This is a genomic window from Pseudomonas sp. LD120 (assembly GCF_009861525.1).
Classification (GTDB): domain Bacteria; phylum Pseudomonadota; class Gammaproteobacteria; order Pseudomonadales; family Pseudomonadaceae; genus Aquipseudomonas.
Genome location: NZ_WVHL01000005.1, coordinates 1,997,162 through 2,053,866, shown reverse-complemented (window position 1 = coordinate 2,053,866; position 56,705 = coordinate 1,997,162). Strand labels below are relative to the sequence as shown.

At 61.3% G+C, this 56,705-nt stretch carries 61 protein-coding genes (2 of these 61 running past the window's edge); 15 read left to right on the top strand and 46 right to left on the bottom strand.

The annotated features are described in order from the left end of the window. The 3 genes from PLD_RS23725 to PLD_RS23715 form a co-directional block, all read right to left on the bottom strand. On the bottom strand, positions 1-34 hold the 5' portion of the coding sequence (locus PLD_RS23725) for a cation acetate symporter (protein WP_159897096.1). It extends 1,625 nt beyond the left edge of the window; only the first 34 of its 1,659 coding nucleotides appear in the window; it begins with the start codon at positions 32-34; its stop codon lies beyond the left edge, outside the window. Then, positions 31-342: a DUF485 domain-containing protein gene (locus tag PLD_RS23720; RefSeq protein ID WP_159897094.1), complete on the bottom strand. Its 312-nt coding sequence runs from the start codon at positions 340-342 to the stop codon at positions 31-33. Before PLD_RS23720 ends, PLD_RS23725 begins: the two co-directional genes overlap by 4 nt. A 190-nt stretch (positions 343-532) precedes the next feature. Further along, positions 533-1,384, bottom strand: a complete 852-nt coding sequence (locus tag PLD_RS23715; protein ID WP_159897092.1) for a glycine betaine ABC transporter substrate-binding protein — start codon at positions 1,382-1,384, stop codon at positions 533-535. Between the two features lie 288 nt (positions 1,385-1,672). Between PLD_RS23715 and PLD_RS23710 the strand changes: the two genes are divergently transcribed. Beyond that, positions 1,673-3,268: a beta (1-6) glucans synthase gene (locus tag PLD_RS23710; protein WP_178116202.1), complete on the top strand. Its 1,596-nt coding sequence runs from the start codon at positions 1,673-1,675 to the stop codon at positions 3,266-3,268. 33 nt (positions 3,269-3,301) lie between these two features. On the opposite strand, the gene PLD_RS23705 is transcribed toward PLD_RS23710, so the two are convergent. Then, entirely contained in the window at positions 3,302-3,667 is a 366-nt protein-coding gene (locus tag PLD_RS23705; protein WP_159897088.1) for a hypothetical protein, read from the bottom strand. Between the two features lie 233 nt (positions 3,668-3,900). Between PLD_RS23705 and PLD_RS23700 the strand changes: the two genes are divergently transcribed. Beyond that, entirely contained in the window at positions 3,901-5,199 is a 1,299-nt protein-coding gene (locus tag PLD_RS23700; protein ID WP_159897086.1) for a serine/threonine protein kinase, read from the top strand. Then, positions 5,192-5,980 (top strand): VacJ family lipoprotein, encoded by a 789-nt coding sequence (locus PLD_RS23695; protein ID WP_159897084.1) that lies wholly within the window; start codon positions 5,192-5,194, stop codon positions 5,978-5,980. The genes PLD_RS23700 and PLD_RS23695 overlap by 8 nt, the downstream gene beginning before the upstream one ends. A gap of 104 nt (positions 5,981-6,084) precedes the next feature. Here PLD_RS23695 and PLD_RS23690 read toward each other — a convergent pair whose 3' ends face one another. Next, positions 6,085-7,008: a DUF808 domain-containing protein gene (locus PLD_RS23690; RefSeq protein WP_159897082.1), complete on the bottom strand. Its 924-nt coding sequence runs from the start codon at positions 7,006-7,008 to the stop codon at positions 6,085-6,087. A 287-nt stretch (positions 7,009-7,295) separates the two neighbouring features. On the opposite strand from PLD_RS23690, the gene PLD_RS23685 reads away from it, so the two are divergent. Further along, positions 7,296-7,904: a TetR/AcrR family transcriptional regulator gene (locus PLD_RS23685; RefSeq protein ID WP_159897080.1), complete on the top strand. Its 609-nt coding sequence runs from the start codon at positions 7,296-7,298 to the stop codon at positions 7,902-7,904. A gap of 104 nt (positions 7,905-8,008) precedes the next feature. Here the strand turns inward: PLD_RS23685 and PLD_RS23680 are convergent, their stop codons facing one another. Continuing rightward, complete coding sequence (locus tag PLD_RS23680; RefSeq protein WP_159897078.1) at positions 8,009-8,449, bottom strand: heme-binding protein; 441 nt, start codon at positions 8,447-8,449, stop codon at positions 8,009-8,011. A 269-nt stretch (positions 8,450-8,718) separates the two neighbouring features. On the opposite strand from PLD_RS23680, the gene gcl reads away from it, so the two are divergent. From gcl to PLD_RS23640, 8 genes are all read left to right on the top strand, one after another. Beyond that, a complete protein-coding gene (gene gcl / locus PLD_RS23675; protein WP_159897076.1) occupies positions 8,719-10,494 on the top strand; it encodes a glyoxylate carboligase in 1,776 nt (591 codons plus the stop codon). A 150-nt stretch (positions 10,495-10,644) separates the two neighbouring features. Next, positions 10,645-11,427 (top strand): hydroxypyruvate isomerase, encoded by a 783-nt coding sequence (hyi, locus tag PLD_RS23670; RefSeq protein ID WP_159897074.1) that lies wholly within the window; start codon positions 10,645-10,647, stop codon positions 11,425-11,427. Positions 11,428-11,550: 123 nt separating this feature from the next. After that, on the top strand, positions 11,551-12,444 hold the full coding sequence (locus PLD_RS23665) for a 2-hydroxy-3-oxopropionate reductase (protein WP_159897072.1): 894 nt from the start codon (positions 11,551-11,553) through the stop codon (positions 12,442-12,444). Between the two features lie 136 nt (positions 12,445-12,580). Beyond that, positions 12,581-13,861 (top strand): glycerate kinase, encoded by a 1,281-nt coding sequence (locus tag PLD_RS23660; RefSeq protein WP_159897070.1) that lies wholly within the window; start codon positions 12,581-12,583, stop codon positions 13,859-13,861. Beyond that, positions 13,851-15,266 (top strand): pyruvate kinase, encoded by a 1,416-nt coding sequence (pyk, locus tag PLD_RS23655; RefSeq protein WP_159897068.1) that lies wholly within the window; start codon positions 13,851-13,853, stop codon positions 15,264-15,266. Before PLD_RS23660 ends, pyk begins: the two co-directional genes overlap by 11 nt. Before the next feature lie 110 nt (positions 15,267-15,376). Further along, positions 15,377-16,294, top strand: a complete 918-nt coding sequence (locus PLD_RS23650) for an urea transporter (RefSeq protein ID WP_159897066.1) — start codon at positions 15,377-15,379, stop codon at positions 16,292-16,294. Positions 16,295-16,315: 21 nt separating this feature from the next. Continuing rightward, positions 16,316-17,140, top strand: a complete 825-nt coding sequence (locus tag PLD_RS23645; RefSeq protein WP_159897064.1) for an ion transporter — start codon at positions 16,316-16,318, stop codon at positions 17,138-17,140. A 90-nt stretch (positions 17,141-17,230) separates the two neighbouring features. Next, positions 17,231-18,232, top strand: a complete 1,002-nt coding sequence (locus tag PLD_RS23640) for a sulfate ABC transporter substrate-binding protein (protein WP_159897062.1) — start codon at positions 17,231-17,233, stop codon at positions 18,230-18,232. A 76-nt stretch (positions 18,233-18,308) separates the two neighbouring features. On the opposite strand, the gene PLD_RS23635 is transcribed toward PLD_RS23640, so the two are convergent. Further along, positions 18,309-18,758: a Rid family hydrolase gene (locus PLD_RS23635; RefSeq protein ID WP_159897060.1), complete on the bottom strand. Its 450-nt coding sequence runs from the start codon at positions 18,756-18,758 to the stop codon at positions 18,309-18,311. Positions 18,759-19,080: 322 nt separating this feature from the next. Between PLD_RS23635 and PLD_RS23630 the strand changes: the two genes are divergently transcribed. Further along, on the top strand, positions 19,081-20,289 hold the full coding sequence (locus PLD_RS23630; RefSeq protein ID WP_159897058.1) for an MFS transporter: 1,209 nt from the start codon (positions 19,081-19,083) through the stop codon (positions 20,287-20,289). Between the two features lie 337 nt (positions 20,290-20,626). On the opposite strand, the gene PLD_RS23625 is transcribed toward PLD_RS23630, so the two are convergent. The 11 genes from PLD_RS23625 to ccmA all read right to left on the bottom strand — a co-directional run bounded on the left by PLD_RS23625 (position 20,627) and on the right by ccmA (position 29,265). Next, a complete protein-coding gene (locus tag PLD_RS23625) occupies positions 20,627-21,769 on the bottom strand; it encodes a hypothetical protein (RefSeq protein WP_159897056.1) in 1,143 nt (380 codons plus the stop codon). 126 nt (positions 21,770-21,895) lie between these two features. Next, entirely contained in the window at positions 21,896-22,297 is a 402-nt protein-coding gene (locus tag PLD_RS23620) for a hypothetical protein (RefSeq protein ID WP_159897054.1), read from the bottom strand. 14 nt (positions 22,298-22,311) lie between these two features. Continuing rightward, a complete protein-coding gene (ccmI, locus tag PLD_RS23615) occupies positions 22,312-23,517 on the bottom strand; it encodes a c-type cytochrome biogenesis protein CcmI (RefSeq protein WP_159897052.1) in 1,206 nt (401 codons plus the stop codon). Then, the gene (locus tag PLD_RS23610; protein WP_159897050.1) at positions 23,514-23,984 is read right to left on the bottom strand and encodes a cytochrome c-type biogenesis protein; all 471 of its coding nucleotides are present in this window, start codon (positions 23,982-23,984) and stop codon (positions 23,514-23,516) included. The genes ccmI and PLD_RS23610 overlap by 4 nt, the downstream gene beginning before the upstream one ends. Beyond that, positions 23,981-24,517 (bottom strand): DsbE family thiol:disulfide interchange protein, encoded by a 537-nt coding sequence (locus tag PLD_RS23605; protein WP_159897048.1) that lies wholly within the window; start codon positions 24,515-24,517, stop codon positions 23,981-23,983. The genes PLD_RS23610 and PLD_RS23605 overlap by 4 nt, the downstream gene beginning before the upstream one ends. Next, on the bottom strand, positions 24,514-26,502 hold the full coding sequence (locus PLD_RS23600; RefSeq protein WP_159897046.1) for a heme lyase CcmF/NrfE family subunit: 1,989 nt from the start codon (positions 26,500-26,502) through the stop codon (positions 24,514-24,516). Before PLD_RS23600 ends, PLD_RS23605 begins: the two co-directional genes overlap by 4 nt. 3 nt (positions 26,503-26,505) lie before the next feature. Then, entirely contained in the window at positions 26,506-26,961 is a 456-nt protein-coding gene (gene ccmE / locus PLD_RS23595; protein ID WP_159897044.1) for a cytochrome c maturation protein CcmE, read from the bottom strand. Then, positions 26,958-27,134, bottom strand: a complete 177-nt coding sequence (gene ccmD / locus PLD_RS23590; RefSeq protein ID WP_159897042.1) for a heme exporter protein CcmD — start codon at positions 27,132-27,134, stop codon at positions 26,958-26,960. Before ccmD ends, ccmE begins: the two co-directional genes overlap by 4 nt. Next, positions 27,131-27,886, bottom strand: a complete 756-nt coding sequence (locus PLD_RS23585) for a heme ABC transporter permease (protein ID WP_159897040.1) — start codon at positions 27,884-27,886, stop codon at positions 27,131-27,133. The genes ccmD and PLD_RS23585 overlap by 4 nt, the downstream gene beginning before the upstream one ends. A gap of 78 nt (positions 27,887-27,964) precedes the next feature. Further along, on the bottom strand, positions 27,965-28,633 hold the full coding sequence (ccmB, locus tag PLD_RS23580) for a heme exporter protein CcmB (protein ID WP_159897038.1): 669 nt from the start codon (positions 28,631-28,633) through the stop codon (positions 27,965-27,967). Beyond that, positions 28,630-29,265, bottom strand: a complete 636-nt coding sequence (gene ccmA, locus PLD_RS23575; protein WP_159897036.1) for a cytochrome c biogenesis heme-transporting ATPase CcmA — start codon at positions 29,263-29,265, stop codon at positions 28,630-28,632. The genes ccmB and ccmA overlap by 4 nt, the downstream gene beginning before the upstream one ends. Before the next feature lie 196 nt (positions 29,266-29,461). On the opposite strand from ccmA, the gene PLD_RS23570 reads away from it, so the two are divergent. Further along, on the top strand, positions 29,462-31,045 hold the full coding sequence (locus PLD_RS23570) for a flagellar hook-length control protein FliK (protein ID WP_159897034.1): 1,584 nt from the start codon (positions 29,462-29,464) through the stop codon (positions 31,043-31,045). Further along, on the top strand, positions 31,042-31,371 hold the full coding sequence (locus tag PLD_RS23565) for an EscU/YscU/HrcU family type III secretion system export apparatus switch protein (RefSeq protein WP_159897032.1): 330 nt from the start codon (positions 31,042-31,044) through the stop codon (positions 31,369-31,371). The genes PLD_RS23570 and PLD_RS23565 overlap by 4 nt, the downstream gene beginning before the upstream one ends. 87 nt (positions 31,372-31,458) lie before the next feature. Here the strand turns inward: PLD_RS23565 and PLD_RS23560 are convergent, their stop codons facing one another. The 28 genes from PLD_RS23560 to fliI all read right to left on the bottom strand — a co-directional run. Continuing rightward, complete coding sequence (locus PLD_RS23560) at positions 31,459-31,851, bottom strand: DUF2802 domain-containing protein (protein ID WP_159897030.1); 393 nt, start codon at positions 31,849-31,851, stop codon at positions 31,459-31,461. Next, on the bottom strand, positions 31,852-32,334 hold the full coding sequence (locus PLD_RS23555) for a chemotaxis protein CheW (protein ID WP_011060011.1): 483 nt from the start codon (positions 32,332-32,334) through the stop codon (positions 31,852-31,854). Positions 32,335-32,413: 79 nt separating this feature from the next. Beyond that, the gene (locus tag PLD_RS23550; protein WP_159897028.1) at positions 32,414-33,298 is read right to left on the bottom strand and encodes a CheW domain-containing protein; all 885 of its coding nucleotides are present in this window, start codon (positions 33,296-33,298) and stop codon (positions 32,414-32,416) included. An 84-nt stretch (positions 33,299-33,382) separates the two neighbouring features. Next, complete coding sequence (locus PLD_RS23545) at positions 33,383-34,171, bottom strand: ParA family protein (RefSeq protein WP_159897026.1); 789 nt, start codon at positions 34,169-34,171, stop codon at positions 33,383-33,385. A gap of 50 nt (positions 34,172-34,221) precedes the next feature. Continuing rightward, a complete protein-coding gene (motD, locus tag PLD_RS23540) occupies positions 34,222-35,106 on the bottom strand; it encodes a flagellar motor protein MotD (RefSeq protein ID WP_159897024.1) in 885 nt (294 codons plus the stop codon). Positions 35,107-35,108: 2 nt separating this feature from the next. Then, positions 35,109-35,849, bottom strand: a complete 741-nt coding sequence (locus PLD_RS23535) for a flagellar motor protein (protein ID WP_159897022.1) — start codon at positions 35,847-35,849, stop codon at positions 35,109-35,111. Next, positions 35,849-36,952, bottom strand: coding sequence for a chemotaxis response regulator protein-glutamate methylesterase (locus PLD_RS23530; protein WP_159897020.1), 1,104 nt, complete (start codon positions 36,950-36,952; stop codon positions 35,849-35,851). The genes PLD_RS23535 and PLD_RS23530 overlap by 1 nt, the downstream gene beginning before the upstream one ends. A gap of 47 nt (positions 36,953-36,999) precedes the next feature. Continuing rightward, on the bottom strand, positions 37,000-39,261 hold the full coding sequence (locus tag PLD_RS23525; RefSeq protein WP_159897018.1) for a chemotaxis protein CheA: 2,262 nt from the start codon (positions 39,259-39,261) through the stop codon (positions 37,000-37,002). A gap of 12 nt (positions 39,262-39,273) precedes the next feature. Further along, on the bottom strand, positions 39,274-40,062 hold the full coding sequence (locus tag PLD_RS23520; protein ID WP_159897016.1) for a protein phosphatase CheZ: 789 nt from the start codon (positions 40,060-40,062) through the stop codon (positions 39,274-39,276). A 30-nt stretch (positions 40,063-40,092) separates the two neighbouring features. Further along, a complete protein-coding gene (locus PLD_RS23515; protein ID WP_003183998.1) occupies positions 40,093-40,464 on the bottom strand; it encodes a chemotaxis response regulator CheY in 372 nt (123 codons plus the stop codon). A 166-nt stretch (positions 40,465-40,630) separates the two neighbouring features. Next, complete coding sequence (gene fliA / locus PLD_RS23510) at positions 40,631-41,371, bottom strand: RNA polymerase sigma factor FliA (RefSeq protein ID WP_011060003.1); 741 nt, start codon at positions 41,369-41,371, stop codon at positions 40,631-40,633. Beyond that, a complete protein-coding gene (gene fleN, locus PLD_RS23505) occupies positions 41,368-42,198 on the bottom strand; it encodes a flagellar synthesis regulator FleN (RefSeq protein ID WP_011060002.1) in 831 nt (276 codons plus the stop codon). The genes fliA and fleN overlap by 4 nt, the downstream gene beginning before the upstream one ends. Positions 42,199-42,317: 119 nt before the next feature. After that, on the bottom strand, positions 42,318-43,640 hold the full coding sequence (gene flhF, locus PLD_RS23500) for a flagellar biosynthesis protein FlhF (RefSeq protein ID WP_159897014.1): 1,323 nt from the start codon (positions 43,638-43,640) through the stop codon (positions 42,318-42,320). A gap of 11 nt (positions 43,641-43,651) precedes the next feature. Then, positions 43,652-45,781, bottom strand: a complete 2,130-nt coding sequence (flhA, locus tag PLD_RS23495; RefSeq protein ID WP_159897012.1) for a flagellar biosynthesis protein FlhA — start codon at positions 45,779-45,781, stop codon at positions 43,652-43,654. 259 nt (positions 45,782-46,040) lie between these two features. Next, positions 46,041-47,216 (bottom strand): flagellar biosynthesis protein FlhB, encoded by a 1,176-nt coding sequence (gene flhB, locus PLD_RS23490; RefSeq protein WP_159897010.1) that lies wholly within the window; start codon positions 47,214-47,216, stop codon positions 46,041-46,043. Positions 47,217-47,219: 3 nt separating this feature from the next. Then, positions 47,220-48,002 carry a flagellar biosynthetic protein FliR gene (gene fliR, locus PLD_RS23485; RefSeq protein WP_159897008.1) on the bottom strand — a complete coding sequence of 261 codons (783 nt, stop codon included), beginning with the start codon at positions 48,000-48,002 and terminating at the stop codon, positions 47,220-47,222. Positions 48,003-48,005: 3 nt separating this feature from the next. Beyond that, complete coding sequence (gene fliQ / locus PLD_RS23480) at positions 48,006-48,275, bottom strand: flagellar biosynthesis protein FliQ (RefSeq protein ID WP_011059988.1); 270 nt, start codon at positions 48,273-48,275, stop codon at positions 48,006-48,008. Positions 48,276-48,299: 24 nt separating this feature from the next. Further along, the gene (fliP, locus tag PLD_RS23475; RefSeq protein ID WP_159897006.1) at positions 48,300-49,049 is read right to left on the bottom strand and encodes a flagellar type III secretion system pore protein FliP; all 750 of its coding nucleotides are present in this window, start codon (positions 49,047-49,049) and stop codon (positions 48,300-48,302) included. Further along, entirely contained in the window at positions 49,049-49,489 is a 441-nt protein-coding gene (gene fliO / locus PLD_RS23470) for a flagellar biosynthetic protein FliO (RefSeq protein ID WP_159897004.1), read from the bottom strand. Before fliO ends, fliP begins: the two co-directional genes overlap by 1 nt. After that, positions 49,490-49,951, bottom strand: a complete 462-nt coding sequence (gene fliN / locus PLD_RS23465) for a flagellar motor switch protein FliN (RefSeq protein WP_159897002.1) — start codon at positions 49,949-49,951, stop codon at positions 49,490-49,492. Positions 49,952-50,006: 55 nt separating this feature from the next. Next, positions 50,007-50,975 (bottom strand): flagellar motor switch protein FliM, encoded by a 969-nt coding sequence (gene fliM, locus PLD_RS23460; protein WP_159897000.1) that lies wholly within the window; start codon positions 50,973-50,975, stop codon positions 50,007-50,009. A 9-nt stretch (positions 50,976-50,984) separates the two neighbouring features. Next, on the bottom strand, positions 50,985-51,482 hold the full coding sequence (fliL, locus tag PLD_RS23455; RefSeq protein ID WP_159896998.1) for a flagellar basal body-associated protein FliL: 498 nt from the start codon (positions 51,480-51,482) through the stop codon (positions 50,985-50,987). 222 nt (positions 51,483-51,704) lie between these two features. Next, complete coding sequence (locus tag PLD_RS23450) at positions 51,705-53,099, bottom strand: flagellar hook-length control protein FliK (RefSeq protein ID WP_159896996.1); 1,395 nt, start codon at positions 53,097-53,099, stop codon at positions 51,705-51,707. A gap of 97 nt (positions 53,100-53,196) precedes the next feature. Then, a complete protein-coding gene (locus tag PLD_RS23445; RefSeq protein ID WP_159896994.1) occupies positions 53,197-53,541 on the bottom strand; it encodes an Hpt domain-containing protein in 345 nt (114 codons plus the stop codon). A 15-nt stretch (positions 53,542-53,556) separates the two neighbouring features. Next, positions 53,557-55,269 carry a fused response regulator/phosphatase gene (locus PLD_RS23440; protein WP_159896992.1) on the bottom strand — a complete coding sequence of 571 codons (1,713 nt, stop codon included), beginning with the start codon at positions 55,267-55,269 and terminating at the stop codon, positions 53,557-53,559. A 14-nt stretch (positions 55,270-55,283) separates the two neighbouring features. Next, on the bottom strand, positions 55,284-55,589 hold the full coding sequence (locus PLD_RS23435) for an STAS domain-containing protein (RefSeq protein WP_159896990.1): 306 nt from the start codon (positions 55,587-55,589) through the stop codon (positions 55,284-55,286). Positions 55,590-55,676: 87 nt separating this feature from the next. Beyond that, positions 55,677-56,126, bottom strand: a complete 450-nt coding sequence (fliJ, locus tag PLD_RS23430; RefSeq protein ID WP_159896988.1) for a flagellar export protein FliJ — start codon at positions 56,124-56,126, stop codon at positions 55,677-55,679. Between the two features lie 6 nt (positions 56,127-56,132). After that, on the bottom strand, positions 56,133-56,705 hold the 3' end of the coding sequence (gene fliI, locus PLD_RS23425) for a flagellar protein export ATPase FliI (RefSeq protein WP_159896986.1). The gene runs 786 nt beyond the window's last position; only the last 573 of its 1,359 coding nucleotides appear in the window; the start codon falls outside the window, past its right edge; its stop codon occupies positions 56,133-56,135.

Sequence of the window (56,705 nt, the reverse complement as noted above, 5' to 3'; positions counted from 1 at the left end):
CAAGACCCAGAACTGCGAATAGACGTCGGATCATTGCTGAGCCTCCTTCAGAATCGCGTTATTCAGGTCGTCGAACTCACCGTTTGCGCGCCGTACATAGATAGCAGTCAGGACGAAGGCCGAGACAATCAAGCCGACACCAATGGGAATGCCCCAGGTGATGGATGAGGTGGGATTGATCTTGGCTCCCAGGATGTGGGGGCCGTAAGCAATCAATAGAATGAAACCCGCGTAAAGCCCAAGCATGATCGCCGAGAGAATCCAGGCGAACCGCTCTCGTTTACTGACCAGCTCCTTGAAACGCGGGCTGTTTTGAATCGAGAGGTAAATGCTGTCGTTCATTGTTTTTATCCTCGCAGCACAGATTTTAGGTAGAACACAATCCACTCTATGCGGCTACGAGACAGGTTCCAGACGACCTTAGTATTAGAACGAGATTAGTGCGGGCGGCAGGTTTTCCTCCCACAAACGGCAAGGCCGCCAACTGGCTTCAGCGGGCGGCCCCAAGACCATTGATCTAGACGCTTTGTGATTATTTAGCGGTCCACTCGGCAACCCGCTCCGGGTGTTTGCTCACCCACTCTTTGGCCGCCACATCCGGTTTTGTACCGTCTTGAATGGCCAGCATGACTTCACCGATTTCGTCTTTCGACGCCCACTGGAACTTCTTCAGGAACGCCGCCACTTCCGGCGCCTTCTTCTCCAGCCCCTTGCTGCCGATGCTGTTAACGGTTTCGGCGGCGCCGTATACACCTTTCGGATCGTCGAGGAAACGCAGCTTCCACTTGGCAAACATCCAATGCGGCACCCAGCCGGTCACGGCAATGGATTCATGTTTCTCTTCGGCGCGAGTCAGCTCAGCGATCATCGCGGCCCCGGAACTGGCCTGTAGCTTGTAGTCCAGTCCGTAATCCTTGATCGCCTGATCAGTCTTGAGCATCACGCCGGAACCTGCGTCGATGCCAACGATTTTATTCTTGAAGCTGGTGTCGGTCTTGAGGTCTTCGATGGACTTAGCCTTGACGTACTCAGGCACGATCAGGCCAATTTTGGCGTCGTTGAAGTTGGGGCCGTAATCGACCACTTTATCTTTGTTCTTGGCCCAGTACTCACCATGGGTCACTGGCAACCAGGCCGATAACATGGCGTCGAGTTTCCCGGTGGCCACGCCCTGCCACATAATGCCGGTCGCCACCGCCTGCAGCTTGACGTCATAGCCGAGCTTTTGCTTGATCACCTCCGCCGCCACGTAGGTGGTCGCCACGCTGTCTGACCAACCGTCTACGTAGCCGATGCTCAGGGTCTTGCTGTCAGCACTGGCCAAACTGGAACTGACGGCAAGCACCATTGCGGCACCTGCGCCTAAGATTCGTCGCATCTTCATCGTTATTTCCCCGAAAAGTGCAGTGCCAGGCGGATGCCGGGCACGCCAACGTAAGGTTATGGTGCACAGCGCCCCCTTCACGCCTCACCGCAAACATGCTCGATCATCAGCGGAGTACTGATGCTTCGATCATCAACCTGCGATCATCCGCGACCTGCTCTGACTGCGACCTCAAGGTAACAAGCAGCGACATCATATCGCCAGCCACCGAGCACTTTTCCTAACGGGAAAACAGGCCTGCCTGGACTTTGCATGTCAAAATCATGCCGGCCGCCAGACTGCGAACAAATGCGGGTAAGATGCCCGGCTTTGTTCCACTACGGCCCAACCATGCCCGCCACCGCACGCTTTCCCACCCTTGCTTATCTATTCGCTTGCCTGCTTGGCTTGCTGGCCCTTGGCGGCTACTGGTACGGCCTCGGCCAACCGGTACAGCTAGCGGATGTCGCCAGCGCCAGCCACAAGCTGCAATGCGCGTCCTATACACCGTTTGACAAAGACCAGTCGCCCTTCGACCAACCACTCAAACTGCGCCCCGAGCGCATGGACGCCGACCTGGCGTTACTGGCTACCCGCTTCACATGCATCCGCACCTACTCGATGACCGGCCTTGAGGCGCTGCCTGAGCTAGCGCGCAAGCACGGCCTGAAGTTGATGATCGGTGCCTGGGTCAACAGCAACCCGATGGCCACCGAAAAAGAGGTCGACCTGCTGATCGCTTCAGCCAACGCCAACCCGGACGTGGTCAGCGCGGTGATCGTCGGCAACGAAGCACTGCTGCGCAAGGAGATCACCGGCCCGCAACTGGCGCGACTGATCCTCAAGGTCAAGGCCCACGTCAAGCAACCGGTGACCTACGCCGATGTCTGGGAGTTCTGGCTCAAGCATCCACAGATCGCTCCGGCCGTGGACTTCCTGACCATCCACTTGCTGCCCTACTGGGAAGATGATCCCTCGAACATCGACGCGGCCTTGAACCACGTGGCCGAAGTACGCCAAGTGTTCGGCAACCGCTTCGCCCCCAAAGACGTGCTGATCGGCGAAACCGGCTGGCCCAGTGAAGGCCGCCAGCGCGAAACCGCCCTGCCCAGCCGGGTCAACGAAGCCAAATTCATACGCGGCTTTGTTGCCCTGGCGGAGCAGAACGGCTGGCACTACAACCTGATCGAAGCCTTCGACCAACCCTGGAAACGTGCCAGCGAAGGCGCGGTTGGTGGCTACTGGGGCTTGTTCGACGCGGATCGTCAGGACAAGGGCATTCTCGCAGGCCCGGTATCCAACCTGCCTGGCTGGCCGTTCTGGCTGGCGGTCGGCACGCTGATTTTCCTTGCCACCCTGGTACTGGGCGGTCGCGTCCGCAATCACCGCGCGGCGCTGCTGTTGCCGCTGCTGGGCGCCCTGGCCGCTTGCGCCATTGGCACCTGGGGTGAACTGGCACGGGTCACCAGTCGCTTTGCCGGCGAATGGTGCTGGGCTGCACTGCTGTTAGGCCTGAATCTGCTGGTCCTGGCCCATGGGGCACTGAGCTTGAGCCCTCACCAAGGCTGGCGCCAACGCGCCTTCAATGCCCTGGAGAAACGTGCCGGCTGGCTCTTGGCAACAGCTGGCTTCGCCGCGGCAGTGATGATGCTGGAGCTGGTGTTCGACCCGCGATATCGCAGCTTCCCCAGCGCCGCCTTACTGCTGCCAGCGCTGGTCTACCTGTGCCGCCCGGTTCGGGTTCCGCGCCGCGAGGTCGCCCTGCTGACCTTTATCGTCGGCGCCGGCATTGCTCCACAGCTGTATCAGGAAGGCCTGGCCAACCCACAAGCCTGGGGCTGGGCTGCGGTCAGCCTGCTGATGGTGGCCGCAATGTGGCGCAGCCTGCGGGCGCGCGTCGCCTGAACAACCACCGGTAGCGGCGGCAAAAAACCGTGGCTATCGGTGACTGGCGCGCACCAGGCGCAATGCCGAAATCACCACGGCAAATACCGCCAACGTGGTGTTGTACAGCGCCAAGGCCGGCAGACCGATCAACAAGGCCAGCACCGCCAGGCTCCAGCCAGCACGAGCAGGCACCACGAAGCCCAGCAACGCCGCCGCCAAGGCGCTCCAACCCAACACTTTGAAATGAATCATCCAGCCCAGGCTAGAGCGCAACGAGCATTCCCAACGACTGGCGTCATCGGCACAGACGCCCACCCACCGTGCCTCCTCCATGAAGCCGTAGCGCAGGCCATAACTGGCGGCCAACCACAGCACCAGGACGATAAACAGCAGAATCAACGGAAGGCGGCGGGACATGGAACACTCCAAACAATCAAAACGGCGCCCAGCATAATCGCCCAAGGATGCTTGGCAAGCAGGATGCACAGATTGCTGTTCAGCAAATAGCGGTAACCTGTATCGTCCGCCTACCATTATCCCTTCTCCCCCCGTCACAGGCGTTATTTGCGGCCAACCATGGCACTTCGGCAGCAGCGCGGTGGTCATACCCTGCGAACCTCTTTCGGCACCTTCCTTCTAGGGATACAGTCATGCTTCGTTCCTTGCGCTTCGCTGCCCTGTTCGGTGGCCTTATCCTGAGTGCGTCCGCACTGGCGGTCGACGTCGACCCTGCCACCTATGGCTATCCGTTGACCAACCCCTTTGAAGCCACCATCGCCACCACACCGCCCGAGTTACGCCCGGAACTGCCTTCCAACGATGACATCAATCAATCCGACCACAGTCTGAACCTGCGGCCGGAGCGCGAGTTCATCCTGCCGGACAATTTCTGGGCGGTGAAAAAACTCACCTACCGCATCGCCACCCAGGACCACGCCGCGCCGCTGATTTTCCTTATCGCCGGCACCGGGGCGCGCTACGACAGCAGCCTCAACGAATACCTGAAGAAGCTTTATTACAAGGCCGGCTATCACGTGGTGCAGTTATCCTCGCCCACCAGCTTCGACTTCATCAGCGCCGCTTCGCGTTTCGCCACACCCGGTGTCACCCAGGAAGACGCCGAAGACATGTACCGGGTCATGCAGGCCGTGCGGGCGCAGCATCCCAAGCTGCCGATCACCGAGTTCTACCTCACCGGCTACAGCCTGGGCGCCCTGGACGCGGCGTTCGTCAGCAAGCTGGATGAAACCCGGCGCAGCTTCAACTTCAAGAAAGTCCTGCTGCTCAACCCGCCGGTCAACCTCTACACCTCAGTCACCAACCTCGACAGATTGGTACAGACCGAGGTCAAGGGCATCAACAACAGCACCACCTTCTACGAATTGGTGCTGGGCAAACTGACCCGCTACTTCAAACAGAAGGGCTACATCGACCTCAACGACGCACTGCTCTATGACTTCCAGCAGTCCAAGCAGCACTTGAGCAACGAACAGATGGCGATGTTGATCGGCACCTCGTTCCGCTTCTCGGCTGCGGACATTGCCTTCACCTCGGACCTGATCAACCGGCGCGGCCTGATCACCCCGCCCAAGTACCCGATCCGCGAAGGCACCAGTCTGACGCCGTTTCTCAAGCGCGCCCTGCAATGCGATTTCGACTGTTACCTGACCGAACAAGTGATCCCGATGTGGCGCGCACGCACCGACGGCGGCAGCCTGCTGCAACTGGTCGACCAGGTGAGCCTCTACGCCCTCCAGGATTACCTCAAGGACAGCCCGAAAATTGCCGTGATGCACAACGCCGATGACGTAATCCTCGGCCCCGGGGACCTGGGGTTCCTGCGCAAAACCTTCGGCGACCGCCTGACCGTCTACCCCCATGGCGGCCACTGCGGCAACCTCAACTACCGCGTCAACAGCGACGCCATGCTGGAGTTCTTCCGTGGCTAAACATCTTCTGCTTATCGCGGCGTTACTCTGCACAGGCTATGCCCAGGCCGACAACAGCAAAACCACTACGCCCAGCGTTCCAGATGCCGACGGTTTCACCGAACCGCTGAAGCAACTCAAGTTCAATCCGGGCCTGGACCAGCGCGAGTTCGAGCGCTCGACCCTCAACGCCCTGAACATCTACGACCCGCTGGAGTCCTGGAATCGCCGGGTCTACCACTTCAATTACCGCTTCGACCAGTGGGTGTTCCTGCCGGTGGTGGATGGTTACCGCTATGTGACGCCAGACTTCCTGCGCAGCGGGGTCAGCAACTTCTTCAACAACCTCGGCGACGTACCCAACCTGGTGAACAGCCTGCTGCAGTTCAAAGGCCAGCGCTCGATGAAAACCACCGCGCGCTTGCTGCTCAACACCACCATTGGCGTTGCCGGCCTGTGGGACCCGGCCACCCGGATGGGGCTGCCACGTCAGAGCGAAGACTTTGGCCAGACCTTGGGCTTCTATGGCGTGCCCGGTGGGGCCTATCTGGTGCTGCCGATCCTTGGCCCTTCGAACTTGCGGGACACCGCAGGACTAGCAGTGGACTACACTGCGGAGTCGGCGATCAACTTCCTCAACGTCGCCAAAGTCAGCGAGGATCACCCGGAAATCTGGGGCCTGCGGGTCGTCGACAAGCGCTACCAGACCAGTTTCCGTTACGGCCAGTTGAACTCGCCTTTCGAATACGAAAAGGTGCGTTACGTGTACACCGAATCGCGCAAGCTGCAGATCGCCGAATAGCCCCTTCCCAGCCCCCGCTCGATGGAGGCTGGACCTGCAGCGTTTCGCCCGCCGCCACCGACCTTGTCGGTGGCCGGCTCGATACCCGCTCGCCACATCACCCTTCAACCACGTAGAGCGCGCCAGCCCTTGCCCAGCAAGGTCACGACCAGCAGCACTGCCGCGCCAGCGACAATCCCGGCAAGCGCATTAAGCAGGGTCGGCATGATCACCGACACCACGCCGATGGCCCCGGCGCTGCGTTCAGCCCAACCTTCGATCAAATGATGCAGCGCAGGAATACCGTGGGTCAGGATCCCGCCGCCGACCATGAACATCGCCGCGGTGCCGATCACCGACAGGCTCTTCATCATCAGCGGCGCCGCCTGCAGGATCGCCCCGCCGACGCTCTTGGCCAAAGCGCCAGGCTTCCGTGCCAGCCACAACCCCAAGTCATCGAGCTTGACGATGCCCGCCACCAGGCCATAAACGCCGGCGGTCATGACGATGGCGATCCCCGAGAGCACCACCACTTGCTGGCTCAGCGACGCCCCCGCGACCGTCCCTAGGGTGATGGCAATGATTTCCGCGGAAAGAATGAAGTCGGTACGGATCGCCCCCTTGATCTTGGCCCGCTCAAAGGCCACCAGATCCACCTGGGGATCGGCCAACGCCTGCAGGGTTTGCTGGTGTTCAGCGGCGCTCTCGGCCGGGTGCAAGTATTGGTGCGCGAGTTTCTCGAAGCCCTCGAAACACAGATAGCCGCCGCCGAGCATCAGCAATGGCGTGACCAGCCACGGCGCCCACGCACTGATGGCCAAGGCCGCCGGCACCAGGATCAACTTGTTACGGAACGAACCCTTGGCCACGGCCCAGACCACGGGAATCTCCCGCTCGGCGCGAACCCCGGAAACCTGTTGGGCGTTCAGCGCCAGATCGTCGCCCAATACACCGGCGGTTTTCTTCGCCGCCAACTTGGTCATCAAGGCCACGTCATCGAGTACCGCGGCGATGTCGTCAATCAAAACCAGCAAACTGCTTCCTGCCATGGGCCAGGCTTCCCCGCGTGAAATAAGGCGCGAAGCATAACGCGCTCACCGCGCGACACGCGAGATCGCGCAAGCAGCCCCCTCCCGGAAACGACAAGCGATGCCCCATCCACCCGACTGATCCGTGACCTTTTCACCATGGAACGCCCCCGTGGACGGGGTGGGCCCGGCATCGGGCGCCCCCTGCCCGGCGCAGGAAAACCGCGGCCAACAGGCATTCTTGAGCCTCGCGCGATGCCGGTGCTACCATGCGCAACCGCCCGAACAGGCAAGGAACCCCCCGGTTTATGAGCACCATCCGCGAGCGCAATAAAGCACTGATCCTGCGGGCCGCCAGTGAAGAGTTTGCCGACAAGGGCTTTGCAGCGACCAAGACCAGCGACATCGCCGCCAAGGCCGGCTTGCCCAAGCCCAACGTCTACTACTACTTCAAGTCCAAGGAAAATCTCTATCGCGAGGTGCTGGAAAGCATCATCGAACCGATTCTCCAGGCCTCCACGCCGTTCAATGCCGATGGCGTGCCCAGCGAAGTGCTCAGCAGCTACATCCGCTCGAAAATCCGCATCTCCCGCGACCTGCCGTTCGCCTCCAAAGTGTTCGCCAGCGAAATCATGCATGGCGCGCCGCACCTGAGCCCGGAGCAAGTGGAACAGCTCAACGCCCAGGCCAAGCACAATATCGAATGCATCCAGACCTGGATCGATCGCGGCCTGATCGCCCCGCTCGACCCCAACCACCTGATGTTCAGCATCTGGGCCGCAACCCAGACCTACGCCGACTTCGACTGGCAGATCTCGGTGGTCACCGGCAAGCCCAAGCTCGACGAAGACGACTACGAAGCCGCGGCGCAGACCATCATTCGCCTGGTGCTCAAGGGCTGCGAACCGGACCGTTGACGGCGCTGCGCGTCCCTTCTGGTTGCTGCACTGGAACCTGCCGACGCCTGACAGCTTTTCGCGGGCTCGGCTGCGGCGACAGGCCAGGGCCCCGAGGTTGAGGGCTACGCGCTGACGCCGGCGTCCGCCGCCAGGCCCTGAGCTTCGATCGCGCTGATTGCGCATTGCTCATCGATGTCCGAGGTATCGCCACTGATGCCGATCGCCCCCATCACCACCCCCGCCTGATCCCGAATCAGCACCCCGCCCGGTGCCGGCACCACACTGCCCTGCCCCAAGCCATTTAACGCCCCGATAAATGCCGGGCGCTGCTGCGCGTCCAGGGCCAGCAGGCGCGAGCCCTTGCCCAGAGCGATCGCCCCCCAGGCCTTGCCAATGGCGATCTGCGGACGCAGCAGGCTGGCGCCGTCCTCTCGTTGCAGGGCCACCAGATGCCCGCCGGCGTCCAGCACGGCGATGGTCAAGGGCGCCGCGCTGATCTGGCGCCCCGCACTGATGGCCTGATTGGCCAGGTTGACTGCGACTTTCAAGGTTAAAGCGCTCATGGGTGCCGTCCTTATCTTGTTATTGAGAAAGCCCGAGGGAAGCTTCTTGTAGGAGAAGTCCGATACAGCAAATAGAACACAATGAACTTGTATTTTGTATACAATAAATCGCAAAAATCGGTACGTGCGACAAATGGACGCCGGTTCATAGGGGCTTACGCAAAAGCAACTGCAGTTCAAGAAAATCAATTGACCTGCGTCGCTCGCCATGAATACACTTTGCGCAAAGCCACTTGTATACAATTATAAAACGTAAGAGGCACAAAACCATGAGCAAAATGAGAGCAATCGAAGCCGCCGTTCTGGTGATGCGCCGCGAAGGGGTCGATACCGCTTTTGGCATCCCGGGTGCCGCCATCAACCCACTGTATTCCGCGCTGCAGAAGGTTGGTGGCATCGATCACGTCCTCGCTCGCCACGTCGAAGGCGCCTCGCACATGGCTGAGGGCTACACCCGCACCAAGGCCGGCAACATCGGTGTGTGCATCGGCACCTCCGGACCGGCCGGCACCGACATGGTCACCGGCCTCTACAGCGCCTCGGCCGACTCGATTCCGATTCTCTGCATTACCGGCCAGGCGCCTCGGGCCCGCCTGCACAAGGAAGACTTCCAGGCGGTGGACATCACCAGCATCGTCAAGCCGGTGACCAAATGGGCCACCACCGTACTGGAACCGGGCCAGGTGCCTTACGCCTTCCAGAAAGCCTTCTATGAAATGCGCTCCGGCCGTCCCGGTCCGGTGCTGATCGACCTGCCGTTCGACGTGCAAATGGCGGAAATTGAATTCGATATCGAGGCCTACCAGCCACTGCCCCTGGCCAAGCCAAGCGCGACCCGAGTCCAGGCCGAGAAAGCCCTGGCCCTGCTGGACCAGGCCGAGCGTCCGTTGCTGGTGGCCGGCGGCGGCGTGATCAACGCCGATGCCAGCGAGCTGTTGGTGGAGTTCGCCGAGCTGACCGGCATTCCTGTAATTCCAACCCTGATGGGCTGGGGCAGCATCCCCGATGATCACCCGCAGATGGTGGGCATGGTTGGCCTGCAGACCTCGCACCGCTATGGCAACGCCACCCTGCTCAAATCCGACGTGGTGCTGGGCATTGGCAACCGCTGGGCGAATCGCCATACCGGTTCGGTGGACGTCTATACCGAAGGCCGCAAGTTCATTCACGTGGACATCGAGCCGACCCAGATCGGCCGGGTATTCACCCCGGACCTGGGCATCGTCTCCGATGCCGGCAGCGCCCTGACCGTGCTGCTGGAAGTGGCCCGCGAATGGCAAACCGCCGGAAAACTCAAAGACCGCAGTGCCTGGTTGAATGACTGCCAGCAGCGCAAGGCCAGCCTGCACCGCAAGACCCACTTCGACAACGTGCCGGTCAAGCCGCAACGGGTTTACGAAGAGATGAACCAGGTGTTCGGCAAAGACACCTGCTACGTCAGTACCATCGGCCTGTCGCAGATTGCCGGCGCCCAGTTCCTCCACGTCTACAAACCGCGCCATTGGATCAACTGCGGTCAGGCTGGACCACTGGGCTGGACCATTCCCGCCGCCCTGGGCGTGGTCAAGGCCGATCCAAGCCGCAAGGTGGTGGCGCTGTCCGGCGACTACGACTTCCAGTTCATGATCGAAGAGCTGGCGGTGGGCGCCCAGTTCAACCTGCCCTACATTCATGTGGTGGTGAACAACTCCTACCTGGGGCTGATCCGTCAGGCCCAGCGCGGCTTCGACATGGACTACTGCGTGCAGCTGTCCTTCGACAACCTCAACGCGCCGGAACTCAACGGCTATGGCGTCGACCACGTGGCGGTCGCCGAAGGCCTGGGTTGCAAGGCCCTGCGGGTGTTCGAACCCAAGGACATCCAGCCGGCGCTGCGCCAGGCCCAGGAAATGCTCCAGACCTACAAGGTGCCGGTGGTGGTGGAAATCATCCTGGAGCGGGTGACCAACATTTCCATGGGCACCGAGATCAACGCGGTCAACGAGTTCGAAGACCTGGCGCTGGTAGGCAACGACGCCCCCACCGCGATTTCCCTGCTCGACTAACCCCTGGAGCCGCTGCCACAGGCTGTCATCGGGTTCACCGAACCCTGCCGGGATTGCCCCGTACGCCCTCTTGTCCAGAGAGGTCGCCGGGGCAGCCCGACTGCGACCTTGGCGCCCGCCACAGGCTTCACCGCTTCACAGGAGACCACCATGCCGCGTTTTGCCGCCAACCTGTCCATCCTGTTCACCGAACAGGACTTCCTCTCCCGCTTCAAGGCCGCCGCCGATGCCGGCTTCAGCGGCGTCGAATACCTGTTTCCCTACGAATTCAGCTCCGCCGAGATCAAGGCGCAACTCGATGCCCACGGCCTGACCCAGGTGCTGTTCAACCTGCCGGCCGGTGACTGGGCCAAGGGTGAGCGCGGTATCGCCTGCCTGCCCGATCGGGTCGAGGAGTTCCGTGCCGGAGTCGACCTGGCCATCGCCTACGCCCAGGTCTTGGGCAACACCCAGGTCAACTGCCTGGCCGGCATCAGCCCCCAGGGCGCGGACCAGGGCCTGCTGGAAAAAACCTTGGTCGCCAACCTCAAATACGCCGCCGACAAGCTCCAGGCGGTGGGCATCAAACTGGTGATGGAGGCCATCAACACCCGCGACATTCCCGGTTTCTACCTCAACAACACGGCCCAGGCGCTGTCGATCCAAAAACAGGTAGGCAGCGCCAACCTGTTCCTGCAGTACGACATCTACCACATGCAAATCATGGAGGGTGACCTGGCGCGGACCATGAGCAACCACCTCAGCCAGATCAACCACATCCAGCTGGCGGACAACCCCGGGCGCAATGAGCCGGGCACCGGCGAAATCAACTACCGCTTCCTTTTCGAGCACCTCGACCGCATCGGCTACCAAGGCTGGGTCGGCTGCGAGTACAAGCCGCTGACCACCACCGAGGCTGGCCTTGGCTGGCTGAAAACCCACAACGCAATCTGAACCCGCACGCCTGTAGGAGCCGGTTTGCCGGCGAACGGGTCGGCACGCCTAGCACGGCCCTGAAGACCGCCTTTGCTGGCCAGCCAGCGCCTACAAGGCCCCGTTGAATAGAGGATTTTTATCATGGCTAAAATCGGATTTATCGGCACCGGCATCATGGGCCACCCCATGGCCGCCAACCTGCAGAAAGCCGGTCACTCGCTGCTGCTCTCGGAACACCACGGCAAGCCCCCGGCCGACCTGATCGCCGCCGGCGCCGTGGCCCTGGCCTCGCCCCGGGAAGTGGCCCAGGAAGCCGAATTCGTCATCATCATGGTGCCCGATACGCCCCAGGTCGAAGACGTGCTGCTGCGTGCCGACGGCGTGGCCGCCGGGATCGGCAAAGGCAAGATCGTCATCGACATGAGTTCGATCTCCCCCACCGCGACCAAAGCCTTCGCCGCCAAGATCAACGAGAAAGGCGCGCAGTACCTTGACGCGCCAGTGTCCGGCGGCGAAGTCGGGGCCAAGGCGGCGACCCTGAGCATCATGGTTGGCGGCGATGAGCAGGCGTTTGAACGCGCCCTGCCGCTGTTCCAGAGCATGGGCAAGAACATCACCCTGGTGGGAGGCAACGGTGACGGCCAGACCGCCAAGGTGGCCAACCAGATCATCGTCGCCCTGAACATCCAGGCGGTGGCCGAAGCCCTGCTGTTCGCCGCGAAGAACGGGGCCGACCCGGCCAAGGTACGTGAAGCGCTGATGGGCGGTTTCGCGTCCTCGAAGATCCTGGAAGTGCACGGCGAGCGCATGATCAAGGGTACCTTCGACCCGGGCTTCCGTATCAACCTGCACCAAAAGGACCTGAACCTGGCCCTGAGCGGTGCCCGCGAGCTGGGCATCAACCTGCCGAACACCGCCGGCACCCAACAAGTGCTCAGCACCTGCACCGCCATCGGCGGCGCTAACTGGGACCACTCGGCCCTGATCAAGGGCCTGGAACACATGGCCAATTTCTCGATCCGCGAGAAAAACTAAGCAGCATTTGTAGCCGCTGCCGAAGGCTGCGCGATGGTCCTTATGGGTCAAGGAAGGCCCGGGGCCATTTCGCAGCCTTCGGCAACGGCTACAGATTGTTTCAAGCCCCCCATAACAAGAAACCCGGGAGCCCGCCATGTCGGTCGATCCGCAACAATTCCTGCGTGAGCTGTTCGCCACAGCCATCGACGCCGCCCATCCGCAACACGTGCTCGAACCCTATCTGCCCAGCGACCGCAGCGGCCGTGTCATCGTCATCGGCGCCGGCAAAGCCGCCGCGGCCATGGCCCAAGTGGTGGAGCGCAACTGGCAGGGCGAAGTCAGCGGCCTGGTAGTCACCCGCTACGGCCACGGCGCACCGTGCAACACGATCGAAGTAGTCGAGGCCGCCCACCCGGTACCCGACGCCGCCGGTTTGGCAGTGGCCAAGCGGGTGCTGGAGCGCGTCAGCGGCCTGACAGAACAGGACCAGGTGATCTTCCTGCTGTCCGGTGGCGGCTCGGCGTTGCTGGCCCTGCCCGCCGCCGGCATTACCCTGGCCGACAAACAGGCCATCAATAAGGCCTTGCTGAAATCCGGCGCGACCATCGGCGAGATGAATTGCGTGCGCAAGCACCTCTCGGCGATCAAGGGCGGACGGCTGGCCAAGGCTTGCTGGCCGGCCACGGTCTACACCTATGCGATCTCCGACGTGCCCGGCGACCTGGCCACGGTCATCGCCTCCGGCCCCACGGTCGCCGACCCGAACACTTCGGCCCAGGCCCTGGCGATTCTCAAGCGCTACGGGATCGAAACACCGGCAACGGTACGCAACTGGCTGCAAAGCCCCGAGTCGGAAACCGTCAAGCCGGGAGACCCGAGCCTGGCCCGCAGCCACTTCCAATTGATCGCCCGCCCCCAGCAATCCCTGGAAGCTGCCGCCGTTAAAGCCCGTCGCGCAGGTTTCAGTCCCTTGATCCTTGGTGACCTGGAGGGTGAATCGCGGGAGGTGGCCAAGGTTCACGCGGGCATTGCCCGCCAGGTGGCTGCGCATGGCCAGCCTCTGGCGGCACCTTGCGTAATCCTCTCCGGCGGAGAAACCACGGTCACCGTGCGCGGCAATGGCCGTGGTGGGCGCAACGCCGAATTCCTCCTGAGCCTGACCGACAGCCTCAAGGGCCACCCCGGCATCTATGCCCTGGCCGGCGACACCGATGGCATTGACGGCTCCGAAGACAACGCCGGAGCAATCATGACGCCGGACAGCTACGCCCGAGCCAAGGCCTTGGGCCTGAGCGCCAGCGATGAGCTGGACAACAATAACGGCTATGGTTATTTCGCCGCCCTGGACGACTTGATCGTCACCGAGCCGACCCGCACCAACGTCAACGACTTCCGCGCCATCCTGATTCTTGAGACCCTCGAACATGACGCCTGACAAAAAGGTCAAGATCCTCGCCACCCTGGGGCCAGCCGTCGACGGCATCGACGACATCCGTGAACTGGTCAACGCCGGCGTCAATATCTTTCGACTCAACTTCAGCCACGGCGCCCATGCCGATCACGCCCAGCGCTATGAGTGGATCCGCCAGATCGAGCGCGAGCTGAACCAGCCCCTGGGCATTCTCATGGACCTGCAAGGGCCAAAACTGCGGGTCGGCATCTTCGCCGACGGCAAGGTGCAGTTGGTGCGCGGGCAAGCCCTGCGCCTGGACCTAGACCCGACGCCGGGCAACGCTCAACGAGTCAACTTGCCTCACCCGGAGATCATCGCCGCGCTGGAGCCCGGCATGGACCTACTGCTGGACGATGGCAAGCTGTGCCTGCGGGTCATCGCCAAGCACGCCGATGCCATCGAAACCACCGTCCTCAATGGCGGCGAACTGTCGGACCGCAAAGGCGTCAATGTGCCCCAGGCCGTGCTCGACCTCAGCCCACTGACCGCCAAGGATCGCCGCGACCTGAGCTTCGGCCTGGAACTGGGCGTGGATTGGGTGGCGTTGTCCTTCGTGCAACGTCCAGAAGACATCCGCGAAGCCCGTACCCTGATCGGTGACCGGGCCTACCTGATGGCCAAGATCGAGAAGCCTTCGGCGGTGACCCATCTGCGGGAGATCGCCGAATTGAGCGACGCGATCATGGTTGCCAGGGGCGATCTGGGAGTGGAAGTACCAGCCGAAGCCGTGCCACAGATCCAGAAAACCATCATCAGCACCTGCCGCCAGCTGGGCAAACCCGTGGTGGTTGCCACGCAAATGCTGGAGTCCATGCGCTTCTCGCCTGCCCCGACCCGAGCCGAGGTGACCGACGTTGCCAACGCCGTGGGCGAAGGTGCCGATGCGGTGATGCTGTCTGCGGAAACTGCCTCCGGTGAATACCCACTGGAGGCGGTGCAGATGATGAGCAAAATCATCCGCCAGGTAGAAAGTGGTCCGGACTACCAGAACCAACTGGACGTCAGCCGCCCCCAGGCCGAGGCGACGGTGTCCGACGCCATCAGCTGCGCGATCCGTCGGGTGTGCAGCATCCTGCCAGTGGCCGTACTGGTGAACTACAGCGAATCCGGCAACTCTACCCTACGCGCCGCCCGGGAACGCCCGTCAGTGCCGACCCTCAACCTCACGCCGAACCTGGAATCCGCACGCCGACTGACCCTGACCTGGGGCGTGCACTCAGTGGTCAACGACCGCTTGCGCCAAGTCGACGAGGTCTGTAGCACAGCCCTGGAAATCGCCCAAGCCCAGGGACTGGCTAAACGCGGTGATACCGTGGTCATCACCACCGGCGTGCCGTTCGGCCAACCGGGAACCACCAACTCCCTGCGCGTCGAAACCCTTCTTTGACCGGTCACCAATACCGGCGCTGAACCGCTGAGCCGCACAGTGCCCCCGCAGAGGAGGCCTGGCGGATCATGGGCAGCGCCGGGTAGCGGCCACCTCCACCGACCTTTGTCATGCCCTCACACTCTTTTAATGCCTTCTGCCCCGACTGGGCGACAGCCTTGCTGAACGGTTTCAGTCAGATCTTCCTCCAGCGCCATCCGTTGTGCGGCCTGCTGTGCCTGCTGGCGATCCTGATCAGCGCCCCAACCCTGCTCGGCGGCGCCCTACTGGGCGCCCTGGCCGGACTGCTCACCGCACAACGACGGGGCTACGCCAAAACCGACCGACAAGCCGGACTCTTCAGCTACAACGGCATTCTCCTGGGGCTGCTGCTGAGCCTGTACCTGCCTTGGTCGGTGCTGCTGCCACCGCTGATCATTGCCGCCAGCGGTCTGAGCACAATCATCACCCAGCAATGGCTCAAACGCGCGCGCCAATCGGGTGGCCTGCCGGTCTACACCGCGCCCTTTGTCAGTCTTGGCTGGTTGCTGCTGAGCCTGGCAGATCCGTTGCAATCGACACCGCAAGCAGCGCCGGCCCTATCTGTGTCGAACCTTGTTGGCGGAGCGCTCCAGGGCCTGAGCCAAGTCATCTTCCTCGCCCATCCCCTGGCCGGCCTGCTGATTGGCGGCGGCTTGCTGCTGGCCAACCGCCGCGCAGCGAGCTGGGCGTTGATCGGCTCCGTCATCGGGCTGAGCGTCGCCCTGTTGCAACACCAGCCCCAAGAGGCACTGCTGGGCTTGGCGGGCTACAACGGCGCGCTGGCAGCGCTGGCCCTGGGCCAACACCGTCGTAGCCCCTGGCAGCCGTTGCTGGGAATACTCCTCACACTGCTGCTCACTCCAGGCATTCTTGCCCTGGGGCTGGCGCCGCTCACCGCGCCCTTCGTACTCGCCTGCTGGTTATTGCACGCCGCCGAGGGGCTGGGACGCATGCGCCGCGACAACTCGCCTTGCGCTCCCCCGGTAAATCCCCCTAGGCTTCGCTGATCTTTGATTCAGGCGATTTCCATGGGTACTAGCAACGACTGGCGTCAGCGCCTCTACGTAATGATCTTTCAGACCGATACAGTGGCTGGAAGACGCTTCGATACCGCCCTGTTGTTGATCATTCTCGCCAGCCTGGTGATCGTCATCCTCGACAGCATCGACAAGGTGCACAGCAGCTACGCCAACGTCCTGGCGTTTATCGAATGGGGCTTCACCCTGATCTTCGCCATCGAGTACGCCCTGCGCCTGTACTGCTCCCCCAAGCCCCTGCGCTATGCCTTCAGCTTTTATGGCCTGGTGGACCTGTTAGCGATCGTCCCCGGCATCCTCGCCCTCTACTACAGCGACGCCCAGTACCTGCTGATCATCCGCATCATCCGCATGCTGCGGATCTTTCGAGTGCTCAAACTGGCGCCCTACTTGAAGCAGGCGCACTACCTGCTGGATGCGTTGCGCGGCAGCAAACAGAAGATCCTGGTGTTCCTGCTCAGCGTCTGCACCCTGGTCACGGTGTTCGGCACCTTGATGTACGTAGTGGAAGGACCGGCGCACGGCTTCACCAGCATCCCCAAGGGCATCTACTGGGCGATCGTCACCCTGACCACCGTGGGTTACGGCGATATCGTACCCAAGACCGTGATCGGCCAAATGATCTCGTCCATGGTGATGATCACCGGTTATTCGATCATCGCCGTACCCACCGGGATCTTCACCGCAGAACTGGCCAACGCCATGCGCGGCGAACAACTCAAGCACGACTGCCCGGTCTGCCGGAAAAACCACCACGAACCGGCGGCAGCCTTTTGCTCACGCTGCGGCAATGCGTTATTCAAGAAAATGGAATAAGCAAAGTACTTTTTAATCTTTAAAGAGATATAGCGACACCGCTATAGTCGGCGGCAAATGGCTTTCACGTTCGAACAAAAGGAATGTGCAGTGAAAAAACTCTTAAACGCCTCGCTTCTGGCCGCCGGCCTGGCCCTGGGCAGTGTCGCCCAGGCCGCACCGACCCTGCTCAACGTGTCCTATGACGTGATGCGCGACTTCTACAAGGACTATAACGCTGCCTTCCAGAAACACTGGAAAGCCGAGCACAACGAGAACATCACCCTGCAGATGTCCTTCGGCGGCTCCAGCAAACAGGCGCGCTCTGTCATCGACGGTCTGCCGGCGGATGTCATCACCATGAACATGGCCACCGACATCAACGCCCTGGCGGATAACGGCAAATTATTGCCAGACAACTGGGTGACGCGTCTGCCGAACAACAGCGCGCCGTTCACCTCGGCCACGGTGTTCATCGTGCGCAAGGGCAACCCCAAGGCCCTGAAAGATTGGCCCGACCTGCTCAAGGATGGCGTGCAAGTGATTGTGCCCAACCCGAAAACCTCGGGTAATGGTCGCTATACCTACCTCTCGGCTTGGGGTTACGTACTCAAGAGCGGCGGCGACGAGAACAAGGCCAAGGACTTCGTCGGCAAGCTGTTCAAGCAAGCACCGGTACTGGACACCGGTGGCCGCGCCGCCACCACTACCTTCATGACCAACCAGATCGGCGACATACTGGTGACCTTCGAGAACGAAGCGGAAATGATCGCCCGCGAATTCGGCCGTGATCAGTTCGAAGTGATCTACCCAAGCGTATCCGCTGAAGCCGAACCACCGGTGTCGCTGGTGGACAAGGTGGTCAACAAAAAAGGCACCCGCGCTGCGGCCGAGGAATACCTGAACTACCTCTGGTCGCCAGAAGGCCAGGAAATCGCCGCCAACAACTATCTGCGCCCGCGGGACCCGAATGTGCTGGCCAAATTCACTGATCGCTTCCCGAAAGTCGACTTCCTCTCGGTGGAGAAAACCTTCGGTGACTGGCGCACGGTGCAAAAGACCCACTTCAATGACGGCGGGATCTTCGACCAGATCTACACCAACGCCAACTAACCCGCGCGGGCAAAAAAAGCGACCCTCACAGGGTCGCTTTTTCATTCCGCCGCTTTTCATTCCGCCGCTATAAGGCTCAGAGCGCTCGCATTGAGCTGAACAACGCCGCTTCAGCTGCTTGATGACGCTCCTCCAGCACCGCCTCCGCCTCGACTTCGATCAACCACTCAGGCAGTGACAAACCGCTGACGACAATCCAGGAAGACGCCGGAGGCTGGCTGGCAAAACGCTCCAGCAGCACCGCGCTGATTTCCTCCTGCTGGTCTCGGGCCGCTTCAGCGATATAGATCCGCAGCATCACGACATCTGCCAACTGGCCGCCAGCCTCCGCCAGGACGCTCTCGATATTGTCAAATGCCTTGTCTGTCTGCTCCCGCAGGCTTGGCCCGACGGTACGCTCCTGCTCATCCACACCCACTTGCCCGGACAACAGCAGACGGCGGCCGCCGCGCACCTCAACGGCCTGACTGAAACCGTATTGCAACGAATTGAACACACTGTCCGGATTGAACGTTGACTTTTCCATAAGAGACTCACGCCGAGCTGAACGACCGAAAACCCTAAACCAAGCCTTCTTGAAGTTCCAGCGCATCGACGGTCTAGCAACATCTGGCAATCTTGAGCGGGCGGCCAGCCCCTGGCGTGCGCACATCATGAGCATGCTATCGAAATAGATGTAAGTAAATGTATCATCACCCGTCGGCGGCGACGGCCGTGGACAATCACCGATGCACTGCCGGGGCTCATTTATTCCAGGTCGGAATAAATGCCATTGCCCAGCCCTTTCGACTGCATGACCGCGCACGCTTTTAACCTCGCGCCCTCCTTTGGCCGCCAAGAGAACCCTGATGACTTCCACGACCCGGGCGCTGCCTGCCAGCAACGTGACAATGACCTCTGGCATGGTGCTGGTGTTCGCCTTCTGCTGCGGGGCCATCGTCGCCAACATCTACTACGCGCAGCCGATCATCGAACTGATCGCCCCGGACTTGGGCCTGTCCAGCGCCCTGGCCAGCCTGATCGTGTCCCTGACCCAGATCGGTTATGCCCTCGGGCTGTTCTTCCTGGTGCCCCTGGGCGACCTGCTGGAAAATCGCCGACTGATGATCAGCACCACCCTGGTGGCCATCGCCAGCCTGCTTGGCGCAGCCTTTACCCAGCACCCCAACGCCTTTCTCCTGATGTCGCTGCTGATCGGCTTCAGTTCAGTGTCGGTGCAGATCCTCATTCCCCTGGCGGCGCACCTGGCTCCCGAAGAGTCCCGTGGCCGCGTGGTGGGCGGGATCATGGGCGGCCTGCTGCTGGGCATTCTTCTGGCGCGCCCGGTCTCCAGCGTGGTGGCCGACCTCTTTGGCTGGCGGGCCATGTTCATCGCCGCCGCAGTGCTGATGGCCGCCATCAGCCTGGTGTTGATGCTGACCATTCCCAAACGGCAACCCGCCCACAACGCCACTTACGGCCAACTGCTGCGCTCCCTGGGCGGCCTGCTGCGTCAGCAACCGCTACTGCGTCAGAGGGCCTTTTACCAGGGCTGCATGTTCGCCACCTTCAGCCTGTTCTGGACGGCCGCCCCCCTGGAGTTGGCCCGGCATCACGGTTTGTCGCAAAGCCAAATCGCGATCTTCGCCCTGGTGGGCGCCATCGGTGCCGTCGCCGCCCCTATCAGCGGACGCCTGGCGGATGCCGGCCATACCCGCATCGCCTCGCTGCTGGCAATGCTACTGGCGGCCCTGAGCTTTATCCCGACCTTGATTCATCCGGCCTATAGCGTCATCGGCCTGGCGGTAACCGGGGTGATTCTGGACTTTGGCGTGCAAATGAACATGGTGCTCGGGCAGCGGGCCGTGTACGCCCTGGACGCCCATAGCCGCGGACGCCTCAACGCTCTGTACATGACCAGCATCTTTATTGGTGGCGCGTTTGGCTCATCGATTGCCAGCGTGGTCTACGAGCACCACGGCTGGCTGGGAATCGTGCTGGTGGGCAGCGGTTTTGCGCTGCTGGCCTTGCTGCGCTTCCTGCTGGTGAAGGACAACCGCAGCCCGGTGCGAGCCTAAGCTCGCAGGTGGGCAGGACTCGGCCGTCCAATCCACAGTCCATCGACCTGCAACAGGCCCGCGTCGCCCCCCAGATTACGCCGATGGCCGGCGCCCGAATGCACATCGTCCCCCTCCGGGGCCGTCCTCGACCGTCCCCTCGCGTAGGGGCTGCCCCGTCGCCTCAAGCCACACGGCGCGCAAGATCGCCGAATGCCCCATGGCGCAGGTCACTCCCCGGGTATTTGCCGCCATGGCGAACCGTGGCATCCCGCTGAACTGACAGGCCATCAATCGGTGATTACGGCCAAGGCCCGGGCGTTTGTGGATAACCTGGAGCACCTCTGAAACAGGCGCTTCAGATACGTTCGCGCACCAGCACTTCGATGTTCGCCGCCTCGCCCCAACGCCGCAGGCGTTCGATCAGCCCCAAGTCGGTCTCGCCCACCAGATACAGAGTGTCGATGGTCTGAGTGGCGGCCCATTCGACAAACTTGCTGCTATCAAAATCGGCAAGGCTCGCCAGGCGAAATTCGTTCTCGTAGAAGCCCGGGCTCACCGGGACCGGGGTGTCCTGGGGGCCGGGCGCGCCGATAAAGTCGCAACCCAGGTGCACCACGCCCCAACGTGCTACCCGCCAGTTGCTCAGGGCCTCGTCCAGACGGGCACGGGCGCCACGGGCGAAACCCAGGCCGTCGATGACCACCCGACGATTGACAATCAGCCACAACTTGCGCCGTCGTGGCACCTTGAGCAGCACCTCGCCGGTGACCTTGGAAGCGCGCAGGGCCAGGGCGACCACCAGCAGCAGGGGCACGAAGTAGCCATAGAGCTTCTCGGTGTCGGTGACCGCCATCAAACCATTCAAGCGACGCACCTCGGCACGCTGCTGTTCCAGCGCCTGGAGGCTTTCACCCAGGCTCTGCAACCACTGCGTAATGGGGGGCGCCGTGTATTCTCCGCGAATGCCCTCCAGCGCCTGCTGCACCTTGACCACCGCCAGGGCCGAGAGGCGCCCATCTGCCGTGCGCTCCAGCGCGGCAAAACGCTCGCACAGGTTCGTGACCTGAGCCGCATCCTGAGGCTCGTAGCGTTCCACGGCCGTCTTACAGTGTTCACCGCCCAGCATGTCATCGATCTCTGTGGCGACGCGCCGCTGCAGCCCGGCCTGGGCCTGCTGGGCCAACTGATGGTCGGTCTGAAACCAGTCCACGCGCACCGCCTGGGTGGCGCTGATCAAGGCCAACGACGCCAACAACAGCCAACCGTAATCCACGCGCTTCCAACCGATCTCCCCCAGGCGCCAGACCGATATGAAACTCCAGCAGAAGAAGGAGTACATGAAGGCGAACGCCACCAGCAGGCACAGTGGCTCCAGTGACAGATAGATCAGTTCGGGCACCTCGGCCGAGCTGAAACCATAGAGCAGCAACAGCACACTGATCACGGCAAGCCAGAACACCATCGGCGCGAAATAGGGTTTGTTCAGGTCATTCTTCATCGGGCGCTCAGCGGCGGATACTCGGAAACACCCCGTTGTATCGGCCAGACATCCCGAGGCTTAAATAAACAACCCCGGGCGCCGGCTCTGCTCCGAGCCTTTGCGGTTAACCAGCAAGCGCCGCAGCTACTGAAACTGGCGGCCGAGGCCGGCGGGCACACCGTGGATATCGGTGTCTTCCCAAGGTCCATCAGGGCTGATGGAGCGGCTCCAGCCATTGTTCCAACGGTAATAGGTGCGCTGGCGGTAAAAGGTGTTGCTCTGATCATCCAGCACATAGACCCCCAAACGCGCATCCCAGTGGCTGTGCCCGCCCGGTGGCGGTGCGAAACTGGCGGAGGTGCGTGGCCGGGGCTTGGCGGCAGGAATCGGCGTGCCGGGCGTACCCGGCGCCGTGGATGGAGCCGGGCGGATGCTCGGCCCCGCCGGGGGGATCGGCTCGGAACTGGTGGGCTGCGGCCGCTGCACCGTACATGCGCTCACCCCCAAGACCATTGATAACAGGGTGATGCGAAGGATGACGGTCATGGCGGCTTCTCTGATTACTGATCCGGGCTGTCGATGGTCAGTTGCTGGGCGGCCGTGGTGCTGCTGGCCAGCGGCTGACTGCGCCCGACCCACTCACCGGCCGTTGGCTGACCGGCGCGGGACACGCGCGCAACCAGTTGGACTTCAGGAAAGTTCGACAGTTTCAACTGCGGCATCATCGCGTCGGCATCGCCCAATTCGACAGTGGCGGGCAGATCGGCCACGGTCAGACGCTTGGCGGCCAGCGGCGCCGGCGGCCCCTGGGTCGCCCGGGCGAAGATGAACACACTGTCACCCGGCTGGACCTTGGCCTTGAGCTCAGGCGCCAGATCGACACGGACCTTGATCAGCGCGCCCTTGGCTTTAACCACAGGCTCGGTCACGACCTTGCCACCGCTGGCCAACAACTTTTCACTGGCCCGATCGATCCCACCCTGCAACGCAGCGCGGGAATTGTCGTCCGGCGGCAGTTGCGCCTGCAGACGCTTCCAGTAATCGATGGCTTCCTGGAAACGCCCACCTTCAAAGGCGGCAATCCCCAGCAGTCCGAGGCTGGTGACCTCATTGGGGTCGGCTTTCAACGCTTCGTCGGTCAAGCCCTGGACCTTGTCCGACCATTGCTTGTTGTCGGCAAAGTACTGGGCCTGGGCCCATTGCCCCAACAGCTCGGGCTGACGACCGGCCAGGGCCACGGTGCGTTCGAAGATCTTCGCCGCCTCCGCAGAACGCTCCTGAGCCATGTAGGTGCGACCGAGGAAATACAGCCCCTCGGCGGAGTCGGGCTGCGCTGCGACCGCACGCTCCAGGCGCTGGGTCATCTCTTCCATGGACTGCGGTGCCTGGGCGAACTCACGGGTCAACTCGACCTTGTCGCTGGCACCGAAGTGCAGGTACAGCCCCAGGCCCAGAATCGGCACCAGCAGCGCCGCCAGCAACGGCAGCGGCTTGCCCAGGCGCGAGCTACGCACCTCGCTGCTGCCTTCGGTGTCCGCCAGCAGTTCGCGGGCGGCCTCGGCGCGACCGCTGTCCATCTGTTCGACACTGAGCACGCCCTCCTGCTGCTGGCTGTGTAACTCAGCCACGCGCTCTTCATAAAGCGCTACGTTCAGCGCGGTACGATCCTCCTCACGCTGAGCGCGACGCTCACGCAATACCGGGATCAACAGGAAACTCAGGGCAATCAGAAGCAGCAAGCCTGCCGCAAGCCAGAAATCAATCATGGGTGGTTTTTATCCAGCAGTTGGTCGAGGCGCTGACGCTCTTCGACAGAAAGCGTGTTCGGGCTATCGCTGCGCTGAGCGCGACGACGCCGGACAATCACGGCAATGATGACCAGGCCACCCAACAGCAACCCGCCAGGACCGAACCAGAGCAAGGCGGTCTTGCCGGTCAGGGCCGGATTGTAACGAACGAAGTCACCGTAGCGGTCGACCATGAAGTCGATGATCTGTTGATTGTCCTTGCCCTCGCCGAGCATGCGGAAAATCTCTTTGCGCAGGTCCGCCGCGATCGGTGCGTTGGAATCGGCAATGTCCTGGTTCTGGCACTTGGGGCAGCGCAGCTCCTTGGTCAACTCGCGAAACCGATCACGCTCACCGTCATTGGCAAACTCGTAGGTATCGATGGCAGCGTGGGCGACGCCGGTGATGCACAGGCCCAGGAGGGCAGCGGCTAACCAACGCTTCATGGCTTGGCCTCGTCCACCAGGGCCTGGTATTTGCCGGCCAGTTGTTCGCGCCACACCACTTCGTCGATCACCCCGACAAACTTGTCGCGAATGATGCCCTGGGCATCGATGAAGAAGGTTTCCGGAGCGCCGTAGACACCCAGGTTAAGGCCCAGGGAACCCTCTTCGTCACGCACGTCCAATTGATAGGGGTTGTGGAACTCGGTCAACCACTTCAGGGCATCGGCGTTGACGTCCTTGTAGTTGATGCCGTAGATCACCACGCCCTTCTCGGCCAGCTTGTTCAGCACCGGGTGCTCGACCCGGCAGGAAATGCACCAGGTGCCCCAGACGTTGACCAACGCCGGCTTCCCCAGGAAGTCGGCGCGGGTCAGAGTCTTGTCGCCCTGCACCGACGGCAGGGAGAACTCGGGGAACGGCTTGCCAATCATCGCCGACGGCAACTCGGCCGGATCCAGGTACAAGCCCCGATACAGAAACACCGCCACCACCAGGAACACCGCCAGGGGCAACATCATCATCCAGCGTCTCATGCCGCCGCTCCTGTCATGCCCAGCGCTTCGCGCACGCGGCTTTTAACCTTGACCCGATAACGCCGGTCCATGGCCGCCAACAAGCCACCGAAGCCGGTGAGCAGGCCGCCGAACCAGATCCAGCGCACGAAAGGCTTGACGTGTACCCGCACCGCCCAGGCGCCATCACCCAGGGACTCCCCCAACGCCACATACAGATCGCGAGTAAAGCCGGCATCGATCCCCGCTTCGGTCATCATCGAGTTCTGCACCGTGTACAGGCGTTTTTCCGGGTGCAACACCGCCACTTCCTTGCCGTTGCGCACCACTCGAATGGTGCCTTTGTCGGAGGTGAAGTTCGGCCCCTCAAAATGCTTGGCGCCTTCAAAAATGAAGTGATAACCGGCCAGTTCCATGGACTCGCCCGGCTCCAGGCGTAGGTCGCGCTCAGCGCTGTTCTGGCTCGACAGCACTACACCCAGGGCGCAGACCGCAATGCCCAGGTGCGCCAACTGCATGCCCCAATAGCTGCGAGTCAGGCTCGGCAGGCCCTTGATCAGGCCTTTGTGACGAGTCTTGTCAAAAATGTCGCGCACCCCGGCCAGCAATACCCAGGCGGCCAGCAGGAAGGTCGCCAACACCGCCCAGTTGAAGTCGCCGTAGGCGATACCGGCCACCACCGCCAGCGCCACGCTACCGAGCAGAACCGGAGCGAGCATACTCATCAGCCATTTCACCGGAGTGTCTTTCCAACGCACCAGCACGCCCACCGCCATCACCACCATCAGCAATGCCATGAGCGGAATGAACAGCGCGTTGAAGTACGGCGGCCCCACCGACAGCTTGGCCCCGGTCAGGGCATCCAGGACCAACGGATACAGGGTGCCCAGGAGAATCATCGAGGCTGCCACCACCAACACCAGGTTATTGCCCAGCAGCAAGGTTTCTCGGGACCACAGGTTGAACCCCACCTGGCTTTTGACCACTGGTGCGCGCAGGGCAAACAGGGTCAGCGACCCTCCCACGACAAACAACAGGAAGATCAGGATGAACACACCGCGCTCAGGGTCAGAGGCAAAGGCATGGACCGAAGTCAAGACCCCGGAACGCACCAGGAAGGTACCCAGCAGACTCAAGGAGAACGCGGCAATAGCCAGCAACACGGTCCAGCTCTTGAATACGCCGCGCTTCTCCGTAACCGCCAGGGAGTGAATCAACGCCGTTCCCACCAGCCAAGGCATGAACGAGGCGTTTTCCACTGGGTCCCAGAACCACCAGCCGCCCCAACCAAGCTCGTAGTAGGCCCACCAGGAGCCCAGGGTGATGCCGATGCCGAGGAAGGCCCAGGCAACGATGGTCCACGGACGCGACCAGCGAGCCCAGGCGGCGTCAAGGCGTCCGCCCAGCAACGCGGCAATGGCGAAGGCGAAAGCCACCGAAAAACCGACGTAGCCCATGTAGAGCATCGGCGGGTGAACGATCAGACCGATGTCTTGCAGCAACGGGTTGAGGTCGCGACCGTCCGCCGGCACCTGAGGCAGAATCCGCGCAAACGGGTTGGAGGTCATGATCAGGAACAGCATGAAGCCGGTGCTGATCATGCCCATCACCGCCAATACCCGGGCCAGCATCACTTGCGGCAACTGCCGCGAAAACACCGACACCGCGAAGGTCCAGCCGCCAAGAATCAACGCCCACAACAGCAACGAACCTTCGTGGGCGCCCCACACCGCACTGAACTTGTAATACCAGGGCAAAGCACTGTTGGAGTTGCTGGCGACGTAAGCCACCGAAAAGTCGTCGCTCATAAAGGCGTAGGTCAGGCAACCGAAGGCGAACGCCAGAAAAGCGAACTGCCCCCAGGCCGCCGGCTGCGCCAGGCTCATCCACAGGCGATCACCGCGCCAGGCGCCCAGCAGCGGCACCACGGCCTGGACCAGGGCAAAGCACAGGGCGAGGATCATCGCCAGGTGGCCAAGTTCGGGAACGAACAGTGCGGAACTCATGGCTTAACCCTCTTTGGCTGGCGTCGGTGCCGACTGGCCGCTGTCTTTCAGCGCCTTGGTGACTTCCGGCGGCATGTACTTCTCGTCGTGCTTGGCCAGCACTTCATCGGCCACCACCACGCCATCGGCGTTGAGCTTGCCCAGGGCGACGATGCCCTGCCCTTCGCGGAACAGGTCCGGAAGGATGCCGCGGTAGGTGATGGTCACTGATTTGTTGAAATCGGTGACCACGAATTTCACGTCCAGCGAATCGGCGGAACGTTGCAGAGAGCCCGCTTCCACCATGCCACCGGCACGGATGCGGGTGTCGTGGGGGGCTTCGCCGTTGGCGATCTGGGTCGGGGTGTAGAACAGGTTGATGTTTTCCTTCAGCGCACTGAGGGCCAGACCGACGGCAATGCCGACGCCCACCAGGATCGCCAGGATGATCAAAAGACGCTTTTTACGCAGCGGATTCACTTACTGTTCTCCCGGCGCAGACGGCGCGCCTCTTGTTGCAGATAACGCTTGCGGGCCAGGATCGGCGCCGCCACGTTGAGGGCCAGAACCGCCAGGCAGATGCCATAAGCGGACCAGACATACAGGCCGTGATGGCCCATGGCGATAAAGTCGCTGAAGGATGCAAAACTCATCGAGCGTTCTCCAGACTGCCTTGCACTTCAACCTTGACCCAACTGGCCCGGGCTTCTCGCTTGAGCACTTCAAGGCGCATTCGCAGCAACAGCACGGCCCCGAAGAAACAGTAGAAACCCAGCGCAGTGAGCAGCAGCGGCAGCCACATCTCTGCCGGCATCGCGGGTTTTTCCGTGAGGGTGAAGGTTGCCCCCTGATGCAAGGTGTTCCACCACTCCACCGAGTATTTGATGATCGGGATATTCACCACGCCGACAATGGCCAGCACTGCGCAGGCCTTGGCGGCGCTGTCACGATTACTGATGGCGTTGCCCAAGGCAATCAGACCGAAGTACAGAAACAGCAGGATCAACATAGACGTCAGTCGCGCATCCCAGACCCACCACGAACCCCAGGTTGGCTTGCCCCAGATCGCCCCGGTCACCAGGGCCACGGCGGTCATCCAGGCACCGATTGGCGCGGCGCATTGCAGGGCCACGTCCGCCAGTTTCATTTTCCACACCAGGCCGACCACACCACAGACCGCCAGCATCACGTAGCAGGACTGCGCCAGCATCGCCGCAGGTACGTGGATATAGATAATGCGAAAGCTGTTGCCCTGCTGATAGTCCGGTGGCGCAAAGGCCAAACCCCAAACCACGCCCACGGTGATCAGCAGCGCCGCAGCCACACCGAGCCAAGGCAGCAGCTTGCCGCTGATGCCGTAAAACCATTTAGGCGAGCCGAGCTTATGAAACCAAGTCCAGTTCATTCGTTGTTTCCATCACGGTTGCTCTTCGCTTTCACGAACAGCCAGGGTCTTTACTGGTTAAAAAACAACCAGACCTCATTATTCGCCGACGCTAATCTTCAGGCCAGCCGCTATTGCAAAGGGTGTAAGGGTCACTGCCAGGGCGGTCAGGCTCCCAAGCCATAGCAGATAACCGGTGGCCGGCATGCCCTGCAATGCCGCCTGCAAAGCGCCACTGCCGAGAATCAATACCGGGATGTACAAGGGCAGGATCAACAGCGCCAGCAACAGCCCGCCGCGCTTGAGCCCCACCGTCAACGCCGCCCCCACCGCCCCCAGCAAGCTGAGCACCGGCGTGCCGAGCAACAACGACAACAACAGCACCGGCAGGCAGGCGGCAGGCAGCCCCAGCATCAGCGCCAACAAAGGCGCGAGCAAAACCAGTGCCAATCCGGAAAACGCCCAGTGTGCCAGTACCTTGGCCAAAACCAGAAGAGGCAGGGGGTGCGACGAAAGGACCCACTGTTCAAGAGATCCGTCCTCGAAATCACTGCGAAAAAGCCCGTCCAGCGAGAGCAGGACGGACAATAAAGCCGCTACCCAGACCAGCCCCGGAGACAAGGTTTGCAACAGATTTGTCTCAGGTCCCACGGCCAATGGGAACAGTGCAACGACGATGGCGAAAAACACCAGGGGGTTGGCCAGCTCCGTCGGACGTCGGAACAGCAAGCGTGATTCACGGACCAGCAATTGGGCAAAGACGCTCATGCCGCCCACCGCCCCAGATCCAGATCGCGGTAGCCCGACGGCATGCGGGTCAGCGTGTGGTGAGTGGTCAGCACCACCATGCCGCCACGCTCACAATGATTGGCCAGGTGCTCCTCGAGCTGGGCCACCCCCTGTTTGTCCAGGGCGGTGAAGGGTTCGTCGAGGACCCACAGTGCCGGCCCGTCCAGATACAGTCGGGCCAGGGCCACACGACGCTGCTGACCGGCGGACAGGGTGTGACAGGCGACGTCCTCGAAGCCGCGCAGGCCGACGGCCGCCAGCGCCTGCCAGATAGCCTCGCGCGTTGCCGACTGGTGCAGGGCGCAGAGCCAGCTGAGATTCTCCTCGGGAGTCAGCACATCCTTGATTCCCGCGGCATGGCCGATCCACAACAGGTTGCGCGCCAGTTCGGCACGTTGAGCATGCAAGGGCTGACCATTGAGCAGGACCTGACCGCTGGTGGGTTGCATCAGGCCGGCGAGCAAACGCAGCAGGCTGGTCTTGCCACTGCCGTTGGGGCCACTGATTTGCACCATGTCGCCGCCCGTCAGACGCAAATCGAGGTGTTCAAACAACATCCGCCAATCGCGCTCACAGGCGAGTGCTACGGCTTCAAGAAGGGGGCTGGTCAAGGGATAGCGAGCCTTTACGGGTTCAAGTCGGCAGTGGGACGGCCGTTAAAAGGGTGCAGAATAAATGGATTGGCGGCCTGCTCTAGAGAGCTGCGTCAAACATTTGCAATGTTTTCACCACTGCGCCAAAGACGGGCGGCATTATACATGCGAAGGCCTACTCTAAAGGGCGCTAATTTCCACAGGTTGTGTCCGAATGTCAGGCGAAATGAACCTCCCTCCGCTGCCCCAGGCGCCTGCTCTCGGAGCCTCACGTGCGCAGCCGATCAGCGGCGAACTACTCAAGCTGGCACAGCCACTGGAGGGCTTGATTGCCGCCGGCCAGAGCGCCAAGGCTGAAGTACTGTCGCTCAAGCAGACTGATCAAACCTTCCAACTGCTGCTCAAAGTCACCCTGGACAATGGCCGGCAAACCACGCTGCAAGCCACCAGCAACCAACCGCTACCCCAAGGCACCAGCCTGGCGGTGACTCAACCTTCAGCGAACAACCTGGTGATTACCGTACAGCAGGCGATCGCCAGCAATGTCGCGGCCCTGACCCGCCTGGACACCACGCAACTGCCCCCGGGCACCCTGCTCCAGGGCAAGGTGCTGACCACCCAGACACTCCCCCAGGGCAGCAACCAGCCTGCGATCTATCGCTCGCTGGTCAGCCTGCTCAATACCGCTCAGAGCGGGGCCACGCTGAGTATCGATAGCCCGCAACCACTGCGTATCGGCAGCTTGCTCAACGCGGTGGTTTCGGACGCCCACACCCTGAACCTGGTGCCGCTGAGCAATCGTCAGGAACAACTGGCCATCGCAGCTCAATTGGCCGGCCAGCAGAGCCGCCAAGGCTCGCTGAGCGAACTGATCAGCGCCCTGCAGAACCTGCCTGAGGACCGCCCACTGACGACATCCGCAGTCGATCTGCGCGCCGCCGTCGAACGCCTACTGGCGGGCCTTCCCGGCCCACAGCAACTGAGCACCCCCCGCGGGCTGGCCCAGGCACTGCTGGGCAGCGGCGTGTTTCTGGAGGCCAAGTTGCTGGCCGGCGCCAACCCTGGACAGGCCCCTGACATGAAGGGCGATCTGCTGCGATTGATTGCCCAACTGACCCCTGGCCTGCCCGCCTCCACCAGCTTCAATGCAATCATCGCCGCTAACACCCTGGCCCAGTCGCTGCCCAGTTTCGTGCGCAGCGCCCTGGGCACGCTCGGCCAGGTCAGCGCCAAAACGCCCCCTAGCGGCTTCCCCCTGCCGTCGCGGCTGCTGCAAAGCCTGGAAGGTGAAGGCGACCTGGAACACCTGCTACGCCTGGCCGCTGCCGCCGTGTCACGCTTGCAAAGCCATCAACTGGCCAGCCTGGAACAGCGCGGCCAGACCGAAGATGGTCGACAATTGACCACCTGGCAGCTGGAGATCCCCATGCGCAACCTGCAGGACATCGTGCCTTTGCAGGTCAAACTGCAACGCGAAGAGGCACCGGAACCGGAGGCACACCAAAAACGCGAAGACCCCGAGCCCAAGCTGGCCCTGTGGCGGATCGATCTGGCGTTCGACCTGGAGCCCCTGGGGCCTTTGCAGGTCCAGGCACAACTGATTCAAGGGCGCCTGTCCAGCCAGCTCTGGGCCGAACGCACCTACACGGCGAGCCTGATTGAAAGCCACCTGGGCAACCTGCGCGAACGCTTGCTGGCTTGCGGGCTGAACGTCGGTGACCTGGATTGCCACCTCGGCATCCCGCCGCAGGGCCCACAAACCCGACTGGAACAACGCTGGGTCGACGAAACCGCATGAAACAATCTTCCGCACCGCGCCAAGCCATTGCCCTCAAGTATGACGGCCAGCAAGCACCGACCCTCACCGCCAAGGGCGACGACGAACTGGCTGAAGCCATCCTGAAGATTGCTCGGGATTATGAAATACCGATCTATGAGAACGCCGAGCTGGTGAAGCTGCTGGCACGACTGGAACTGGGCGAAAGCATTCCGCCGGAGCTGTACCGGACCATCGCCGAGATCATCGCCTTCGCCTGGAACCTCAAGGGTAAGTTCCCAGCCGGGCATGATCCGCAACAGGTGGCACTGGAAAAGGACGTCACCGAGCGCGGCGACGACTACTGAAGGAAAACAGCTGCAAGTTGCGAGCTACAAGCTTCAAGCTGGCGACCTGGAACTTGCAGCTTGCGACTTGGAGCTTGCCGCTGCCATTCACCCCTTGTGCAGCTTGCTGACCAGTTCCGCCTCGGCCTGGGTGAGGCCGCAGGACTGGGTCAGTTCGTCCACGCTGGCGCCCATGCCCACCAAGCGCGCGGCCTGGGCAAAAGACAGGCTGGAAGGGTCACGCTGCTCCAGTTGGGCCAGCTTGTCCGGCAACGGCGCTACCACCGCGCGCAACTCATGCAGATCCTCGCCCATGCGCACCGTACCGTTCTGATAGTGGTCGACGCGCTTGGCCAGCTCCTTGATCCGCTGATCGCGCAGCGCATCGCCTTCTGCCTGCTCGGCGGCGATCTGACGCTGGTTACGGGTATAGGACAGAAACAGAGCCAAAGTGGCGACCCAAAGGACCGCCAGGACAATCACCGCTACCTCGAGGATCAATCAGATACTCTCCAGTTCCGACCATTCCTCTTCGCTCATCATCTTGTCCAACTCAACCAGAATCAGCAGTTCTCCATTCTTGTTACAGACGCCTTGAATGAACTTGGCCGACTCTTCGTTACCGACATTCGGTGCGGTCTCGACTTCCGACTGACGCAGGTAAACCACTTCCGCCACGCTGTCGACCATGATCCCGACCACTTGCTTGTCGGCCTCGATGATGACGATACGGGTGTTGTCGTTGACTTCGGTGGGCACCAGACCAAAGCGCTGACGTGTGTCGATCACCGTCACCACGTTGCCCCGCAGGTTGATGATCCCCAACACATAGCTCGGCGCACCCGGCACCGGGGCAATCTCGGTGTAGCGCAGAACTTCCTGAACACGCATCACGTTGATCCCGTAGGACTCGTTATCGAGCTTGAAGGTGACCCATTGCAGGATCGGATCTTCGGAACCCTGTGCAGACGACGACTTATTCATACCCTGACCCCTCAAAAAACCGTTGAAAACGGCGTGTGTTCTGTGTGGCCGTGCCCGACGGGCAAGGCCTGTTGTTGGTTCACTTCGGCTTATGGGCCGACTGACTGATCGCCATCTGCTTGGCGCCACCGGTGGCGATCAACTCGGCCAGTTCAGCGACATCAAGCAGGGCACACATATGTTCAATCACTGTGCCGGCCAGCCACGGGCGCTGCCCACGGTGGCTGCGCCACTTGATTTCATTGGGGTCCAGGCGCAGCGAGCGGCTGACCTGATGCACCGCCAGCCCCCACTCATAGCCTTGAACCGAAATCACGTACTGCAAGCCCTGGCGGAAATCATCACGATAGCGATCCGGCATAACCCAACGAGCGGTATCCAGCACCTTCAGGTTACCGGCCTGGCTCGGCAGAATACCGAGGAACCACTCCGGCTGACCGAACAGCGGTGTCAATTCCTGCCCTGCTAGAGAATAGATCGACCCCAGGCACACCAAAGGTACCGCCAGGGTCAAGCCGGCAACATCGAATAGCAGGCATTCAAAAGGCTCCGCCGCCCAACTGGGACGGTCATCAACGGCTGCCGGAGGCGGTGTATTGCTCGGCGGCAAGTGCACCTCAACCACCGGCGGCACCAGCGCCTGAAGCATCGGCACCACCGGCGAGATCGACGCCGGCAGCGGCGCGGGAGCGTCCATTAGAGGGGCGCTGATCGCCGCCGGCACTTCAGCCTGCCCCCGTGGCGCGGCTTGCTGCTGACTCCGCGCGTCCCGAGCCTGCTCTTCCAGCACCGCCGCCTGGAACTCATCCAGCACTTCGCTGGAAGCCTCCACCACGGCCTGCGGAGTAACCGCCACGGGCGTCTCGGGCGCCAGCTCCTCCTCGGTGGCGTCTTGCAGCAAAGCGTCCAGGTAAGACTGCAGCGCCAACTGCGGACGGCTCTTGATATCCAGAGGACGGTTCATGAGGATGCCCACGCAAAGACCCCGATACAGTGACCTGTAAGGGTTATCGGCCAGGTCGTCGAACCACTTGAATAACGCTTCACGTCAAGCCACCTGCGCCACAAGTTGTTGGGCCAGCAGGTGCTTGAGCAAGGCCTTGTAGGCCAGTACCCCGCGACTTTTGCCGTCGAACTGCGAGGGCGTGACCCCAGCCCGACTGGCGTCACGCAGGCGGGTATCCACCGGGATGTAGCCTTGCCAGATGGCCTCGGGAAATTTGTCACGCAAGATCCGCAAGGTGCCCAGGGAGGCTTGGGTCCGACGGTCAAACAGGGTCGGCACGATGGCAAACGGCAGCGGTTGCTTGCGTGAGCGGTTGACCATGGCCAGGGTGTTGACCATGCGCTCCAGGCCCTTGACCGCCAAGTGCTCTGTCTGCACTGGGATCACCAGTTGCTGGCTGGCGGCCAAGGCGTTGACCATCAACACACCGAGCAATGGCGGACTGTCGATGACCGCGTAGTCGAAGTCCTGCCACAACTGCGCCAGGCTCTTGGCGATTACCAGACCCAAACCGCTTTGCCCCGGCGACTGGCGCTCAAGGGTGGCCAGAGCGGTGCTCGACGGCAACAACGAAATACGTTCATGACTGGTGTCCAGCAGCAACTGCCCCGGCAGGTCCTGGGGCACATTGCCCTTGTGCAGGAACAGATCGTAGCTACTGTGCTCCAGGCTGTCCGGGTCGTAGCCGAAATAGCTGGTCATGGAGCCGTGGGGGTCAAGATCGACCACAACCACGCGCTTGCCCGCCTCGGCCAGCAAGCCTGCTAAAGCGATGGAACTGGTGGTTTTACCAACACCACCCTTTTGATTGGCAACTGCCCACACTCTCATTCGGTTGGTTCCTCCCGCCCGGCCACAGCGGGGCGAGACATAGCGCTAATTTATAAAACGGGCGACGGGGAATTGACGGCGCTCCCCCGTACCGGCGTTTTCACCGGGGTTGGTGCAGTTTGTGTGCCAGCACGCTTGAGCGCCGCATCCGGTGTCGCATTGGCAGTGCCGGTGCCGGTCAGGCTGCGACGCACATCCAGATTACGCGAGACCACCAGCACGACCCGGCGATTACGCGCCCGACCTTCGGCGGTGGCGTTGTTGGCCACTGGCTGGAACTCACCGTAGCCCACCGAAGCCATCCGCGCCGGATTCACCCCCTGCATCGCCAGCATGCGCACGATGCTCGCCGAACGGGCCGAGGACAACTCCCAGTTGGTTGGATATTGCGCGGTCCGGATCGGCTGGTTATCGGTGAACCCTTCGACATGAATCGGGTTATCGAAAGGTTTGAGGATCGCCGCGACCTTGTCGATGATGGTGAACGCCTGGTCGCTGGGCATCGCATCGCCGCTGCCGAACAACAGACTGGAGTTAAGTTCGATCTCCACCCACAGCTCGTTGCCGCGCACCGTCATCTGGCTGGAGCTGATCAAGTCACCGAACGCCGCGCTGATATCATCGGCGATGCTTTTCAACGGATCACTGGCCCCGGCGATACCAGCGTCGGTCTGATCGCTGTCCTTGACCAACGGCTTGGCCGGGGTCACCGTCTTGGGGCGCTCATCCCCAATGGGAATCGGCTTAAGGCTGCGATCGGAGTCGGTAAAGACCCCGATCAGCGCCTCGGAAATCACCTTGTACTTGCCCTCGTTGATCGAAGAAATGGAATACATGACCACGAAAAATGCGAATAGCAAGGTAATGAAGTCGGCGTAGGAAACCAACCAGCGCTCGTGGTTGACATGTTCTTCTTGGTGGCGACGACGGGCCATAGTCAGTCCATGAAGCCTTGCAGCTTCAACTCAATGGAGCGAGGGTTTTCACCTTCGGCAATCGACAAGATGCCTTCGAGCAACATTTCCCGATAACGCGACTGACGCAAGGCAATGGACTTGAGTTTGGCGGCGATCGGCAGCAGCACCAGATTGGCACTGGCCACCCCGTAGATAGTGGCGACGAAAGCCACGGCAATGCCACTGCCCAATTGCGACGGGTCGGCCAGGTTGCCCATCACGTGAATCAGCCCCATTACCGCACCGATGATGCCGATCGTCGGCGCGTAGCCGCCCATGCTCTCGAACACCTTGGCCGCCTCGATATCACGACTTTCCTGGGTGTAAAAGTCCACCTCCAGGATGCTGCGAATGGCTTCCGGCTCAGCGCCGTCTACCAGCAACTGCAGGCCTTTGCGCGAATAGCTATCCGGCTCGGCATCCGCGACGCCTTCCAAGCCCAGAAGCCCCTCCTTGCGCGCGGTCAGGCTCCAGTTGACCACCCGGTCGACGCCACCGGACAAATCGACCCGGGGCGGAAACAGAATCCACACCAGAATTTGCATGGCCCGCTTGAAAGCGCTCAAGGGCGACTGCAGCAAGGCCGCACCGATCGTGCCGCCGAGCACGATCAGCGCGGCGGGACCGTTAGCCAGAGCCGAGAGATGACCACCTTCGAGGTAATTGCCGCCAATGATGGCGACAAACGCCATGATGATCCCGATAAGGCTCAGCACATCCATCAGAGACAAGCCTCGACCAAGTGCCGGCCGATGTCGTCCAAGCTGTACACCGCATCCGCCAGATTGGCTTTGACGATAGCCATGGGCATGCCGTAAATCACGCAGCTGGCTTCATCCTGAGCCCATACAGCACTGCCGCCCTGCTTGAGCAGGCGCGCGCCCTCGCGACCGTCAGCGCCCATACCGGTGAGCACCACCGCCAGAACTTTGTCGCTGTAGGACTTGGCTGCGGAGCCAAAGGTGATATCCACGCATGGCTTGTAGTTCAGACGCTCATCACCAGGAAGAATCTTCACCGCGCCGCGACCGTCAATCATCATTTGCTTGCCGCCAGGGGCCAGCAACGCCAGGCCTGGCCGCAGGATATCGCCATCCTCGGCCTCTTTGACGCTGATACGGCACAACTTGTCCAGGCGCTCGGCAAACGCCTTGGTGAACGCCGCCGGCATGTGCTGGATCAACACAATGGGGGCCGGGAAGTTAGCCGGCAGTTGGGTCAGGACCCGCTGCAATGCCACCGGACCACCGGTAGAGGTGCCAATGGCCACCAACTTGTAAGCCTTGCGCTTGGGCGCCGGGGATGCCGGAGCGGAGGCCGCGGCGCGGGCGGGAGCCGGCGCCGGACGCACCGAACTGCTGAAACTAGAAGCGGCCGGCGCGGGAGCCGCAGCCGGTTGCGGCGCACTGTAACTGCTGAAGCGGCGATTACTGCGCGAAATACTGTGCACCTTCTCGCACAGCAACTGCTTGACCTTCTCGGGATTGCGCGAGATGTCTTCGAAATTCTTCGGCAGGAAATCCACTGCCCCGGCGTCCAGCGCATCAAGGGTCACTCGCGCGCCTTCATGGGTCAGGGACGAGAACATCAGCACCGGCGTCGGGCAACGCTGCATGATGTGCCGCACGGCGGTGATGCCATCCATCATCGGCATCTCGTAGTCCATGGTGATCACATCCGGCTTGAGTGCCAGGGCCTGATCAATCGCCTCTTTACCGTTGGTCGCCGTACCGACGACCTGGATATTCGAATCTGCTGAAAGAATTTCCGAGACGCGGCGGCGGAAAAAACCCGAATCGTCCACCACCAGGACTTTGACTGCCATAAACACTCCGTTAGGTGGGGCGAGGCCAACCGCCCCTCCCCGCCGAATCAAATACGCCGTGCGGCGTAACGCTTGAGCATGCTCGGAACATCGAGAATCAGCGCAATACGGCCATCACCGGTAATGGTGGCGCCGGACATGCCCGGGGTTCCCTGAAGCATTTTGCCCAAGGGCTTGATGACCACTTCTTCCTGACCCACCAGTTGATCGACGACAAAGCCGATCCGCTGAGTGCCCACCGAAAGGATCACTACGTGGCCTTCGTGCTGCTCTTCATGAGCGGCAGAACTGACCAGCCAACGCTTGAGGTAGAACAGGGGCAATGCCTTGTCGCGTACGATCACCACTTCCTGGCCGTCCACCACGTTGGTGCGGGACAGATCGAGGTGGAAAATCTCATTGACGTTGACCAGCGGGAAAGCGAACGCCTGGTTACCCAGCATCACCATCAGGGTCGGCATGATCGCCAGGGTCAGCGGGACCTTGATGACAATCTTCGAGCCCTGGCCCTTGGTCGAGTAGATGTTGATCGAACCGTTGAGCTGGGAAATCTTGGTTTTCACCACGTCCATGCCCACGCCACGACCGGAAACGTCAGAAATCTCGGTCTTGGTAGAGAAACCCGGGGCAAAAATCAGGTTGTAGCACTCGGTATCGCTCAGGCGATCGGCGGCGTCCTTGTCCATCACACCGCGCTTGACGGCGATGCCGCGCAGGACGTTCGGGTCCATGCCTTTGCCGTCGTCGGAAATCGACAAGAGGATGTGGTCACCCTCCTGCTCCGCCGCCAGTACCACCTTACCGCCACGGGACTTGCCCGATGCTTCACGCTCTTCAGGCGACTCGATACCGTGGTCCACCGCGTTGCGCACCAAGTGCACCAACGGATCGGCCAGGGCCTCCACCAGGTTCTTGTCGAGGTCGGTTTCTTCCCCCACCAGTTCCAGGTTGATCTCTTTCTTCAACTGCCGGGCCAGGTCGCGAACCAGACGCGGGAAGCGCCCGAAGACCTTCTTGATCGGCTGCATGCGGGTCTTCATCACCGCAGTCTGCAAATCGGCGGTCACGACATCGAGGTTCGACACGGCCTTGGACATGGCTTCGTCGCCACTGTTGAGGCCCAGGCGCACCAGACGGTTACGCACCAGCACCAACTCGCCCACCATGTTCATGATTTCGTCCAGGCGCGCGGTATCCACCCGCACCGTGGTTTCTGCTTCGCTGGCCGGTTTCTCGGCCGGCGCGGCGGCCGCACGGGCCGGTGCCGCAGCAGGCGCCGCCGCGGGCTTCGGTGCTTCGGCCTTGGCCTCGGGCTTCTTGGCCGCCGGCGTGGCCACTGCAGCAGCGCTCGCCGCGGGTGCCGCACTGGCCGCAACCGCCGGTTTGGCAGTTACCGGGGTTTCAGAGAACTTGCCTTTGCCGTGCAGCTCATCCAGCAGGGATTCGAACTCATGATCGGTGATCAAGTCTGCGCCGGCCGCTGGCGTGCTAGGCGCTGCGGCCGCTGGCGCCGCCGACTCCAGAGCGTCGACCGCGAAGTTGCCCTTGCCATGCAACTGATCAAGCAAAGCTTCGAATTCGTCATCCGTGATTTCGTCACCGCCGGCAGCCGCGCCGCTGGCAGCACTCGGCGCAGCCGGAGCTACGGCATCCGGGGCGAACTGGCCTTTGCCATGCAACTGATCAAGCAGGGACTCAAATTCGGCATCCGTGATTTCATCGCCGCCAGGTTCGCCCTCTTGCACCGCCGGAGCGGCAGGTGCGGCAGGCGCAACCTCTACGCCAGCCTTGGCGCTGTTGAGCGAATCGAGCAAAAGCTCGAACTCGTTGTCCGTGATATCCCCCGATGGAGCTTCCGCCACTGGCTCGGTAACGGGCTCAACCGCTTCCTCCACGACAGGCGCTGCGGGCTCGGCACCCGCTGGCTCTGCCAGGCGCGCCAGCGCGGCCAGCAGCTCCGGCGTTGCCGCCGTAATCTCGGTACGTTCGCGGACCTGGCTGAACATGCCGTTCACCGCGTCCAGAGCCTCAAGCACCACGTCCATCAGCTCCGAGTCGACCCGTCGCTCACCCTTGCGCAGGATGTCGAAGACGTTCTCGGCGATGTGGCAGCACTCCACCAGCTCATTGAGCTGGAGGAAGCCGGCGCCCCCTTTTACAGTGTGAAAACCGCGAAAAATTGCATTGAGCAAATCCGCATCATCTGGTCGGCTTTCAAGCTCGACCAGTTGTTCGGACAGTTGCTCTAGAATCTCGCCGGCCTCAACCAGGAAATCCTGAAGGATCTCTTCATCGGCGCCGAAGCTCATTAATGGGTGCTCCTAGAATCCAAGGCTGGAAAGCAAATCGTCTACATCGTCCTGACCGGACATAACGTCTTCCCGTTTATCGGCATGAATCTGCGGACCTTCACCCTTGGCGAGATGTTTTTGCGGATCTTTTTCAGCGAGGATCGATTGACGGTCGTGTTCGATGCCGGCAAAACGATCAACCTGACTGGCCATCAGGACGAGTTTGAGCAGATTGCTTTCGACTTCCGTGACCAACTGGGTCACGCGCTTGATCACCTGACCGGTCAGGTCCTGGTAATCCTGCGCGAGCAGAATATCGTTGAGGTGGCCCGAGACGGCGCGGGTATCCTGCTCGCTACGCGTCAGGAAACTGTCAACCCGACGTGCCAGCTCGCGAAACTCTTCGGCTCCGACCTCGCGTCGCATGAAGCGCCCCCAGTCTGCGCTCAAGGCCTGGGCTTCGGTGCTCAGGCCGTTGACCAGCGGGGTGCTGCTCTCCACCAGGTCCATGGTGCGATTGGCCGCGGCTTCTGTAAGCCGGACAACATAGGACAGGCGCTCAGTGGCATCCGTGATCTGTGAAACTTCCTCGGCTTGCGGCATGTGCGGGTCAATCTGAAAATTGACGATCGCGCTATGCAACTCGCGGGTGAGCTTGCCCACTTCCTGATACAGGCCGCGGTCCCGGGTCTGATTGAGCTCATGGATCAATTGCACCGCTTCGCCGAACCGACCCTTCTCAAGGCTATCGACCAGTTCCAGCGCATGTTTTTTCAGGGTCGACTCAAAGTCGCCCAGTGAAGATTCGTTATGCTCCATAGCTCCCCCGTTGCGGAATGGCTACGCAGATCAACCGATGCGTTCAAAGATCTTTTCGATCTTCTCTTTCAGCGCCTGAGCCGTGAATGGTTTAACTACATAGCCGTTTACGCCAGCTTGAGCAGCTTCGATGATCTGTTCGCGCTTGGCTTCGGCGGTCACCATCAACACTGGCAGGTGCTTGAGCTTTTCGTCGGCGCGGACATGGCGCAACAGGTCAATACCGGTCATGCCCGGCATGTTCCAGTCCGTTACCAGAAAGTCGATACTCCCGCTGTTGAGTACCGGAATGGCAGTAGTGCCATCATCGGCCTCGACCGTGTTGGTGAAACCCAGATCACGCAACAGGTTTTTTATGATCCGCCGCATCGTTGAAAAATCATCAACGATGAGGATTTTCATGTTCTTGTCCAATTCGACCTCCAAGCAGTCTTAAACGCATTCAGCACCTGAACGCGCCATTCAATCAATCCGGCATAACACACAACAACTGCATGGAGCACATACTGCAAGACCGGTACTGCGCCTGGCCGCACCGGTCTTGGTCGCAGTGTCCCCACACTGCCTGTCAGCGCGCTCGCCACTCCCCCAAACGCCCCCGCAAACGGGCTGCGCACTGGCTGTGTAACTGGCTGACCCGCGACTCGCTGACCCCCAGGACCTCACCAATCTCCTTGAGGTTCAGCTCTTCGTCGTAGTACAGCGCCAACACCAGTCGCTCGCGCTCCGGCAAATTGGCAATCGCGTCCGCCAACGCGGCCTGAAAACGTTCATCCTCCAGGTCCCGTGACGGCTCGAGATGAGCACTGGCGCCATCCTCGTGCAGCCCTTCATGTTCGCCGTCCTGCAACAGGTCGTCGAAACTGAACAGCCGACTGCCCAAGGTGTCGTTCAAAATCCCGTAATAATCGTCGAGACTCAATTGAAGTTCGGCCGCAACTTCGTGATCTTTAGCGTCGCGACCGGTTTTCGCTTCAATTGCGCGAATGGCATCACTGACCATGCGCGTATTACGGTGCACCGAACGCGGTGCCCAGTCACCTTTGCGAACCTCGTCGAGCATCGCCCCGCGGATACGAATACCCGCATAAGTCTCGAAACTCGCGCCCTTGCTCGCGTCGTATTTGGTCGACACTTCAAGCAAACCGATCATCCCGGCCTGAATCAGGTCTTCCACCTGAACACTGGCTGGCAACCGCGCCAACAGGTGGTAGGCAATCCGCTTGACCAGAGGCGCATAGCGCTCGATCAACTCGTACTGACTGTCACGCGCGGACTTCTTGTAGAGGTTGTAGCCACTGGCAGTCATAGCACCGGTCCCGCTGTTTGATGCACTAGCCGCTCGACAAAAAACTCCAGATGCCCGCGAGGGTTTGCCGGCAACGGCCAGGTATCGACTTTTTGCGCGATGGCCTTGAACGCCAATGCACACTTCGAACGAGGAAAGGCCTCATAGACCGCACGCTGCTTTTGCACGGCCTTGCGCACGCTTTCGTCGTAGGGAACTGCGCCGACGTATTGTAAGGCCACGTCCAGGAAGCGGTCCGTGACCTTAGTCAATTTTGCAAACAGGTTGCGCCCTTCCTGAGGGCTCTGAGCCATGTTGGCCAGGACCCGGAAGCGGTTCATGCCGTAGTCGCGATTGAGCAATTTGATCAGCGCGTAGGCATCGGTGATCGAGGTGGGCTCATCGCAGACCACCAGCAGCACTTCCTGGGCCGCGCGAACGAAGCTGACCACAGAATCACCAATACCCGCAGCGGTGTCGATCACCAGCACATCGAGATTGTCGCCGATGTCGCTGAAAGCCTGGATCAAGCCAGCGTGCTGGGCAGGACTCAGGTGCACCATACTCTGCGTGCCCGAAGCGGCCGGAACGATGCGGATGCCGCCAGGTCCCTGGAGCAGCACATCACGCAGCTCGCAACGCCCTTCGATCACATCCGCCAGGGTGTGTTTGGGGGTCAGGCCCAACAGCACGTCGACGTTGGCCAGCCCCAGGTCAGCGTCCAGCAGCAAGACTCGACGACCGAGCTCAGCCAGAGCCAGGGACAAGTTCACTGACACATTAGTCTTGCCGACGCCACCTTTGCCGCCGGTCACCGCAATCACCTGTACGGGATGCATGCTGCCCATGTTCTTTCTTTACCTTGTCTTACTTAGACGGGGCCACATAACTGGCTGCGCGTTCACCATTGGAACAATGCATGGCAGGCCATCGATGTAGATACACTGCAATCTATTCAAAATTCACCTCAACCAACCCGCTTGTTGGGGCTGTGGTAGAGGTCAGCGAACATGTCGGCCATGGCTTCTTCGCTGGGTTCTTCCTGCATCTGTACGCTCACGGCGCGGCTCACCAACTGATGCCTGCGAGGCAGGTGCAAATCGTCAGGGATCCGCGGTCCATCGGTCAGATAGGCCACCGGCAGTTCATGACCGATAGCCAGGCTCAACACCTCGCCAAGGCTGGCGGTTTCATCCAGCTTGGTCAGGATGCAACCGGCCAGGCCGCAGCGCTTGTAGCTGTGATAAGCCGCCGTTAGAACCTGTTTCTGGCTAGTGGTTGCAAGCACCAGATAATTTTTTGCCTTGATGCCACGACCGGCCAGGCTTTCCAGCTGCATGCGCAACGCCGGATCACTGGCTTGCAGGCCAGCGGTGTCGATCAGCACCACTCGCTTGCGCAGCAGCGGGTCCAGAGCCTGAGCCAGGGACTGACCAGGATCGACGTGGGTTACCGAAACATTGAGGATGCGCCCCAAGGTCTTGAGCTGCTCCTGAGCACCGATGCGAAAACTGTCCATGCTCACCAACGCAATGTTCTGCGCACCGTACTTGAGCACATAACGCGCCGCCAGCTTGGCCAGGGTGGTGGTTTTGCCCATGCCGGCCGGGCCGACCATGGCGATCACTCCACCCTCTTCCAGAGGCTCGACCTCAGGGGTCAGAATCATCCGAGCCAAGTGCGCCAGCAGCATGCGCCAGGCCTGACGAGGTTCTTTAATCTCGGTAATCAGCGCCAGCAGATCGCGGGCCAGCGGGCCGGACAGACCGATACGCTGCAAGCGGCGCCAGAGGTTGGCCTGCTCAGGACGACTACCTTGCAACTGACTCCAGGCCAGCGAGCCGAGCTGGACTTCCAGTAGCTCACGCAGACCGTTGAGTTCGAAACGCATCGAATCCAGGGCGCGGCTATCGGTCGCCGCCGCAGCGGGCACCGGCACCGGACGCGGGCGTTCGCTCAGGGTCGGCTCGATCAGCGGCTCGGCCGCCGTCAAAGGCAGACCGGCGAACAACTGGCGATTGGTGATCGAGGCGCTGTCGCCCTCGCCCCGCAGGCTCAGCTCAGCCTGGGCGGTGACGATCCGCGACTGAGTCTTGCGCAGCTCGTCTTCAAGTTCCATGTTCGGAACCCGCGGCGACAAGGCTGACAACTTGTAATCCAGGGCCGCCGTCAACTCGACGCCCCCGGCGATACGCCGATTGCCGATGATGGCGGCTTCAGCGCCCAGCTCATCACGAACCAGCTTCATGGCCTGACGCATATCGGCGGCGAAAAAACGCTTAACTTGCATAACCCACTACCTCAGCCGTTGGGCCCTACTGTCGCAACGATGGTCACTTGCTTGTTGTCGGGAATTTCCTGGTACGCCAGCACATGCAATCCCGGGACCGCCAGACGGCCGAACCGCGAGAGCATTGCGCGGACCGGACCCGCCACCAACAGAATCACCGGTTGACCTTGCATCTCTTGACGCTGCGCCGCATCGATCAACGAGCGCTGCAGCTTCTCAGCCATGCTTGGCTCCAGCAGAACGCCTTCTTCCTGGCCTTGTCCTGCCTTCTGCAAACTGCTGAGCAAAATTTGTTCCAACCTTGGTTCCAAGGTGATCACAGGTAGCTCAGACTCAGTGCCTACAATGCTTTGGACAATCGCGCGGGACAATCCGACACGCACCGCCGCAACCAAAGCGGCAGTATCTTGACTCTTGGCGGCATTGTTGGCGATGGCCTCGGCGATGCTGCGAATGTCCCGTACCGGCACCTGTTCGGCCAGCAGCGCTTGCAGCACCTTAAGCAACTGCGACAACGACAGCACACCCGGCACCAACTCCTCGGCCAGCTTCGGCGAACTCTTGGCCAGCAATTGCATCAGTTGCTGAACCTCTTCGTGGCCAATCAGCTCACTGGAGTGCTTGTACAGAATCTGGTTCAAGTGAGTGGCAACCACGGTACTGGCGTCCACCACGGTGTAGCCCAAGGACTGCGCCTGTGGCCGCTGACTGATCTCGATCCACACCGCCTCAAGGCCAAAGGCCGGGTCCCGAGCGGAAATACCATTGAGGGTGCCGTACACCTGCCCCGGATTGATCGCCAGCTCGCGATCCGGATAGATCTCGGCCTCGGCCAGAATTACCCCCATCAGGGTCAAGCGGTAGGCGCTGGGGGCCAGGTCCAGGTTGTCGCGGATATGCACCGTGGGCATCAGGAAACCCAGGTCCTGGGAGAGCTTCTTGCGCACGCCCTTGATCCGCGCCAGCAATTGCCCGCCCTGGTTGCGATCCACCAGAGGAATCAGGCGGTAGCCGACCTCCAGGCCAATCATGTCGATTGGGGTCACGTCATCCCAGCCCAGCTCCTTGGTTTCCAGGGCGCGAGCCGGTGAAGGCAGCAGATCCTGCTGGCGCTGAACCTCCTCTAGGGCCTGGACCTTGACCTGATTCTGCTTTCTCCAAACCAGGTAAGCCGCGCCGCAAGCCACAGCAGCCAGGCTCAGGAAGGAGAAGTGCGGCATGCCCGGCACCATCCCCATCACCGCCATCAGACCGCCCGCGACCCCCAACGCCTTGGGCGAGGCAAACATCTGCCGATTGATCTGCTTGCCCATGTCCTCGGAGCCCGAGGCGCGAGTGACCATGATCGCCGCAGCGGTGGACAGCAACAGCGAGGGCAACTGCGCCACCAAACCGTCACCGATGGTCAACAACGCGTAAACCTTGCCCGCCTCGGCAAAGCTCATGTGGTGCTGGAAAATACCGACCGCGATTCCACCAATCAGGTTGATGAACAAAATCAGCAAGCCGGCGATGGCGTCACCCCGGACGAACTTGCTGGCACCGTCCATGGAGCCGTAGAACTCAGCCTCCTGAGCCACCTCAAGACGGCGCAACTTGGCCTGACCCTGATCGATCAAACCGGCATTGAGGTCGGCGTCGATGGCCATCTGCTTGCCGGGCATGGCGTCCAGGGTGAAACGCGCGCTTACCTCGGAGATTCGCCCGGCACCTTTGGTCACCACCACGAAGTTGATGATCATCAGGATCGCGAAGACCACGATACCGACCACGTAGTTACCACCGATCACCACCTCGCCGAAGGCCTGGATCACCTTACCGGCAGCGGCGTGACCTTCCTGGCCGTGGAGCATCACCACCCGGGTCGAAGCCACGTTGAGCGCCAGTCGCAACAGGGTCGCCACCAGCAGAATGGTCGGGAACACCGCGAAGTCCAGCGGCCGCAGGGCGTACACGCAGACCAACAGGACCACGATCGACAAGGCGATGTTGAACGTGAAGAACACATCCAGCAGGAACGCCGGCACCGGCAACATCATCATGGCCAGCATGACCAACAACAGCAGCGGCACACCCAAGTTGCCTCGACCGAGGTCAGCCAGGTTGCTGCGAGCCGTGTTGATTAACTGAGAGCGATCCACCGATTTACCCCGTTCCGTAAAGCAAACTTTTGACGCCTGAAGCGGCACAGGGCGGCTATTGCAAGAAGCCTTCCAACTTTCATCCAGGCTGCGAATCAGCAGGCCGCGCGCGAATCTGGACCGGCTCCACGTCGCACGCAAACCAAGCAGCCGGGCCAACGCCGAGCCGGCCCACGAAGGGATGAAGAAACGCAGTGATAGCGATTAGCCATTTTTCTGGCGAACGCTCGAACCTGAAGGCGTACTCGCCGAACCGGTCCTACAGCGGATCGATGGGATCAGTGGATGACGGCTTGCCCGAGGTATCGCGCCGCAAATCCGCCGGAATCGGCAAATCCTTGAGCGGGTCGGGCCGCTTACCCTTGCCCGCACGGTGCTGACGGATCTGATACACGTACGCCAGCACCTGAGCCACAGCCAGGTACAGCCCCGCGGGAATCTCTTCCTCTAGCTCCGTGGAGTAGAAGATCGAGCGTGCCAGGGCCGGCGACTCCAGCAACATCACTTCATGAGCCACCGCGATCTCGCGGATCTGCAGCGCCAGGAAATCGCTGCCCTTGGCCAGCAACACCGGCGCGCCGCCCTTCTCAGCGTCGTACTTGAGGGCGACGGCATAGTGAGTCGGGTTGGTGATGACCACATCGGCCTCCGGGATCGCCGCCATCATCCGACGCTGAGACATCTCGCGCTGCAACTGACGAATGCGCTGCTTGACCTCGGGACGCCCCTCTTGATCCTTGTGCTCGTCGCGCACTTCCTGCTTGGTCATCAATAGTTTTTTGTGGGCCTGGTACAACTGCACCGGCACGTCCACCGCCGCGATCAGAATCAGGCCACAAGCCATCCACAACGTACTCCAGCCCACCACCTGGACGCTATGGATAATCGCCAGCTCAAGGGGCTCATGGGCAATGCGCAGCAGGTCATCGATGTCCGACGACAGCACCGACAGCGCCACAAACAACACCAGGCCAAACTTGGCCAAGGCCTTGAGCAGCTCAATCAACGCGTTGGTGGAGAACATCCGCTTAAGACCACTCGCCGGATTCATCCGACTGAACTTGGGCGCCAGGCTTTTGCCAGCAAACAACCAGCCCCCCAAGGAAATCGGACCAATCACGGCCGCCAGCAACAAGGTCAACAACACCGGCTGCACCGCCAGAATGGCGATTTTGCCCGAGTGCAGCAGATACAGTCCCATGGCCTCGGGGCTGAGCAACACCTCACGAGGCAAAGAGAAGTTCAGGCGCATAATCTCCAGCAGGTCCTGGGCCAGGCCCGCGCCATAGACCAGCAGACCTCCCGCCCCCGCGAGCATGATCGCCAGGGTATTGAGCTCTTTGGAACGAGCGATCTCACCCTTGTCCCGCGAATCCTTTTTACGCTTCTCCGTGGGCTCTTCTGTTTTGTCCTGACCGCTTTCGCTCTCTGCCATGACTCAACGCGCCTTTGCCAGTTCGCGCAAAAACTGCAGGGCCTCAGAGGCCAGCGGCTGATACTGATTGAGAATGTCAGCCAGACTGACCCAGACAATGCCCATGCCCAGCACCAGGGTCAGGGGAAAACCGATAGAGAAGATGTTCAGTTGCGGCGCCGCACGGGTCATCACACCAAAGGCGATATTGACCACCAGCAGGGCCGTGATCGCCGGCAGCACCAGCAACAGCGCAGCCCCCATGACCCAACCAAGCTTGCCTGCCAGCTCCCAGTAATGGTTGACCATCAGGCCACCGCCCACCGGCAAGGTGGTGAAGCTCTCGGTGAGTACCTCAAAGACCACCAGATGCCCATTCATGGCCAGGAACAGCAAGGTCACCAGCATGGTGAAAAACTGCCCGATCACCGCCACCGAGACACCGTTTGTGGGGTCGACCATGGAAGCAAAGCCCATGCCCATCTGGATTGCCACGATTTGCCCGGCGACCACAAAGGACTGGAAGAACAACTGCAGGGAAAACCCCAGCACCGCGCCGATCAGGATCTGCTCGGCGACCAGCAGCAGGCCGCTGAGATCCAGGGCATGCACTGCGGGCATCGGCGGCAGGCCCGGCGCGATGACCACAGTGATCGCCAGAGCGAAATACAGGCGTACGCGACGCGGCACCAGAGTGGTACCAAAGATCGGCATCACCATCAGCAGCGAGGTGACCCGGAACAGCGGCAGCATGAAGCTGGCCACCCAAGTACTGATCTGGGTATCGGTCAGTGCCAGCAACGACATCGGTCAGCCGATCAACTGCGGAATACTGCCGTACAACTGACGGATGTATTCCATGAAGGTTTGCACCAGCCAGGGACCGGCGACAATCAGGGTCACCAGCATCACCAGCAGGCGCGGCAGAAAGCTCAGGGTCTGTTCATTGATCTGCGTGGCCGCCTGGAACATGGCGACCATCAACCCCACCAGCAAACTGGGAACCACCAGCACCGCCACCATCATGGTGGTCAGCCAGAGGGCTTCACGAAACAGGTCTACCGCAACTTCAGGAGTCATTGTCGATCACCCGCAAACAAGGTTCTAAACACCACCGAAACTGCCCGCCAAGGTGCCGATGATCAATGCCCAGCCATCCACCAGAACGAACAGCATGATCTTGAACGGCAGGGAAATGATCAGTGGCGAGAGCATCATCATGCCCATCGCCATCAGCACACTGGCCACCACCAGGTCAATGATCAGGAACGGGATGAAAATCATGAAACCGATCTGGAACGCGGTCTTGAGCTCGGAGGTGACGAAGGCCGGCACCAGGATGGTCAGCGGCGCCTGGTCCGGACTGGCGATGTCGGTGCGCTTGGACAGGCGCATGAACAGCTCCAGGTCACTGCTGCGGGTCTGCGCCAGCATGAAGTCCTTGATCGGCACCTGGGCCTTGGCCACTGCCTCCTGGGACGTGAGTTTTTCCGCCAGGTAGGGTTGCAACGCGTCCTGGTTCACCCGATCGAACACCGGCGCCATGATGAACATGGTGAGAAACAGCGCCATGCCGGTGAGGATCTGGTTCGACGGGGTCTGCTGCAAGCCCAAGGCCTGCCGCAGGATCGAGAAGACGATGATGATCCGGGTGAAGCTGGTCATCAGCATGACAAATGCCGGAATGAAGCTCAGCGCGGTCATGATCAGCAGAATCTGCAGACTGACCGAATATTCCTGCTGGCCGCTGGCATTGGTACCCAACGTGATCGCCGGGATCGACAACGGGTCGGCCGCCAGCGCCAGCGGCGCCGCCAGCATCAGTGCCAACATCAAGATGATGCGCAACGGCATTACTTCTTATCCTTCTGATCCTTGCCCAACAGCTCCATCAGGCGCTGGGCGAACTCGGGCGTCGCCTGCTCGGTACTGGGCACCTGCACCGGCTCTTTGAGCACATGCAACGGCGTGATCGTGCCCGGGGCCAGCCCCAGCAGAATCTGCTCGTTGCCTACCTGCACCAACACCAGGCGATCTCGCGGCCCCAGAGCCCGGGAACCGATCAGCTCGATCACCTGGCCCTTGCCGGCAGGACCGGCCTGCTGCACTCGACGCAACAGCCAGGCAAGGAAGAAAATCAGCCCGATCACCAGCAGCAGGCCCAGCACCAACTGGGTCAACTGCCCGCTGACGCTGCCCATCGCAGGCGCCGCCACGGCGGTAGCGGTTGCCGCCGGCTCCGCCGCCAGCGCACCGAAAGGCAGCGTCAACAACACGCCAAACAGCTTATTCACTTAACGCAGCTTCTTGATGCGTTCGCTGGGACTGATCACGTCCGTCAGACGAATGCCGAACTTCTCGTTAACCACGACCACTTCACCGTGGGCGATCAACGTGCCATTGACCAGCACGTCCAGCGGCTCACCGGCCAGACGGTCAAGCTCGATCACCGAGCCCTGATTAAGCTGCAGCAAGTTACGGATATTGATATCGGTGCTACCCACTTCCATGGAGATCGACACCGGAATGTCGAGGATCACGTCCAGATTAGGGCCGTCGAGCGTGACCGGGTCATGGTTCTTGGGCACACTGCCGAATTCTTCCATCTGCAAGCGCCCAGGATTGGACGCGCCACCCGCATCCGCCGCCAGCAAGGCGTCGATATCGGCCTGACCGGCATCACCGGTTTCTTCCAGCGCAGCAGCCCACTCGTCGGCCAGCGCCTGGTCGTCCTGGGGGTTAATTTCGTCAGCCATCATGGGTCCTCGACGGGCAAAAATTCATTGAACAGCAAACAGGTTGGAGCACCGCTCAACGGCGCTCGATCGATTCGATCACTTGCAACGCCAGATTGCCCTTGTGGGAACCCAGCTTGACCTTGAACGACGGCACGCCGTTGGCACGCATGATCATGTCTTCCGGCAGCTCGACGGGAATCACATCGCCAGGCTGCATGTGCAGGATGTCCCGCAGGCGCAACTGACGACGAGCCACCGTAGCGCTCAGCGGCACCGCCACATCCAGCAAGTCCTCGCGCAATGCCTTGCTCCAGCGCTCATCCTGGTCGTCCAGGTCGGACTGGAAGCCTGCGTCGAGCATTTCGCGGATCGGCTCGATCATCGAATACGGCATGGTCACGTGCAGATCACCGCCGCCGCCATCGAGTTCGATATGGAACGTCGAGACCACAATTGCCTCGCTGGGACCGACAATGTTGGCCATGGCCGGGTTCACTTCGGAGTTTATGTACTCGAAGTTGACCGGCATGATCGCCTGCCAGGCCTCCTTCAGATCGACGAAGGCCTGTTCCAGCACCATGCGCACCACGCGCAGTTCGGTCGGGGTGAATTCACGCCCTTCGATCTTCGCGTGACGGCCATCGCCGCCGAAGAAATTGTCCACCAGCTTGAACACCAGCTTGGCATCGAGGATGAACAGCGCGGTACCGCGCAGCGGCTTGATCTTCACCAGGTTGAGACTGGTCGGCACGTACAGCGAGTGCACGTACTCACCAAACTTCATGACCTGCACGCCGCCCACCGCCACGTCAGCCGAACGCCGCAGCATGTTGAACATACTGATCCGGGTATAGCGGGCGAAACGTTCATTGATCATTTCCAGAGTCGGCATGCGTCCGCGGACGATGCGATCCTGACTGGTCAGGTCGTAGCTTTTGACACTGCCGGGTTCGGCAGCGTGTTCGGTCTGCACCAGACCATCGTCGACACCATGCAACAGTGCGTCGATCTCATCCTGGGACAGCAGGTCCTGCACGGCCATGTCGTGTTCCTACTGCAGTACGAAGTTAGTAAAGAGCAACTGCTCGACCACCACTTTGCCCACCTCTTTCTGCGCCACCTCTTGAACGCTGGCGGTGGCCTTCTGACGGAGCATTTCCTGGCCCACCGGAGTCGCAAGGGTGTCGAAGTTTTGCCCGGAGAACAGCATCACCAGGTTGTTACGGATTACTGGCATGTGCACTTTCAGCGCGTCCAGATCAGCTTGGTTGCGCGCCAACAGAGTAATACTCACCTGCATGTAGCGCTGGCGACCATTCTGTGTGTAGTTGACCACGAACGCCGGCGCCATCGGCTCGTAGATCGCCGCAGGCTTGATGTTGCTCGCGGCTTGCTCCGGAGCGGGCTTGCTCTGGGCTCCGTGCATGAAGTACCAGGTGGCGCCGACCGACAAACCAATGGCCAGCAACAACGCCAGGACAATCAAGAGGATAAGCTTGAGTTTGCTTTTCCCACCGGTGGGTTTTTCTGCTGCTTCGCTCTTCGCCATGCCAATAATCCGTCACTATTCGGGGGTTCACAGTCGCACGGCAAGGCAAGAGCAAGTGTTATGCCAGACTTGTCCAAAATCGGGGATGAGCAGCGAGGGAAAAGTGCGAGACAAGGCTGCGGCAACCACACCAGGTTAAACCGCAGGCCTTATCGGAGCGATGGAACGGACTCGCGGCGCGCCCAAGGGCGAAGGCGCGAGCCCATTCGACCCGGCAAGCGATCAGGCGTAGTAGTCGACCGCGCTGGAGCCGATCACCGTCTGCACTGGTGCGGCCACTTCAGCCACGCCATGCGGCAGCTCTTCATCGCCGCCATCCAGACGTGCGCCGCTGGTGCTGGAACCGCCGCCACGATTCTGCCCCTGCTGCGCCTGTTCCTGGCCCTGCCAGCCACGAGACTGGTCGGAGACGTTCACGTCCACCTGCCCCAGCCCCTGCTGGCTGAACATCTCGCGCATGCGGTGCATCTGCCCTTCCAGCGCTTCGCGAACACCTGCGTGGGCACTCATGAAGGTCACCTGAGTCTGTTGATCCGGGATCATGTGCACGCGGATATCCAGACGCCCCAACTCCGCCGGCTGCAACTGGATATCGGCCGACTTGAGGCTATTGCTGGACAGGTACATGACCCGGTTGACCACTTCCTCGGTCCAACCATTCTGCTGCATGGCCAGCGGCTGATTGACCGGGGTCGCGTTGGCGGTCTTCGGCGTCGCCGCCTGAGTCAGGGCCGCCAGACGATTGGCGAAGTCATCCACACGAGTATCACTGGATGCCCCCTTGAGGTCTTTCAAGCCCTCGGAAATCAGACCAGTGAACGCCTTTTCGCCACCCTGCTCGGTACTACTCTTGCCAGCCTGCTGCTCAAGCATGACCGCCATACCATTGGCGAAGTTCTGCACCGACGTCAGTTGACCGTCGGTATTGGGGTTCGCAGACGCGGCCTTGGGCTGCGCCTGACTGGCAGCCGACACGTGCCCCCCCTGTTCCATGGCCAGGCGCAACGCGGGCAAGGCGTCCAGAGGATCGGCCTCTGGATCGAATTCGCCCTTGCCTGGCTCGGCGCCAGTTGCTGGCGCTACGCCAGCGGCGACAGCCGGCGGCACCACCACTGGTGCGGCTTCGACCTCAGATGAGGGCACGGGCGTAACCGGAGGCTCAACGGCCACCGGTGGTAGCTGCGGTGCTACCTGGACCAGAGCCGGGTCGAGCGCCGGGTCACCCGGCTGCGCGTCCGCCTGAGCCGGATCGGCCGGCTTGCTGTTATCACTGGCAGCGGCCTTGTTGTCACGGGCGGCGGACTTCTCGGCAGGCAAGCTTTTGCCGCTATCGGCAACCACTGACTGTGGCGCGGCAGCGTCATCACTGCCGGCGCTCTTCTTCGGACCACTGTCGGCATTGCTGTCTCGTAGCGGCTTGGGCGAGTTGCCAGCGACGTTCAGTGACTTGTTCTGCGGCTTGTTCTGGGACTCTTTAGCGTAGAGCTGCGCAAAGCTGGACGCCTTATCTCCAGGCTGGGCAAGGCTTGCCAAAGGGCCAACAGGCGTCGGCTGCGCCTTGGACTGAGGGCTGGCCTGAGCAGTGGCCTGAAGAAGCGAATGAGGGGTAACAGCCATGGGACAGTCTCCGCTGCACAGGGATCATAGGTACAGTTGAGGGACTTATCTGCAAGGGTCGAGCCAGTTTTATCAACCGGCGTATAAAAAGTACTGCTCAGCAGTGAAAGCGCTGCAGCTCCTGCTCGCACAGACGGCGGACAATGGCGAACTCACCATCGATCTCTCCCACCAACTGACGCACGCCGTCACCGCTCGCCTGCCCGGCACGCAACTCGAGTTGATGACAGAGCTCGGCCAAGCGAATGGCCCCCATGTTGCTGCTGCTACCTTTGAGGCTGTGGGCCGTTGCCACGAGTTGAAGCGCGTCCTCGGATTTGCGCAACAGTTGCACGCGCGTCTCGGAATCGCAGACGAAGGTGTCTAGCAGGACGGGATATTCGTCCTCCATGACTTCCTGCAATGCGTTGAGCACAGTGTGGTCCAGATGAATCTCAGCCACTTGTTCACTCCTTGATCAAGAACCCGGGGAGTATGCCAGAGCCCCCCAGGAAAACTCCACGCAGACGCTACGCCCATCGTCCGCCCACACAGCCTGCCGACTCATCTGACGAATCAGGTTCACACCACGCCCCGACAAGCGCCCGATGTCCAGAGGACGGGACAGCACCGCCGCCACATCGAAGCCCTCCCCGCTGTCCTCGACCCGCACGAGCAGGCGACCGCCGGCGCCCAAAGGCTGAACCTGCAGATGCACCCGCACAAAACCGTCCTGCAACTGTGCCAGACGTTCCGCCCGCTCGCGATAGTAGCGCCCAAAGCCTTCAGCATCGCGCTTGAGGCGCGAGTCGAGCTTGAGCACACCATGCTCCAAAGCATTGGAGTAGAGCTCTGCCAGCACACTGTAAAGAGGTCCGCTCTGGGAGCGTAGACCGTGCACCTCAAGCAACAACTGCAACAGATACGGCAAGGGATTGAAGCGCTTGAGAGTGGCCGCGCGAAACTCGAAGCTCACCGACCAGTCCAGCGGGCAGGACTGACCACTGTCGGAATACACCAGCGCCGGCGGCGCCAACTGCGAGAGCTCGGGAAGGCCGACCTCAACCATGCTCACATCATCCCGCGCCTGCCCGCCAAATCTCTCAAGGGCCTGTTGAATCTCCTCGAACAGACACTCCTCCTGACGATTGGCCGCGAATACCTGCTGCAATCGCTCCACACCGAACAGCTCATCTTCGGCATTGCAGGTGTCGATCACCCCATCGGACAGCAGAAACACCCGATCTCCGGGGGCCATGGGGAAGACCTCGGTGCAGTCCTCAAAGGCCTCGGCACTCAGCACCCCGAGCGGCAAATGGCGGGCCACCAGCGGTGTTCGCGCGCCACTGGCGCAGGAGTATAAATAGCCTTCTGGCATGCCGCCGTTCCACACCTCCACCGCTCGCCGCTGAAAACTCAGGCACAACAAGGTGGCGCAGCAGAACATGTCCACCGGCAAGATCCGCTTGAGCTTGGCGTTCATCTCCCGCAGGGTTTCCGGCAGGCCGTAGCCCTTGGCGGTCATGCCATAGAACACCTCTGCCAGAGGCATGGCCCCGACTGCGGCCGGAAGACCGTGACCGGTGAAGTCACCCAGCAGCACATGCATATCCCCCGCCGGGGTGTAGGCCGCCAGCAGCAAATCACCGTTGAACAACGCATAAGGCGATTGCAGATAGCGGATATTCGGGGCATCCAGACACCCGGAATGAGCCACCTTGTCGAATACCGCCTTGGCCACTCGCTGCTCGTTAAGCAGGTATTCGTGGTGACCAATGATCTGGTCGCGCTGGCGCAAAACGGTTTCTTGCAGACGCCGCAAGCGGTCCATGGCATTGATCTTGGCCGCCAGGATCACCGGGTTGTACGGTTTCGCCAGAAAGTCGTCACCCCCCGCCTCCAGGCAACGAGCCAGCGCCTCCCCCCCACTCAGGGAAGTAAGAAAAATGATCGGCACCAGCGTCTCGCCGGCCAGGTCTTTGATCTGCCGAGCCGCCTCAAACCCGTCCATCACCGGCATCATCGCGTCCATCAGCACAATGTGCGGCCGCTGGCGCTGAAACAACTCCAGCGCCTCCGCACCGTTACTTGCCGCCAACACGTGGTGCCCCTGGCGCCGAATAATGCTAGACAGCAGCAGGCGGTCAGCGGCGCCGTCCTCGGCGATCAGCACACACAGGGGCTCAGCCATCGAGTGCGTACCGCTCAAGTGATGTCGAAAAGCTTGTCGAAGTTGGAGATCGCGAGAATCTTGCGCACATCCGAGTTGCTATTGATCACTCGGACATCGGCATTGTCGCCACCGGCGTGATCGCGCAGTAACAGCAACATGCCCAGGGCCGAACTGTCGAGATAGGTGGCCTCCTTGAGGTCCACCACGATGGACTCGGGCGTTCTATTGAGACGCTCGTAGGATTCACGAAACTCCTGGTGACGCCCGAAATCAAAGCGCCCCTTGATAGAAATCGTGAGTTTTTGCCCATCCGGGGAAATTTCTGTAACGACCGACATAAGACTGCTTCCTTGTCATTGACGACGCTTAAGAGGTGTAGCACCCACTCGGTAGTGGAACAACCCGCGGAGAAAAAATCAGTGGGCTCAATAAGGATCTTGACGGGGCAAGCGCTGAGAAAGTTCATCCAGCAGCTTCTGCTCGCGTTTGTCCTCAAGCGCGCGGGCCTCATCAATATAGCGCTGCACCAGCTTGCGCAGCCCTTCCACCCGTGCATAGGCCTGCTGCCAGGCCTCCCGAGCGCGATCGAGGTTATTTTGATGCCAAGCCAGACTTTGCCGCTGCTGCCCAACGGCTGTGTCCAACTGACTGAGGAAGTATTGGTAGTTCATCAACCAATGGCCGCTGACACCAAGCTTGCCGCGCTCGACCCATTGCTCTTGATAATCGCCGCGAAAACGCTCCAGGTCCCCCAGCTTGCTTTCGGCCACACGCACTTGACCATGGAAATACTCCAGGCGCTGGGCGGCGGTACGCTCGGCGCTCTCAGCCATATCCACCACCGGCGCCAGACGCGCCGCACGGCTATCGGCCATGGTTCGTTACCCGTCCGTTGCCGGAGCGAAAAGCAGTTCCAGGTGGGTCTGGCTATGGCCGAGACTGACGTTATCGTTCAGCCCTTGGCGCAAGTAAGCCACCATCGCCGGGTGCAGGGAAATGGCGGTATCGGTGTCTCGATCGCCACCGGCCACATAAGCGCCGACGCTGATCAGGTCACGCGCTTGCTGGTAACGCGACCACAACTGCTTGAAATACTGCGCCCGCGCCATGTTGTCAGGACTGATAACCGCCGGCATGACCCGACTGATGGACGCTTCGATGTCGATCGCCGGATAGTGCCCCTCTTCCGCCAGACGCCGAGACAACACGATGTGCCCGTCAAGCACACCCCGCGCCGAGTCGGCAATCGGGTCTTGCTGGTCATCGCCCTCGGACAGCACGGTGTAGAAGGCCGTGATCGAACCACCGCCGGCCTCGGCATTACCGGCCCGCTCCACCAGCTTGGGCAGCTTGGCGAACACCGAAGGCGGATAACCCTTGGTGGCGGGCGGCTCACCAATGGCCAGGGCGATTTCCCGCTGGGCCTGGGCGAAACGAGTCAGGGAATCCATCAG

Coding starts and splice junctions, on each gene's coding strand:
- PLD_RS23630 (WP_159897058.1), top strand. CDS start 19,081: ATGACTTCCACGACCCGGGCGCTGCCTGCCAGCAACGTGACAATGACC.
- PLD_RS23705 (WP_159897088.1), bottom strand. CDS start 3,667: ATGTCCCGCCGCCTTCCGTTGATTCTGCTGTTTATCGTCCTGGTGCTG.
- PLD_RS23700 (WP_159897086.1), top strand. CDS start 3,901: ATGCTTCGTTCCTTGCGCTTCGCTGCCCTGTTCGGTGGCCTTATCCTG.
- gcl (WP_159897076.1), top strand. CDS start 8,719: ATGAGCAAAATGAGAGCAATCGAAGCCGCCGTTCTGGTGATGCGCCGC.
- motD (WP_159897024.1), bottom strand. CDS start 35,106: ATGGCCCGTCGTCGCCACCAAGAAGAACATGTCAACCACGAGCGCTGG.
- hyi (WP_159897074.1), top strand. CDS start 10,645: ATGCCGCGTTTTGCCGCCAACCTGTCCATCCTGTTCACCGAACAGGAC.
- flhB (WP_159897010.1), bottom strand. CDS start 47,216: ATGGCAGAGAGCGAAAGCGGTCAGGACAAAACAGAAGAGCCCACGGAG.
- fliJ (WP_159896988.1), bottom strand. CDS start 56,126: ATGGCCGATAGCCGTGCGGCGCGTCTGGCGCCGGTGGTGGATATGGCT.
- PLD_RS23570 (WP_159897034.1), top strand. CDS start 29,462: ATGTCAGGCGAAATGAACCTCCCTCCGCTGCCCCAGGCGCCTGCTCTC.
- PLD_RS23610 (WP_159897050.1), bottom strand. CDS start 23,984: ATGAAGCGTTGGTTAGCCGCTGCCCTCCTGGGCCTGTGCATCACCGGC.
- PLD_RS23720 (WP_159897094.1), bottom strand. CDS start 342: ATGAACGACAGCATTTACCTCTCGATTCAAAACAGCCCGCGTTTCAAG.
- PLD_RS23645 (WP_159897064.1), top strand. CDS start 16,316: ATGGGTACTAGCAACGACTGGCGTCAGCGCCTCTACGTAATGATCTTT.
- fliM (WP_159897000.1), bottom strand. CDS start 50,975: ATGGCCGTGCAGGACCTGCTGTCCCAGGATGAGATCGACGCACTGTTG.
- pyk (WP_159897068.1), top strand. CDS start 13,851: ATGACGCCTGACAAAAAGGTCAAGATCCTCGCCACCCTGGGGCCAGCC.
- fliL (WP_159896998.1), bottom strand. CDS start 51,482: ATGGCGAAGAGCGAAGCAGCAGAAAAACCCACCGGTGGGAAAAGCAAA.
- PLD_RS23665 (WP_159897072.1), top strand. CDS start 11,551: ATGGCTAAAATCGGATTTATCGGCACCGGCATCATGGGCCACCCCATG.
- fliQ (WP_011059988.1), bottom strand. CDS start 48,275: ATGACTCCTGAAGTTGCGGTAGACCTGTTTCGTGAAGCCCTCTGGCTG.
- ccmB (WP_159897038.1), bottom strand. CDS start 28,633: ATGAGCGTCTTTGCCCAATTGCTGGTCCGTGAATCACGCTTGCTGTTC.
- PLD_RS23555 (WP_011060011.1), bottom strand. CDS start 32,334: ATGAATAAGTCGTCGTCTGCACAGGGTTCCGAAGATCCGATCCTGCAA.
- PLD_RS23525 (WP_159897018.1), bottom strand. CDS start 39,261: ATGAGCTTCGGCGCCGATGAAGAGATCCTTCAGGATTTCCTGGTTGAG.
- PLD_RS23620 (WP_159897054.1), bottom strand. CDS start 22,297: ATGACCGTCATCCTTCGCATCACCCTGTTATCAATGGTCTTGGGGGTG.
- PLD_RS23690 (WP_159897082.1), bottom strand. CDS start 7,008: ATGGCAGGAAGCAGTTTGCTGGTTTTGATTGACGACATCGCCGCGGTA.
- PLD_RS23515 (WP_003183998.1), bottom strand. CDS start 40,464: ATGAAAATCCTCATCGTTGATGATTTTTCAACGATGCGGCGGATCATA.
- fleN (WP_011060002.1), bottom strand. CDS start 42,198: ATGGGCAGCATGCATCCCGTACAGGTGATTGCGGTGACCGGCGGCAAA.
- PLD_RS23520 (WP_159897016.1), bottom strand. CDS start 40,062: ATGGAGCATAACGAATCTTCACTGGGCGACTTTGAGTCGACCCTGAAA.
- PLD_RS23625 (WP_159897056.1), bottom strand. CDS start 21,769: ATGAAGAATGACCTGAACAAACCCTATTTCGCGCCGATGGTGTTCTGG.
- PLD_RS23650 (WP_159897066.1), top strand. CDS start 15,377: ATGCCCTCACACTCTTTTAATGCCTTCTGCCCCGACTGGGCGACAGCC.
- PLD_RS23550 (WP_159897028.1), bottom strand. CDS start 33,298: ATGAACCGTCCTCTGGATATCAAGAGCCGTCCGCAGTTGGCGCTGCAG.
- PLD_RS23680 (WP_159897078.1), bottom strand. CDS start 8,449: ATGAGCGCTTTAACCTTGAAAGTCGCAGTCAACCTGGCCAATCAGGCC.
- PLD_RS23565 (WP_159897032.1), top strand. CDS start 31,042: ATGAAACAATCTTCCGCACCGCGCCAAGCCATTGCCCTCAAGTATGAC.
- ccmD (WP_159897042.1), bottom strand. CDS start 27,134: ATGAGTTTTGCATCCTTCAGCGACTTTATCGCCATGGGCCATCACGGC.
- PLD_RS23600 (WP_159897046.1), bottom strand. CDS start 26,502: ATGAGTTCCGCACTGTTCGTTCCCGAACTTGGCCACCTGGCGATGATC.
- flhF (WP_159897014.1), bottom strand. CDS start 43,640: ATGCAAGTTAAGCGTTTTTTCGCCGCCGATATGCGTCAGGCCATGAAG.
- PLD_RS23435 (WP_159896990.1), bottom strand. CDS start 55,589: ATGTCGGTCGTTACAGAAATTTCCCCGGATGGGCAAAAACTCACGATT.
- PLD_RS23530 (WP_159897020.1), bottom strand. CDS start 36,952: ATGGCAGTCAAAGTCCTGGTGGTGGACGATTCGGGTTTTTTCCGCCGC.
- fliR (WP_159897008.1), bottom strand. CDS start 48,002: ATGTCGTTGCTGGCACTGACCGATACCCAGATCAGTACTTGGGTGGCC.
- PLD_RS23605 (WP_159897048.1), bottom strand. CDS start 24,517: ATGAGACGCTGGATGATGATGTTGCCCCTGGCGGTGTTCCTGGTGGTG.
- PLD_RS23635 (WP_159897060.1), bottom strand. CDS start 18,758: ATGGAAAAGTCAACGTTCAATCCGGACAGTGTGTTCAATTCGTTGCAA.
- fliP (WP_159897006.1), bottom strand. CDS start 49,049: ATGCCGTTGCGCATCATCTTGATGTTGGCACTGATGCTGGCGGCGCCG.
- PLD_RS23535 (WP_159897022.1), bottom strand. CDS start 35,849: ATGGATGTGCTGAGCCTTATCGGGATCATCATGGCGTTTGTCGCCATC.
- PLD_RS23545 (WP_159897026.1), bottom strand. CDS start 34,171: ATGAGAGTGTGGGCAGTTGCCAATCAAAAGGGTGGTGTTGGTAAAACC.
- PLD_RS23715 (WP_159897092.1), bottom strand. CDS start 1,384: ATGAAGATGCGACGAATCTTAGGCGCAGGTGCCGCAATGGTGCTTGCC.
- PLD_RS23585 (WP_159897040.1), bottom strand. CDS start 27,886: ATGAACTGGACTTGGTTTCATAAGCTCGGCTCGCCTAAATGGTTTTAC.
- PLD_RS23685 (WP_159897080.1), top strand. CDS start 7,296: ATGAGCACCATCCGCGAGCGCAATAAAGCACTGATCCTGCGGGCCGCC.
- PLD_RS23660 (WP_159897070.1), top strand. CDS start 12,581: ATGTCGGTCGATCCGCAACAATTCCTGCGTGAGCTGTTCGCCACAGCC.
- PLD_RS23710 (WP_178116202.1), top strand. CDS start 1,673: ATGCGGGTAAGATGCCCGGCTTTGTTCCACTACGGCCCAACCATGCCC.
- ccmI (WP_159897052.1), bottom strand. CDS start 23,517: ATGATTGATTTCTGGCTTGCGGCAGGCTTGCTGCTTCTGATTGCCCTG.
- PLD_RS23440 (WP_159896992.1), bottom strand. CDS start 55,269: ATGGCTGAGCCCCTGTGTGTGCTGATCGCCGAGGACGGCGCCGCTGAC.
- fliA (WP_011060003.1), bottom strand. CDS start 41,371: ATGACTGCCAGTGGCTACAACCTCTACAAGAAGTCCGCGCGTGACAGT.
- fliN (WP_159897002.1), bottom strand. CDS start 49,951: ATGGCTGACGAAATTAACCCCCAGGACGACCAGGCGCTGGCCGACGAG.
- PLD_RS23450 (WP_159896996.1), bottom strand. CDS start 53,099: ATGGCTGTTACCCCTCATTCGCTTCTTCAGGCCACTGCTCAGGCCAGC.